The following is a 54,581-nucleotide window of genomic DNA, read 5'->3' as shown; positions in this document are numbered from 1 at the left end:
TGCTGGGCAACAAATCCTATCTGATTCTGGCGGTCCTGGTCATCGCGCTCTCAATCATGTCCCCTCTGTTTTTAACCCCGAGCAATCTTCTCAGCGTGCTTCGCCAGGTGACGGTCTCCGCCATCGTCTGCGCCGGCTTTACGCTGCTTCTGGGCAGCGGCCACATGGATCTTTCCGTTGGCATGATCCTCTGCGCCTGCGGCGTGGTATGCGGCAAGCTGCTCGTTGCCGGGATGCCCATCTGGTTTGCCATCCTCGTTACGGTTGTCGCCGGCGGGCTGATGGGCGCGATCAATGCGGGGCTCATTACTCTGTTTGCCCTGCCCGCCTTTATCGTGACACTGGCAACCTCCTCCGTGTACAAGGGCGTCGCTTTCCTTGTGACGAAGAATGTGCCTGTCTCGGGTCTGCCTGACGCGTTCAACTTCATCGGCAAGGGCTACTGGCTGGGAATTCCCGTACCCATTTACGTCATGGTCCTGGCTCTTCTTGTCATGTGGGTCATACTCAACCGCACAGTATTCGGCCGTCAGGCCATCTCCATGGGCGGCAACGCCGAGGCCACGCGGGTCAGCGGCGTACGCGTCGGAAAGCTTCGCGTGTTCTGTTACATGGCGATGGGCATTTTTACCGGCCTGGCCGCCGTCATTCAGACAGCCCGTTCCGCATCCGCCCAGCTCTCCGCGGGCGCCGATATGACCATGGACGCCATCGCCGCCGTTGTCATCGGCGGCACCAGCATGAAAGGCGGCAACGCCAATATCGTAGGCTCTCTGGTGGGCTGCCTCATTGTCGGCATCGTAAACAACGGCCTGAATCTGATGCATGTGGACGCCAACTGGCAGATTGTGGCCAAGGGGCTGCTGATTCTGATGGCGGTGATTCTGGATTCCATCTCGACAAAGATGTATAAGAAGTCTGCTGCCAAAAAGAGCGCAGCTTAACAAATGGAGGACAACTATGGATATCAAATACACGTTTTTAGGCCACCCTGCGCTGCTCTGCAACGACATCGAGGCCGAAAAGAAATTCTACATCGACGTCATGGGCTTTGAGGAGGCCTTTACCCTCTTCCACGACGACGGAACCCCCTGGCTGACCTATATCGAAATTACGGACAACCAGTTTCTGGAGCTTTTCCACACCAAATACCCCTCTCCCAACAGGACCAGCGAGCGGTCTTTCCACCACTTCTGCCTGGAGGTGGACGACATGGCCGCTACGCTGGAGATGCTCAAGAGCAAAGGCGTCACAGTCTACAGAGGCCCGGTGGACAACGGCAGGGTGATGGATGTGCCCAACCACGACCATCAGCCCGGCATGTGTGGTACGCTCTGCGCCTTTATCCGGGATCCGGAGGGCAATGACATCGAGCTGCAGCAGTATACCCCGTGCAGCATGCAGATCAGAGAGAGCGGGAGGGAAGCGGTATGAGCAAATATTTTAAACGCATCGCGCACGTCAGCTTCAAATGCAATGATTTTGAGAAAATGTGTTCTTTCTATCGGGACACAATGGGCTTTGAGCAGATCTTCACTCTGCCCTACGAAGGGGCCATTCTGGACGCCCACAGACACGAGGGGTTCCGTGAGGGCGACACCTGGATCGCCTATTTCAAGATCAACGACCGCCAGTTTGTCGAGCTCTTCAACACCCCCTATGAAGCCAAATACTCGATCCCGTCCTACAGCTTCATGCACTTTTCCGTTCTGGTGGAGGATATCATCGCGGCGGCCCGGCACTTTGAGAACAAAGGCGTGCAGCTCTGGGCCGGTCCCAAACATGTCAAAAAGCCCTATACCGCCCCCTACCCCGGCGACAGACGGGGCCAGTGCAACTCCTATGCCTTTTACATTCAGGATCCCGAGGGCAACGAGATCGAAGTGATGCAGTTCACGGAAGATTCTCTTCAGCTCAACTGGCGAAAGAATTCGTAACACCGGCCCGTGTGCGTCGTGGGTACGACCCACACGGGCGGACATTTTTCCGGGAAAGGAGTCCTTTTTCATGCAGACAGTGAGAGTGGGACTGCTCGGCGCAGGAATATGCGCTCACCGTTTTCACGCGCCCGCCCTTTTGCAGATGAATGGCAAATTCAAGCCCGTGGCTCTGGCGGGAGGAAACCCGGAGCAAAACCGGGAGTATGCCGCCCTCTATGGAGGAATCGATTTCATCACCGGGGACTATCACGAAGTGATCACCCGGCCGGACGTGGACGCCGTCATCGCGTCCTATCCCTATTTTCTCAACGAGCAGATCGTCGCAACAGCCAGAGAATACCGAAAGCACATTCTGGTGGAAAAACCGCTGGCGCAGAGCATCTGCTCCGCCAGAGCTCTCCGGGATCTGGACGACGGCAGCGTCGTGATGGGCGTCGGTGAAAACTGGCTCTATTTTGATTCCGTAGGCGTGGTCCGTCAGCTTCTCGAAGACGGCGCGATCGGAGAACCCAGAGCCGCGGCCATCTACAGTCTCTATGAAATGCCGGCGGACAGCGAGTATCTGGCGGGAGACGCCTGGCGCAAAAGCGCCCGTGGCGGTATGGTGCTCGACCGTTCGATTCACAGCATCGCCTATTCCCGCGCCGTGCTGGGCAGAGCCGCATCTGTCATGGGAGTAAACGCCTCCGCCCGGGCTGAGCTGGGCAGTCAGGACACCATGTTCGCGCTTGTAAACTATGCCAGCGGCGTTGTGGCCTCCATCAATGTCTGCGCCTCCGCACCCGGTATTCAGTTGCCTTTCTCCTATCTCATCGTCGGCACCGAGGGCACCATTGCCGTGTCGGACTTCATGTCGAGGGTGACGGTCTCCGGCCGAGACAGCCGCGTGATCGTCACCGAAAAAAAGGACGGCGGCTACCTGGCTGAAATGGAGAATTTTTACGACGCCATCGTAAACGGCACACCGTTTCTTGGAAATTTCCGCGACGCTTACAACGATCTGTTCTGCGCAATTTCCGCCCTGGAGGAGCCAAACATCCTCAGGGCGATCGACTGAAGAGCTATGGCCCTGTGCGCCATACTGAGAAGAGAGGTTTTAAAATGGCAAAAGAAAAAGTCGGCGTGATCGGCTGCGGCATGATCAGCGAGATATACATGAAAAACATATCCGAGCGCTTTGCCAATATGGAGCTTGCCGCATGCGCCGATATCGTCCCCGCCGCAGCGAAAAAAAGAGCGGCGCAATTCGGCTGCCGGGCCTGCTCCGTAGAGACGCTGCTGCACGACAGCACCATTGGAACCATTGTAAATTTGACCGTTCCAGCCCAACACGCCGAAGTCAGCAGGCAGGCGCTTCTCGCCGGGAAAAATGTCTACACGGAAAAGCCCCTGTGTGTGGATTACGAGTCCGGCGAGCAGCTTTTGCAGCTGGCGGAGGAAAAGGGACTGCTTTTGGGCACTGCTCCCGACTGTTTTCTCGGTGCGGGGCTGCAGACAGTGCGGCACCTGCTGGACTCGGGAGAACTCGGCCAGGTTCTCTTTTTTGAGGCAAATCTGTACCAGCGGGGCCCCGAGTGGTTTCACTCCAATCCCGCTTTCTTCTATCAGGCGGGCGCCGGCCCCATTCTGGACTGGGGGCCCTATTATGCCGCTGCCGTCATAGCGCTGTTGGGGCCGGTCAGGCGTGTGGGGGCCATCGGCAGAAAGCCGTATGCCAGAAAAACCGTCATGTCCCCTGCCAGCCCCCTTTCGGGCCGGGAGTTCGATGTGGATGTCCCCACTTCCATTGTCTCGGTTCTGGAAAACCGCTCGGGCGTCATCGGCAATTTGAATCTGTCCTTTGACACCGGCTTTCGGTACTGGGAATCCAAAACACCCTTTATGCGCATCTACTGCGAGCGCGCAACGATCGACGTGCCCGATCTCAACAAGTATAGCGGCCCCGTGCTGCTGCGAAAGGGCGAGGCGGAATTTGAGGAGTATCCCCTCGTGTCAGCTCTGACGGAAAACTGCCGGGGGCTCGCTCTGTCGGACATGGTGCACAGCAAAATGACCGGCCGGGGATATCGGGCCGACGGCGCCTTTGGACTGCATGTCTCGGAGATCCTGCTGGCCATGCAGCGCTCCGTCGAGGAGGGCTGTTTCGTGGAGCTCAGGAGCACCTGCCGGCGGCCCGAGCCGCTTGACTCCGAGCTGATCGCGGAGTTGTGTGAGAATGGGGGGACACAGAAATGATTGACCTGAGAGGAAAGCCCTTCTATCTCAGCGACGACGACATCGCCTGGGTGGAGAAGACCCGGGACGGGATGTCATTGAACGAAAAGATCGGGCAGCTCTTCTGTCTGAATCTCAAAGATGGCAAAAGCGAGTTTCTGGATGAGGTGTACGAAGTCATGCAGCCCGGCGGCTGTATGTTCCGAGCGATGCCCCTTGCCGCCGCGGTCCATCTGACCAATGAGCTCAACCGGCGCAGCAAACTTCCCCTGCTGATTTCGGCCAACCTGGAAAAGGGCGGCGCCGGCATCGTCACCGAGGGGACGGTCTACGGCTCCGAGATGGAGGTCGCCGCCACCGACGATGTGGAGTTTGCCCGGCGGCTGGGAGAGGTGTGCGGCGCGGAGGGCGCTGCGGTGGGCGCAAACTGGACGTTCTCCCCGGTCATCGACATCGACGCCAACTTCCGCAATCCCATCACAAATACCAGAACGTTCGGCTCCGACCCTGAGAGAGTCAAGAAGATGAGCGTGGCATACGTCGAGGAGATTCAAAAGCACGGCGTCGCGGCCACCATCAAGCACTTCCCGGGCGACGGGCGGGACGAGCGGGACCAGCATCTGCTCACCAGCGTCAACGACTGCACCTGCGAAGAGTGGGACGCCACATACGGCGCGGTCTATCAGGCCTGTATCGACGCCGGCGCAAAGGCTGTCATGGCCGCGCAGATCATGCTGCCGGCCTACTCAAAGAAGCTGCGCCCCGAGCTTCGCGATGAGGAGATTCTTCCCGGCAGTCTCTCAGAGGAGCTTTTAAACGACTTGCTTCGCAAGAAACTGGGCTTCAACGGCCTGATTGTGACCGACGACTCGGTTATGGTTGGCTTTATGGCGCCCATGCCCCGCAGCACTGCCGTGCCCCTGTCCATTGCAAACGGCGTCGACATGTTCCTGTTTGTCAAAAACCTGAAAGAGGACTACCAGTACATGCTGGACGGCGTAAAAAACGGCATTCTCTGCGTGGAGCGGCTGGACGAGGCTGTGACCAGAATCCTCGCTCTGAAAGCCTCCCAGGGGCTTCACAGGCGCCCCCCGGAGCACCGTGTCAGCCTGGAGGAGGCAGAAAAGACGGTTGGGTGCGAGCGCTTTGTCTCCTGGGCGAGGGAGTGCGCGGACCGGTCCGTCACACTGGTCAAAGAGGAGCCGGGCGTACTGCCCATCTCCCCTGAAAAATACAAACGGGTGCTGTTTTGCAGCCTGGAGGAGACCGGCGGCTCCGGCCTGTACACGGTCAAGTCGGTCTGTGGCGATGTGATAGCCAGACTTGAACACGAGGGCTTTCTGGTGACCCCGTTTACCGAGAAGATCGGCGAGGGCGATCACGCGCCCACCTGCGCCAGTATCACAGAGAACTTTGATCTGATTATCTACTGCGCCAACATTGCCACCAAGAGCAACCAGACCACGGTCCGCATTGAGTGGGCACAGCCCAGGGGAGCCAATTGTCCGCGCTTCATCAGCTCGGTTCCCACCATCTTCATCTCTCTGGAAAACCCCTATCATCTCATCGACGTGCCTCGCGTCAGGACTTTTATCAACACCTACAGTTCAAATCCGTACGCGGTGGACGCCCTGATGGAAAAGCTTCTCGGGCGCTCGCCGTTTCGGGGAATCAGCCCGGTGGACCCTTTCTGCGGAAAGTGGGACACCCGGCTGAGCTGACAGGCGGCATCAGGAGGAGCATACATGGAAATCAAGACCATCTCTCAGCTGGCGTACAAAGTCACAGACATTGAAAAGTCCCTGCAATTCTACACGGAGATTCTGGGCTGTCAACACATGTTTGATTTTTACCGGGACGACGGCACCCCGTGGATGTACTATCTCCGGTTGTGCCCTTATCAGTACATCGAGCTGATCCCCACAGCCGAAGTGGAAAAAACTCCGAAGACCTCCCTGCACCACACGGCTCTCATCGTCGAGGATATCGGCGCCGCGGCGCAGGAGCTGCTCGAAAAGGGCGTACCCATCTACCGGGGGCCGGCAGAACTGGGCAATCGTCTGTACTCCGCCGGGGAGATCCTCCCCGGCGGCTGCAACAGCCCGTCGTTCTACATCGCCGACCCTGACGGCAACGCCATTGAAATCATGCAGTTTGTTCCGCAGAGCAGACAGCTGACATTTGAAAGCGGCGTCTCTGACAAGCAAAGAAGTTAAACGTGGAAAAGTCATTTCAAAGAGGTCGGACGCTAAGCGTCCGGCCTCTCTTATTTATAGAGGGGGTCCCGGCTCCGCCTGAGTGGCGGGGCTTTTTTTGTAACTAAATGTAATAATTTTTCTTATCAATTTATTGATTAGTATTAATTAATACGATAAGATGATGTTGTTAGAATAATTATGATTATTTTTATTCTAATAATATTATTTAGGAGTTGATAAGAAAAATGCCCTATGACGCAGACGAGACCATCGTCTACAACCACGACAGAAAGCGCTGGGAGTTCCTCGGCACCGGCCGGGAAGCAAACGTTCCGGGTTATGTGACCCCACCGCCCGCAAAGGAGGAGAATCACTTCTTCAGCGCCGGAGAAATCACAAAGCGTGCCGCTGACTTTAAGGCCGGAAATGAGTCGGCCCGAAGCGGCGCCGAGACGAACACGCAAACCCGGAACAGCTCGGGGACAGGCAAGACAACCACAAAGAGCGGCGCCGGCAAAACCGTGAATCCCAATGCCTACACGAATTCGGGCAGAGCGCAGATCAAATTTGATCCCGGTTCGGCCGGCCGGGCGGGAAAGACGGCTGCAAAGCAGTTCTCAAGCCTGCCTGTGAATTCCGGAAATCTCACTCACCCGGGCGCTGCGCAGACGCAATTCAGCACCGGCTCTACCGGCCGGACGGTCGAGGCAGTCACGCAGCAGCCGCTCAACCTGCTGACGAATGCTGTCAATCTTGCGGCCGGCAGCGGGCAGGCACAGAAGCCCGACACTGCCCAGTTGTCCGAGACATCCACCCCGGCCGGTACGGCCGGCACAGCCAACCAGAGCAGCACGGCCGGGACTTCCCAATCCAAGTGGCCGCTCTACCAGGGGCGGCCAAACTACGGCGATATGTCGACCGACTATATGGAGACTTACAAGCCCGGAGTCTCATATGGCACCATGTCAACCGACTACGCCGAGACCTACCGCCCGCCCAATACCTACGGCACCATGTCAACTGACTACGCCGAGACGTTCAAAGGCTTCTCAGAGGGCTATACAGGCAGCAGTTCATACAGCGAAACGTTAAAAACTCTTGAGGAGATCAGCCAGTACTATTACGGCCTCTCCTCAGAGGCCGTACACCAGCTCGATGCCGCGCAGGCTCTGTGGGATTCGGGCCAGCTGTCCGACGAGGAGTTGGAAGCGTACCGACAAAAAGCGGACAGCGCCATTGAGCGCGCCGAACACTGGAATTCCGAGTTAAAGAGCTATCGCAAAAATGGTCGCACCAGCTCGCCCGCCACCTATACCCCGGAGCGCACCTATGGCACCATGTCGACCGACTACGCCGAGACGTTCGGCGTGCCGCTCAGCGAGTACCAGAACGGTGTCTCCTCCACCGATACACTGCTTCAGCTGGAGGGGCTCAGTCGGGGTGCCTCGCAAGTCTACGCGGAGCTACTCCATCAACAGGATGCTGTATACCAAGCATATTTGGCCGGTCATATTTCGTTGCAAGAATATAATGAGTTTAACGAGAAGTTGGAAAGAGCCGCGAACGACGATTCTTTATGGAACAATACACTTAAAAGCTACAAACCAGCATTTGAGAGGGAGTACGACGAAGCCTATCGGCTTATCTACGGCGATGTCTCAAAAAACGCCAACGTCATTGATGACTATACCAGACTGATTGATGACAAGGCTTATGACCTCTTCTTTAAGAAGTATGAGTCGACCAATGATGCGGTGGCCGCGATCGAGGCTTTCGTCGACAGCATGCTCCCCTGGCTGCCACGCGGCGAGATACAGAAGCGCCTCAATGAACTGCTCGAGAAAAACCCAGAGGCATTCTCCACGGGTGCTTTTGCCGGAGATGTTGTCTATAACATCCTTGTCAACCGCGGCGTCGGCAAATTGATCAATCTCAGCGGTGCTATGAAAGCCGCCGATAAAATCAAAAACACCTATTGGAGAAACGCTGTGAAAACCGCCCTCAACCTCGGAGGACAGCAGGCGGCCGACGCGGTTATTGACACACCTGTCATTATCATCAATGGAATGGCAGAAGGCAAAACATCGCAGCAGATTATCGCTGAGGTCGGCGAGCAGGCATTTTACTCACTGATCTGGAATCTTACTACCATGGGTGGCGAGGAAGTTCTCAATAACCTTGGGCTTAGAACAGAACTACCGGCGGACTACGACCACACCGACGGAAAGTATTTCGGCAAAGTGAATAATTTGGAACAACTTGAGCTCTCATATCAAGGCACTGTCAAAGAATACGGAACATCTTCACCGGAATTTGATGCTATAACCAAGGAGTATTTAGAGAAAAAAGAATGGTTTAAGCGGCAGGCCGCACGTCAGGCGACAGCCGAGTCGGGAGCTAAAGCGGATTCCAAAAATCCCCAAAATTCGACTGGCAGTAGTGGTAACATTACTATACCAGACACGGCAAGAAATATTACGCAGACTGATCTGTCCAAAAGCACACTTTCTGCTAAGCCCTCCTATTCTCCCAATCCCAAAAAGTGGCTTAACAGCGGTGGAAAAATTCATATAGATGGAGAAACCTGGATTTATACGAATACGGACGGAATTTCTGTGAGCTATGTGAATGGGTATCCAGACTTTAAGAGTGCTGGATTAGTTGTTGATGAATTTCCTGTAGAAGAGTTTAAAGGTTATACTTCCGATCGTAAGAATTTTATCACAGAAAAGGGCGTTTATGATACTTTTAAGTATCGCCTGCATCACGTCGAAGATGGCCATACTCTTCAGCTTATAGAGAGAAAAATTCACGAACAATTTACACATAAGGGCGGAATGTCAATTAAAAAACGTGGAGGTGCAAAATGAAACTGGAAAAAACTTTTGGAAAACTTTCAAGCGCACAGATTTCAGAACTCGAAAACCAATTGAATATCTCTCTTCCTGACGATTATAAGAGCTTCCTCGCGGAGACAAACGGCGGCGGGATAGACTTGGATACAGATTTCCTCATTCATATTGATGATATTAACGAGAGCGCAAGTGTTGATGTTTTTTTTGGGTTTACTCCCCAAACCGACTATACCGATTTGTTGTATTGGAACAAAACGTATGGGGGCGACATGGTAGAGGACAGTATCATCATCGGCTCGAGTCTTGAAAGTGGTTTCATTGTACTCATCTGCAATGAAGAGGACGCCGGAGTATATTATTGGGATCATACCTACCATTTCAAGCAATCAGACGATGAGTACAACACATATTTTATTGCTGACACATTCACGGATTTCGTAAAACAGTGTCCTTGATAAAGAGGCCGCCCTATAAGGGCGGCCTCTTCTTATAAGCCTGCCCTGTTGACTTTAGCCCGATTTGTGCTACACTGATAAAAACCTATCGGTGGTGACTCGTATGAAACTAATGATTAAAAATATCACAGCGCTAATGGAGCAATGTGGTTATATTCCCATTGCCCTGTGTAATGAAACGCGGCTAAATGAGCTTCAATATAAAGAGGCCAACGATCTGTTAAATTGTTTTTGTTTTCTAAATGCACGGGTACAGGACATCTTAAAACTAACAGAGCATTCCATTGATGAAATTCTATATAGCAAATATTACTGGTTTACACAATATAAAGACACTGTTGAAGGCTTTTTAGAGGAAAATCCCGAATTAGAGCAGATTCAATATCAGATATTTCAACAAATTGGTATTGAACTAAAAGGCGATGTAGACTGGCCCCTTATGCAGGCGATCGATGAAAACAAACCTTGGTTGAGTCCTGTTCTGGTAAAGGAACTTCAATCTGACTGATAATCAATACAGGAAGTCGCCCAACAGGGCGGCTTCTTTTATTGTGGTTTCTGCTGTATCATGTTACAATATGAAAAACCAGCAATCGTCGAGGTGCAAAATGAAACTGGAAAAAACTTTTGGAAAACTTTCAAGCGCACAGATTTCAGAACTCGAAAACCAATTGAATATCTCTCTCCCCGACGATTATAAGAATTTTCTCGCGGAGATCAACGGCGGCGTAATAGATTTGAATACGGATTTTCTTATTCATATTGATGATATCAACGAAAGTGCCAGCGTCGACGTTCTTTTTGGGCTTACGCCCCAAGCCAGCCATACCGATTTGTTGTCCTGGAACAAGACATATGGGTATGACATGTTGCCGGACAGCATCATCATTGCACAAGTCTTGAAAGCGGTTTCATCGTACTCATCTGCAATGAAGAGGACGCTGGAGTATATTATTGGGATCATACCTACCATTTCAAGCAATCAGACGATGAGTACAACACATATTTTATTGCTGACACATTCACGGATTTCGTAAAACAGTGTCCTTGATAAAGAGGCCGCCCTTATAGGGCGGCCTCTTCTTATAAGTCCTGTTGACTTTAGCCCGATTTGTGCTACACTGATAAAAACTCACCGGCGGTGATTTTCTTGAAACTTATGATTAAAAATATTAAAACGCTAATGGAGCAATGTGGATATACCCCCATTGATTTGTGTGAAACCTCCGGACTCAATGAGCAGCAGTATAATGAGCTCAACAATCTGCTTAACAATTACTGTTTCCTAAATGCTAGAGTAAAAGATATTCTACATAACACAGACTATTCTTTAGAAGAAATTCTATACAGTAAATATTATTGGTTCACAAAATATAAAGATTTGCTTGAAATATATGTGGGTGAGGATCCTACACTTTTTGACTTTCAAATGCAAATTTTTGATCAAATTATTGGAACTTTAAAAGGTGAAGTAGACTGGCCCCTTATGCAGGCAATCGATGAAAACAAACCATGGCTGAGCCCCACTCTAGTAAAAGAGCTTTGGCTCGTCTGATAATATACCATCTGAAATTATAGAAAGGAGTAAAACAATGAGTAAAGTATTTGAAGATGAATTCGGCGAGTTACAGGTCGATATGGTTTCCATCTGTATGGAAAATGTTGAAGATCGCGCCGACAAAGTATTTGTCTATTGTTCATGTGAGGGTAAAGTCATTTCCTGCAGCTATTTTTACAAAATAAACGGTATTGTTGTTGAAAGGCATAAACTCAACGATGCCATTGGCCCACAGGATTCCCCCTATGATGTTTCTCCGGAAAGGCAGCGGGAGGTTCTGGATATTATCATGGAGGATCTCATGAAGCTGAGAGCTCTCTGCAAGAATTCCGACCGGCCCATGCCCACCGAAATCAAGCTCATTTATGATGTAAAACAAAACCGTTTGAATGCCGACTATCAGTATGAGAATGTGTATTCCTCCAGCACCACAGACACGGCCGACACCGTCGCCGACCGGTGGTTTGAGCAAATGAAGCTGGCAGAAAGAGCGTAGCAGAAAGAGGCCGCCCACGAGCGGCCTCTTTTTATAAGCGCTATTGATTTTGACTCCATTTGTGTTACACTGATATAAACCTATCGGTGGTGACTCATATGAAACTTATGATTAAAAATATTGCAACGCTAATGGAGCAATGTGGGTATCATCCCATTGACCTAGTTGAAACTCCCGGCCTGGACGACAGTGAGCACGATGCCGTAAACGGCCTGCTTAATAAGTACTGTTTTTTAAACGCCCGAGTGTCAGATATTCTGAAAATGACATCACATTCTATGGAAGATATTTTGTATAGCAAATACTATTGGTTTGACCAGTATAAAAAGCTGGCGGAAACATATACCGGTGAGGATCCGGAGTTGGAACACATTCAGTTTCAAATGATGGAGCAGATCATGGAGCTTTCCAAGGGACGCGTCGACTGGGATCTGCTTGAGGCAATCGAGGAAAGTAAGCCGTGGCTAAGCCCTACTCTCGTAGAGGAGCTTCAACCTGAATAACAATCCATACAGGAAGTCGCCCAACAGGGCGGCTTCTTTTATTGACACTGGAGCGATCTCTGTTATACTGAAAGCAGCGATAAAGCTGAGGTGCTACTATGAATAAGGTATTTGAAGATGAATTTATGGATATCCAGTCAGGCATTATTGCCCTTTGTATGGAAGCGTTGGATATTGCCAATCAACATGTGGATAAGGTTTTTGCCTATTGCTGTAACGAAGAGCACTTGAAATCGTTTAATGTTTTTTTCGAGGTGGGCGGTCAAATCGTCCGGGCAGAAAAGGTCATTAAAGACGATCAGTTGGGCATGCAGCTTCTGGAGATGGCAACGAAGGACATTTGCAAGTTTGATGATTTGGGTTCACAATATGATCGCCCTATCCCAAAAGAAATAAAGATGTATTTTGATGCAAATACAGGTCGATTCAATGCGGAATATAAATATGAACAGGTTTGCTTCCCCGAAGAGGGAAGAGATACTGTAGACGTATTTGAAGACTGGATAAAAGAAATGAAAAACAAGACCTGACAATTTGAGAGGCCGCCCACGGGCGGCCTCTTCTTACCCTGTTGACTTTAGCCCCATTTGTGCTACACTGAAAAAAACCGGCTGGGAGGCGACGCCTGTGGAGCTGCTCATTCAGACTGTCAAAGCCTATATGTCTCACTGTAAGTACACGCCGGTCTACCTCTGCCCGGCGGTCCAGTTGAACCGGTACGCCTACCGCGAGGTCAACGACATGCTCAATGCCTGGTCCTTTTTGGACACCTGCGCGCCGGCTATTCTCAAAGAGTCGTCCTTTACGATGCCGGAGCTTCTCTACAGCAAATTCTACTGGTTTACCACCTACAAAGAGACGCTGGAAAAGCACACCGCGCCGAACCGGGCGCTCAGCCACGATCAAAACCGGATCTTTGAGGAGATTTTGGCGTTGGAAAAAGACGCCGTCGATCTGCCGCTGCTGCAGGCCATCGACCAGCACAAGCCCTGGCTGAGCGCTGCGCTGTCGAGGGCTCTCGAGCCGGAGAGCAAAATTTCCCTCATCATCCGCGACATCGACGAGCTGATGGAACAGTGCGGCTATGAGTCTGTCAAGCTGTACGAGACGCAGGGGCGTCTGGGGATGCGTCTATATGCAATGCCCACCGCTTTCTACAACAGATACCGCTTTCTTGACACCTGTGCGGCGGACATCCTGCGCCTGAGCGGCCACACAAGGGCGGACATTCTCTACAGCAAATACTACTGGTGTTTCGGCTATGCCTACAGTGCCGCGGGGCTACAGAACGCCCCCGCCCTGCCGAAAGACACTGCTTCCGCCATCATCGGCGAGCTGACAGATGTCTGCGGCCGCGATGTGGACTGGACTCTTCTTCGGGCCGTGCAGGAGGGCAGGCCGTGGCTGAGCACCACGCTGTCCCGCTCGCTCGACTACGGCGTGCAAGACGGCTGGTACCGTCTGCCCGGGGGCGGCGGCGCCCCGGCCACCGACGGGCAGATCGACGCGCTCGAGCAGCAGATTGGCTTTCCCTTCCCCGAGAGCTACCGGCACTTTCTCAAGGGCACAAACGGCGGCAGCTTTGCGCTCTACGACACCCGGCCCGTGCGCCTCAGAGAGATTGACCGGCTCGTCTCGCCGTCCATGCTTTACGGCGTCGCGCCGGGCAACGGGACGACCGACCTGCTGTACCAGAACAAGATCTGCCTGCGCACGGACTATGTTATCATCGGCCGGTGCTTCGAGGAGGGCTATCTCGCCTTTCGGCGCAGCGAGCCCGACGGCGTCTACTACTGGGACCAGAGCCGCCGTTTTTCGCCGGCGGGCGAGGCCTATCTCATCGCCGGTGACTTTCCCGGCTTTTTTGACTGGCTCTTCTACTGAAGAGACTGCCCTGCGGGCGGTCTCTTTTTTCAATAGCGGTGGACTTTACACCAGCGCTATATTATAATTGTTTTATATGTTGACAACGCTACAGACATAAGACATGAGTTTTCGGAATGATGGAGGAAAAGGCTATGAAAAACCGCGTCACAATCAAGATCATGGACACCTCTTTCTCTCTTCTCACCGAGGAGAGCGAGGAATACGTCGACCGCCTCGCCAAGGCCGTCGACAAGGAGATCCGCCGCACGCTCGAGGGCAATGAGAAGATCTCGGTCAACATGGCCGCCATGCTCAGCGCCCTGAACTTCTGCGACGAGTGCACCAAGGCGACCGACGCGGCGGACAATCTGCGCTCGCAGCTCAAGGTGTACCTCGAGGACATCGCGAAGCTCAAGAGCGCCAACGACGACAGCCGCCGCGAAATCGCCAAGCTCTACAGCGAGATTCAGAGCCTCAAGCTCCAGCTCGCGAGAAACGGCAACGCGTAGTGGAAATTCTCTCCCCCGCGGGCTCGATGCAGGCGCTGCGCGCCGCTGTGCGCGCCGGCGCCGACGCCGTCTACTTCGGCGGCAGTCTCTACAACGCCCGCCAATACGCCAAAAACTTCGGCCCCGACGAGCTGCGCGAGGCGGTGGACTACTGCCACCAAAACGGGGTGCGGGTCAACCTGACCGTCAACACCCTCTACACCGACCGGGAGCTGCCCGGGGTGCTCGACTATGTGCGCTTTCTCTGCGACGCGGGGGTGGACGCTCTCATCGTGCAGGATCTGGGGCTTCTCTCCCTGCTGCGGCGCATGGCGCCCGGTCTGCCGCTGCACGCCTCCACCCAGATGACCATTCACAACCGCGAGGGGGTCGAGACCGCCGCCCGCCTCGGCGCGAGCCGGGTCGTGCTCGCGCGTGAGGTTCCGCTTTGCGACCTTGAGACCATCTGTGCCGACGCGCCCGCCGAGATTGAGCTCTTCGTGCACGGGGCGCTTTGCTACAGCTACTCCGGCGGCTGCTATATGAGCGCCGTCATCGGCCGGCGCAGCGGCAACCGCGGGCGGTGCGCCGGGCCCTGCCGGCTGCCCTGGCGCTTTGCGGGCAGCGCGGGCGAGCTTCTGTCGCTGCGCGATCTGTCTCTGGCGCAGCATCTGCCCGAGCTTGCGCGCCTCGGCGTGACCACTCTCAAAATCGAGGGGCGCATGAAACGCCCCGAATACGTCTCGAGCGTGACCCGCGTCTACCGCGACGCGGTGGCGCAGAACCGCCCGGTCTCGCGCGAGGAGATGAAGCTACTCGCCGACATCTTCAGCCGCAGTGGCTTCACCGACGGCTACTTCACCGGCAGGACCGGCCCCGCCATGCTCGGCATGCGCCGGGAGGACGACGAGGCCCACTACCGGCGGCTGCTCGCCATGGAGCGAAGCCACCCCGGCCGCGGCCGGGCGCGCGCGCCGATTGAAAAGCCGGCGTACACGATGGCGGCCGAGCCGCCCGAGCCGCCGCGCAGCGTCCCCGTTCGGCAGCGCGCGCTCTACGGGCAGTTCCGCTCGGTGCGCCAGCTACCGCAGAATCTGAATCTTCTCGCCCTCGCGGCGCTGCCGCTTGAGGAGTTTGCCGCCCACCCCGACGCCGCCGCGCGCATCGCGCGCGCGGGCTGCATCCCGGCGGTGACTCTGCCGCGCATCTGGTTTGACTCCGAGCGGGCGGCGGTTGTGCGGCTGCTCACGCGGCTTCGCGGGGCGGGCGTGACCCACGCCTTTGTCCACAACCTCGGCCAGATCGAGACGGCGCGCGAGCTCGGCTTTATTCCCATCGGCGACTTTGCGCTCAATCTCTTCAACAGCTCTGCCCTCGAGGCGGCGCACGGGCTCGGCCTCGCCGGGGCCACCGTCTCGGCGGAGCTCTCCCTGCCGCAGATCCGCGATCTGAAAAAGCCGCTGCCCTGCGGGCTGTTCGCCTACGGGCGGCTGCCGCTGATGGTCAGCGAGAACTGCCTCGGGAAAAACGCCGCCCGGTGCGACGGGCGGCGCTGCCGGCTGCCTGACACGCTCACCGACCGGCGGCGCGAGCGCTTCCCGGTGCTGCGCGAGTTCGGCTGCCGGAATCTCATCTGCAACTCCAAGATCCTGTATCTTGCGGACAAGCCCGAGCAGCTCCAAAAGCTCGGCCTTGCCTTTCTGCTTTTGCACTTCACCACCGAGGACGAGGCCCGCTGCCGCGAAGTCCTCGCAAGCTACGCGGACGGCCACCGGCCGCCGCCGGCCGACTTCACGCGCGGGCTCACCCAGAAAGGTGTCGAATAGAGGAGAACGCCATGAAACCACTCACCCTGAAAATCAAAAAGCTCGCCGGTGAAGCCGGCGAGCCTGCGACCCCGTTTTACGCGACCGGCGGCAGCGCGGGGCTCGACCTCTCGGCCGCCCTCGCGGCCCCCGTCACCCTCGCCCCGCTCGGGCGCGCAGTGATCCCGACCGGCATCGCCATCGGCCTGCCCTCGGCGGACTATGTGGGGTTGGTCTACGCGCGCAGCGGCCTTGCAGTCAAGCACGGCGTGACCACCTCGAACGGCGTCGGCGTCATCGACAGCGACTACCGCGGCGAGATCAAAGTCGGGCTTGTCAATCTCTCGGACACGCCCTACACCATTGCCCCGGGCGAGCGCATCGCCCAGCTCGTTGTGGCTCCGGTCGCGCGCTGCGAGCTCGAGGTGGTCGACGATCTCGACGAGACCGCGCGCGGCGCGGGCGGCTTCGGCTCGACCGGCCGCTGAATACCTTAACAGCAAAGGAGTTTGATTCCCATCGCCATCTATCTGGCCTCCCAATCCCCGCGGCGGCGTGAGATTTTAAAGAACGTCGGGCTCGACTTCAAGGCGCTGACAAGCGGCGTGGACGAGAGCTTCGCAGACGGCCTGCCGCTTACAAAGCTCACGACGACCCTGGCGCTCGCCAAGGCCGACGACGTCGCGTCGCGCGTTGCGGCGGACGACATCGTCATCGGGGCCGACACCATCGTCGTGCTCGACGGCAACATCCTCGGCAAGCCCCGCGACGAGTCCGACGCCTTCGCGATGCTGACGCTGCTCTCGGGCAACACCCACGAGGTTCACACGGGCCTCGCGGTGGTGCGCGGTGAGCAGCGCGTGACCCATCTGTCGGTCTCGCGCGTCACGTTCAAAGAGCTCACAAGCGCCCAGATCGAGCGCTACATCGCGACCGACGAGCCCTACGACAAGGCCGGCGGCTACGCCGCGCAGGGCGTCGCATCGCTGTTCATTGAGCGCATCGACGGCGACTTTTTCAGTGTGATGGGTCTGCCGGTGGCGGCGCTCGGCGACATTCTCGCGCGCGACTTCGGCTACCCCGTCCTGTAGCGCACAGTAAGACATTTGAGGAGCAGTCTGTGAAAGATTTTTTTAAAAACCGGTTTTTCGTCGGCTTCTGCGTGGTCATCGCGCTGGTGCTGGTTCTCATGGCGGTCTCGGCCGCCTCGGGCGGGCGCGCCAACTTTCTTGAGGACGCCATCGGCGCGGTCATCACCCCCATTCAGAAGGGGCTCACCGGCATCAACAACTTCATTGCCGACCGGCTCTCGTTCTTCGGCGAGTACAAGACGCTCAAGGCCGAAAACGAGGCGCTCGAGGCGCGCGTGCGCGAGCTTGAGGAGGACACCCGCGAGCTCGCCGCGCTCCAGAGCGAGAACGCCTTTTTAAAGGAGTTTCTCGACCTCAAGGAGCAGCGTCCCGACTTTGAGCTCACGACGGCCCAGGTCATCGCGCGCGACCCGGGCAACTTCTTCTACTCGTTTACCATCGACCGCGGCACGCTCGACGACATCAAGCTCAACGACGCGGTCATCACGTCGGACGGGCTTGTGGGCGTCGTCAGCGAGGTGGGCGCCACCTACGCCAAGGTGACCAGCATCATCGAGCAGAGCACGCCCGTGGGCGCTGTCGTCAGCCGCACGCGTGACGTTGCCATGCTCGAGGGGGACATTTCGCTTCGCGACGAGGGGCTCTGCAAGCTCTCTCTGCTGCCCTCGGCGGGCAGCGCCCAGGCGGGCGACGTGGTCGTCACGTCGGGACTCGGCGGCATCTTCCCCAAGGGCATCGTCATCGGCACGGTGACCGAGGTGCGCCCCGAGGCGAGCGACATCTCCTACTACGCCATCATCGACCCGGCGGTGGACTTTCAGAACATCCGGGACGTGGTCGTCATCCGCTCCTACATCGACGAGGTGTCGTGATGTTTGCGCGCCATCGCTCCACCATCAACAAGGTGTCGGCCTACGGGCTGCTGCTGCTCGCGGTCATGCTGCTGCAGACCACTTTCATGCACCATCTCGCCATACGCGACGTCAAGCCGTCGCTTCTGGTGGTGTCGGTGGTATGCGTGGCTCTCTTTTCCGACTACCGCACCGGCACGGTCTTCGGCGGCATACTGGGGCTGCTGTGCGACGTGAGCTCGGCGGCCGTCTTCGGCTACTACACGCTCATGCTCATGCTCATCGGCTTCTGCGTGGGCGTTCTGTCGGACGCCGCCATCCGCCGCAGCCTGCCGTCGGCGCTGCTGGTGTACTTCTGCGCCTACGCGGCCTATTTTGTCATTTTGATTCTCACAAGCGTCGTCGTTGTGGGCAACTTTTCGGTGCTGCCCTACCGGCTGCGCGTGACGTTTTTTGAGATGCTCTACTCGCTGCTCTTTCTGCCGGTTCTCTACTTTGCGGCCAAAAAGATCAGCGCTCTGCTCGCAAGCCTTGACCGAAGATAGACGGAGACTCGAATGATTTTCAAAGACCAGAACCAGATCAAACGAAATACCGGCCGCTTTGTCGTGCTGATCGCCGTGACGCTGCTGCTCGCGATTCTGTATGTGTTTCGCCTGTCGAATTTACAGATCACAAAGGGCGCCGACTACGCCGAGCAGGCGAATAAGCGCGTCTACCGCACCGTGCCCATCTCGGCGACGCGCGGGGAGATTCTCGACCGCTACGGCCGGCCCTTTGTGACCAACAAGATGGGCTTTTCGGTCATCATCGACCGCGCCCTGCTGCAAAAGGAGACCCAAAACGAGGTCATCCTGCGCCTGCTCGAGGAGGTGCCCGACGAGAACATCGCTTTCACCGACTCGCTGCCGGTGAGCATGCCCCCCTACGAGTACCTTGCGGACGCCGAGGACTCCACCAAGTACCAAAAGCAGCGTGAAAAGCTCACAAAACAGCTCGATCTCGAGGCCGACGCCACGGCGCAGCAGCTCATGGACGCGCTCGTCGAAAAGTACGATCTTGCGGCTTTCACCCGCACCGAACAGCGGCACCTCGCGGGCGTGCGCTACGCTATGGAGCTGTCGAACTTCTCGCTGTCGACCCCGTTCACCTTTGCCACCGACGTGGACCTGACCACTGTCACCGCCATCAAGGAGCGCTACACCGAGTTTCAGGGGGTGGATGTGCTCATCGAGCCGGTGCGTGAGTTCACCGGCACCGTCGCCGCCCAGATTCTCGGCCAGGTCGGCCCCATTTTCAAGGATGAGGCCGAGGACTATCTCGCCGAGGGCTACCAGCTCTCCGACACCGTCGGCAAAGAGGGCATCGAGCGCACCATGGAGCAGTACCTGCGCGGCAAGTCGGGCGTGAAGACCATTGAGCAGAACAAGTACGGCACCGTCACCAATATCACCGTCACCGAAGAGGCGGTGCCCGGCAACAACATCGTGCTCACCCTCGACCGCGATCTGCAGGAGACGGCCGAAAATTCGCTTGAGAAGACCATCCAGAACATCGCCTCGAAGAATGCTGCGAGCAGGAAAGCCGGCTGGGATGCGAATGCCGGCTCGGCTGTGGTGCTCGATGTCAAGACCGGCGAAGTGCTCGCCATGGCAAGCTACCCGAGCTACGACCCGGCGACCTACTACCAGAACTTCACCGAGCTCAGCACAGACCCTGACAAGCCCATGTTCAACCGTGCCATCGGCGGCGCCTACGCGCCGGGCTCGACGTTCAAGATGGCCACAGCCATCGCCGGGCTCGAGAGCGGCACCGTCACCCCGAAAGACACCGTCACCTGCCGGGGCGTCTACACCTACTACTCGCCCTACAACTACCTGTGCTGGCTCTACACCGACACGGGACGCGTACACGGCACGGTGAACGTGGTGGGTGCGCTCAAGGGCTCATGCAACTACTACTTCTACGAGGTGGCCCGGCTCGCGGGCATTGACGTGCTCGTCGAGTGGTGCGAGAAGCTCGGCTTCGGTCAGAAGACCGGCATCGAGCTGCCCGGCGAATCGGCCGGCATTCTCGCAAGCCCCGCCTACCGCGAGAAGCAGGGCCAGCCCTGGTACTCGGGCGACACGCTTCAGGCGGCCATCGGCCAGAGCTACCATCTGATCACCCCTCTGCAGCTGTGCAACTATGTGGCGACCATCGTCAACGGCGGCACTCGCTACCAGCCCCATCTGGTCAAGTCGGTCAAGAGCTACCGCCACGACGAGACCATCCTCGAGGTGGAACCGACCGTCGTCGAGGAGCTGGGTCTCAGCGACAGCACTTGGACCGCGGTCATGGAGGGCATGCGCTCGGTCACCGAGGACGGCACCGCGAGCTCGGTGTTTCGCAACTACCCCATCAAGGTCGGCGGCAAGACCGGTACGGCCTCGGTGTCCAGCGGTTCGGCCACGGGCGTGTTCGTCTGCTTTGCACCCTATGACGACCCCGAGATCGCCATTGCCGTCGTGGTCGAGCACGGCGCGCACGGCAACACCGTCGCCCCGGTTGCGCGCGACATCATGGACGTCTACTTCGCCCAGAAAGAGGCCAACAAAAACGACCTCTCCCCCGAAAATACACTAATCCCCTAATAGACAACAACAGAGGGCCGCGGCTTGAAGCCGCGGCCCTTTTTTCTGCAGTGTGCACGTCCTCGGACAGAGAGCGCTGGGGTCTCCCGCAGGTGTCCGGCCCGCCCCTGCCGCGAAGCGGACAGAGGCGGACTCCCCGGTGAATACAGACCCCGGGAGCCTCGACGCTGCGCGTTGGACAGAGGCGGGCTGAGCCTGTATCGTCACGGTTCTCCCATCTCGGCAAAGGTCGCGGCCAGGCGCGCGACAAAGCGCCACTGGCGCGCCATGTAGCCGTGCAGCTCACGCGTGGCCTCGCGGTAGGCGTCACCCACTCTGTCGGGCCGGTCGAAGTGCCCGTCAATGGCCATGGCAGCGGCCCGGCCGCTCTCAATCGCGGCGGAGATCCCCTCGCCCATGGGGTTGAGAAAGCCCGCCGTCTCCCCCGCGAACAGAATCCGCCCGCCGCCCGTGTCAACCGGGCAGCCGGGGCGCACGCGGGGCATCAACCACTTCTCCCGGCGCAGCTCACGCTCGATGCGCAGACCGTGGGTCTGCGCCATGTAGGCGAGAAAACGCCTGTGGTACTCCGGGAGCCCGCGGGCGCCCGGCGCCGATACCCCGAGCACAAGCTGGCCGTCCTTGACATTGAACCAGGCGTCGTATCCCGACAGCTCGGGCTGGAGATAGGCGTAAAAATAGTGGGGGTCCAGCTCAATGCGCCCCTCGCAGAAGCACTGGACTGTCTGAACGACATCGGGCCGGCCACCGGTGAGCTTGCGCCGCAGCGCGCTGACACCCCCCTCGCAGTTGAGCACATAGCGCGCCCGCTCGGTGACAAGCCCGCCGCCGCGCATAACAACCGACACACTGTCGGGGCCCGTCTCACAGGCCAGCGCCGCCGTGCCGTCGATCAGCCGCGCGCCGCGGGCGGCGGCGCGGCCGGCGAGCCAGTGGTCAAAGCCGCTGCGCCAGATGTTGAGCCCCGGCTGTTCAAAGCGGTACTCGCGCCCCCGGTCATCGGTGAAAACCATGCCCCGGTTCTCGGCCGGCGCACAGGTGACATGGCCGGGAACCGTCTCGCCAAAGCAGCTCTCCACAAGCCCCAGTGTCTTGCGGATGAGAATACCCGAGCAGGACTTGTTGCGCGGCAGGTGAAACTTTTCCACCAGCAGCACCGCGCGCGCCCTCGCGGCGAGCGTTGCCGCCGCCGCGCTCCCCGCCGGGCCCGCGCCGACTACGATGACGTCATACATGGCGTCTCCTCCCCTGTTATGTTCGGCAGATGAAAATCAGAATTATCATATGCTGTCAGCCGGTATCTGTCAAGGCTCATGCGGCACGCTCACTCGTGCGGGGGGCGAAAAAGGTCCGCTTCGGATATGCCGAACTCCGCCGCGAGATAAAAGGCGACGCTCACATCCATCTCATCGGGCAGATCGTCCCGCTCGAGCCGCCTGACCCACTCCGCCGAAACGCGCATGACGTGCGCCATCTGTTCCACGGTGTACCCCCGCTCGAGCCGAAGCCGCCTGACGTTTTCACAGAACACCTGTCGCTCTCTGTTAATATCCATCACGCCACCCCTTTTGTATGATAGCTATACTATACCACATCTGCAATTATATTTTTTTAAAATATACGTCTGGCGTATGAAGATTTTTTCCGGCGGCTCGTGCATTTCATCAGCCGCACGCAAAAAGGGAGAGAGAACAGACTGTTCTCTCTCCCTTTTATCCAGAGACTCCGTCGCCCTTGTGCGTGGTCGGTGTCGGGTCGTCTGAAAAGGCGACTCAGTCTCTGGACAAGCGCACTCAGATGAGCTCAAGAATAGCCATCTCGGCAGCGTCGCCGCGCCGCGGGCCGATCTTGTAGATTCTGGTGTAGCCGCCGTTGCGGTCGGCATACTTCGGGCTGATCTCGTCAAAGAGCTTCTTGACGACATCCTCCTTGGTGATGTAGCTGAGCGCCTGGCGTTTGTTGTGCAGTGTATTCTCCTTGCCGAGGGTGATCATTTTCTCAGCAATCGCGCTGACTTCCTTAGCTCTCGTCACGGTTGTCTCGATCTTGCCGTTCTCGAGAAGGAAGGTGACCATCGCCCTGAGCATAGCTTTTCTGTGATCGGTCGGCCGACCGAGTTTACGGGTTCCGGGCATATGCGATACCTCCTTTGCAAATTACAGGTTAGTCCTCTTCTTTTTTGAGGTACAGTCCGAGGCTCTCGAGCTTCTGAATGACCTCCTCCAGGGACTTGCGGCCGAGATTGCGCACTTTCATCATGTCCTCTTCGGTGCGCTCGATGATGTCTTCGACCGTGTTGATCCCGGCGCGCTTGAGGCAGTTGAACGACCGCACGGACAGGTCGAGCTCCTCAATGGTCATCTCAAGAACCTTTTCTTTTCTCGTCTCCTCTTTCTCGATCATGACCTCGACGTTCTTGGCCTCGTCGGACAGGTCGATGAAGAGATTGAGGTGTTCGCTCATGATCTTCGCCCCGAGGGAGAGGGCCTCTTTCGCCGCAATGGTGCGGTTGGTCCAGACCTCGATGGTGAGTTTGTCATAGTCGGTCACATGGCCGATGCGGGTGTTTTCGACCGTGTAGTTGACTTTGGTCACCGGCGCGTAGATCGAATCGATCGGGATGATGCCGATCACGGGCTGCAAAAGCTGCTTGTTGCGCTCGGACGAGACGTAGCCCCGCCCACGGCCGACGGTGATCTCCATGTAGAGCTTCGCGTCGGCGGACAGGCTCGCAATGTGCAGGTCGGGATTGAGAATCTCGACGTCCGCGTCGGTGATGATGTCGCCTGCGGTCACTTCACACTCGCCCTGGGCGTCAATGTAGATGACCTTCGGGCTGTCCGAGTGGACCTTGCAGATGAGCTCCTTGATGTTTAAGACGAGCTCCGTCACATCCTCCTTGACACCGGGGACGGTGGAGAACTCGTGCTGCACTCCGTCGATCTTGATGGAAGTCGCGGCGTAGCCCGGCAGCGACGACAGAAGAATTCTGCGCAGCGAGTTGCCGAGGGTTGTGCCGTAGCTTCTCTCAAGCGGCTCCACGACAAATTTGCCGTAGGAACCGTCGTCGCTCAGCTCCAAAATTTCAAGTTTGGGCTTTTCGATTTCGATCATTCAAGACCCTCCTTATAAATGGCGGTAGCCGCCGCAAAATGGTGATGGCGTTGAGGGTGGTGAGTATGATTACTTGGAATACAACTCAACGATCAGGTGCTCCGCGACCTCAAAGTCGATATCGCCCCGCTCGGGCAGATTGACGACCTTACCGCTGAAAGAGTCCTTATCCTTGTCAAGCCATTTCGGCGTCACGCGGGTGGCGTTCGCCTCGACGACCTCTTTGAATTTCTCGCTCTGGCGGCTCTTCTCCTTGATCGCGATCACGTCGCCCGCATCCACCAGAAACGAGGGGATGTTGACCTTCTGACCGTTCACGGTGAAGTGGCCGTGGTTGACGAGCTGGCGGGCCTCACGGCGGGTGTTGGCATAGCCGAGACGGAACACCACGTTGTCGAGCCGGCGCTCGAGCAGCTGCAGAAGCACCTCACCGGTGACACCCTGCGACTTGGCGGCTTTTTCATAATATTTATGGAACTGGTTTTCCAGAACACCGTAGATGAATTTGACCTTCTGCTTCTCCTGAAGCTGCAGGCCGTACTCACTCTGTTTTCTTCTCATGTTCTGCTTCTGGTTGCGGTTGGAGCTCTTCGAGATTCCCATCACAGCAGGAGAAATGCCAAGTGTCTTGCATCTCTTGAGAATCGGCTGCGTGTTTTTAGCCATGAAACGTGTCCTCCTTCTCCGTTATACTCTTCTTCTCTTAGGCGGTCTGCATCCGTTGTGGGGGATCGGCGTGACATCTTTGATCATGTTCACTTCGAGACCCGCGGTCTGCAGCGCACGGATGGCAGCCTCACGGCCGGCGCCCGGGCCCTTGACATAGACCTCGACCGACTTGAGACCGTGCTCCATCGCAGCTTTCGCCGCCGTCTCGGCCGCGGTCTGCGCCGCAAACGGCGTGGACTTTCTCGAGCCGCGGAAGCCGAGGCCGCCGGAGCTCGCCCAGGAGAGAGCGTTTCCGTTGACGTCAGTGATCGTGACGATGGTGTTGTTGAATGTGGATGCGATGTGCGCGGCGCCGCGCTCAATGTTCTTTCTCTCGCGGCGGCGGCGGGTCGTGCCCCTCTTCGCTGTTACTTTAGCCATGATTCGCCCTCCTTACTTCTTCTTGTTCGCAATGGTCTTCTTCGGGCCTTTGCGGGTTCTGGCATTTGTCTTGGTTCTCTGGCCGCGCACCGGCAGGCCCTTTCTGTGGCGGATGCCGCGGTAGCAGCCGATCTCGGTCAGACGCTTGATGTCGAGCGCGCGCTCACGGCGCAGGTCGCCCTCGACGGTGTAGTCCTTGTCGATGCAGTCGCGCAGCTTCGCAATATCGTCCTCGCTGAGATCCTTGACGCGGATGTCAGGGTTGACGCCAGTCTTTTCCAAAATCTCGTTTGCACGCTGTCTGCCGATGCCATAGATGTAGCAAAGGCCAATCTCGACTCTCTTCTCGCGGGGAAGGTCGACGCCAGCAATTCTTGCCATTTATACTTGCACCTCCTAGTTGGATGAAAGGGCCGGATTCAGCCCTGTTTCTGTTTGTGTTTGGGATTCTCGCAAATGACCATGACTTTGCCTTTTCTCTTGATGATCTTGCACTTCTCGCAGATCGGTTTGACACTGGGTCTGACTTTCATTTGGGTTCACTCCATTTCTCCGTGTCACTGACGATGAGTGCTCCCCCGCCGTCTGCACGGGTCGGCGCCGGGGGAGCGCGCAGGCCTGCGCGCTCATGGAATCTTTATACGAATATTACCTGGTTTACTTCCCTCTCCAGGTAATTCTCCCCTGAGTGGGATCGTAGGTCGAGATCTCAACGGTCACTTTGTCACCGGGTAGTATTCTTATAAAGTTCATTCTCAGCTTGCCCGAGATGTGGGCAAGAATAATCAGTCCGTTTTCCAGTTTGACCCGGAAGGTCGCGTTGGGCAGCGCCTCTGTGACGATACCCTCCAGCTCGAATACATCATCTTTCGCCAAAGCTATCCCTCCTCGTGTTGGCTGTCGCAGATCTCGGCGAGCGCCCGGCGAATCTCGGGATTCGTCAGCCGTTCGCCCGCGAGGATCTTCTCGCAGATCGGATGGCCCCCCGGGGCGTAGAGAGCGAGGTGGCGGCGGTTTTTGCGCTTGGGCTTTTCATAGCGCCGCACTCTCCCGTCCACGAGATAGACGAAGTTGTCGTCCGTCTCCAGAACGAGGAAGAGGTTCCCCTTGTCTCTGCCCGAGGTCGACATCACGACCGAAGACTTCTTGATTTCCAATCGAACACCCCCAGCCTCAGGCCACGGTGAGCAGAATCGGCTCACCGTCTGTGATGGCAATGGTGTTTTCATAGTGCGCGGAGAGCGCGCCGTCGGCGGTCACGACCGTCCACCCGTCGCGAAGACGGCGGACATTCGGTGTGCCGGCGTTGATCATGGGTTCGACCGCGATGGTCATGTCGCGCTGCAGGCGGATGCCGTGGCCCGGGCGGCCATAGTTCGGCACCTCCGGGTCCTCGTGGAGCGCCTGGCCCACACCGTGGCCGACGTATTCGGTCACGACGCCGTAGCCGAGCGGCTCGACATAGCTCTGCACAGCGTGGCCGATGTCGCCGATGCGCCCGCCCGGGCGCGCGACTTTCATCGCCTCAAAGAAGCTCTGGCGCGTCGCATCGATCAGGCGCTGCGCGTCGTCGCTGATGCGTCCCACCGGGAACGTGTTCGCGCAGTCGCCGTGGTAGCCCCCGATGAGGGCCCCGACGTCCACACTGACAATGCTCCCCTCGGCGAGCACGCGGCTCTTTGACGGAATGCCGTGGATGACTTCGCTGTCGACCGAGATGCAGGCGCTCGCCGGGAAGCCGCCGTAGTGGAGAAAGGACGGCACCGCGCCCGACTTCACAATGAAGTCGTGCACGAGCCGGTCAATCTCCCAGGTGGTCACGCCGGGGGCGATGGCCTCGCCCGCCAGCTTGAGCGCGCCCGCGGCAATGTGCCCTGCGCGCCGCATCGCTTCGATCTCTTCGTTTGACTTTAGCAGTATCATACGTTTTTCAGGCTCTCCAGCACCTTGGACATCTCCGCGGTCGTGTCGGCGACTTCCTCCTGGCCGATCACGATCTTGAGCAGCCCCTTGGAGTGGTAGTACTCCTTGAGCTCCTCGGTCTGGCTGTGGAACACATCAAGGCGCTTCTTGACGGTCTCGGGGTTGTCATCCGCGCGGATGACAAGCTTCCCGCCGCACTTTTCGCACAGCTCGCCCCGCTCGGACGGGTTGTACTTGACGTGGTAGCTCGCGCCGCAGCTCTCGCAGCAGCGCCGCCCGCCCATGCGCTCGATGATGGCCTCATCCGGCACCTCGATGCTCACCACGGCGTCGATCGAGACCCCCATTTTCTCAAGGGTCTCGGCCTGGGCCGGGGTGCGCGGGAATCCGTCGAGAATGAAGCCGTTTGCACAGTCAGACTGAGACAGTCTCTGCTTGATCAGATTTACCACGACCTCGTCCGGCACGAGCGCGCCCTGGTCCATGAACTTCTTGGCCTCAAGGCCCAGCTCGCTGCCCTCGGCAATGGCCGCGCGCAGAATGTTGCCGGTCGAGATGGATGGGATGTGGTAGTTCTCCGAGATGATTTCCGCCTGGGTGCCTTTGCCGGCGCCCGGGGCTCCGAGTAATATCAGTTTCACAGATCGATCCTCCCGATTATTCAAGGAAGCCCTTGTAGTGTCTCATCAGCATCTGGGATTCCATCTGTTTGACGGTTTCCAACGCGACGCCGACCAGAATCAGAACCGACGTGCCGCTGAAGGACAGGTTGATGCTCGTGAAGTTCGTCAGGATGATCGGAATCGCGGCGATGATGGCCAGAAACAGCGCGCCGAACAGCGTGATCTTCGAGGTGACTTTCGCAATGAAGTCGCTCGTGGGCTTGCCGGGACGGATGCCCGGGATGAAGCCGCCGTTCTTCTTGATGTTGTTGGACATCTCGACGGGGTTGAACTGAATCGCCACATAGAAGTAGCTGAACAGGATGATCAGAATGAAGTAGAGCGCTGCGTAGACGGGCGAGCTTGTCGAGAACATGTTCAAAAAGCCTGCCCAGAAGCCGGTGGTCGGCTTGTTCGGCAAAAACGCCACGATGGTCGCCGGCAGAGAAACAATCGCCGAGGCGAAGATGATCGGCAGAACGCCGGTCATGTTGACCTTGATCGGCAGATGTGAGCTCTGGCCGCCGTACATCTTGCGGCCCACGACGCGCTTTGCGTACTGGATCGGGATGCGGCGCTCGGCGTTGGTGATCCACACCACGAACGCGACGATCGCGAGCGCGCCGACGAGCAGCGCAATCACGCCGATGATGTTGAGCGTGCCCACCTGCATATAGGCGATCAGGCTCTGAATCGACGGGATGGCCCGCGCGATGATACCGGCAAACAGGATGATCGAGATGCCGTTGCCGATGCCCTTGTCGTTGACCTGGTCGGCGAGCCACATCAGCAGCGCCGTACCGGCGGTGAAGGTCGCCACGATCACAAGGCCCGGGAAAAAGCCCTTCTCGGACACGGCGCCGTAGCTGTTGAGCACGGCGTAGTAGCCGAAGCCCTGCACCATGCCGAGCGCGATGGTGACGTAGCGGGTGATGCGGGTGAGTTTCTTTCTGCCCTCGTCGCCGTCCTTGGACATGCGCTCAAGAGCGGGAATGGCAACGGTCAGCAGCTGGATGATGATCGACGCGTTGATGTACGGCGTGATGGACATGGCGAACAGGGTCGCCTGGGCAAACGCGCCGCCGGTCAGCATGTCGAAGTAGCCGAAGATCGTGTCGGAGTTGGCCTGCAGAAAGGCCTGAATGGCGGCCGGATTCAAAAACGGCACTGGGATCGCGCAGCCCACTCGAAACACAACAATGATCATCAGCGTGAACAGAATTTTGTTTCTTAACTCTTTGATTTTCCAGGCGTTTCTAATCGTCTCAACCATGTTACAGTACCTCGGTCTTTCCGCCGGCAGCCTCAATCTTCTCTTTGGCAGAGTTCGAGAATTTCGCCGCCTTTACGGTCAGCTTCTTCTGGATGTCGCCGTTTCCGAGGATCTTGACGCCGTCGTAGGCCTTTTTGACCAGACCCTTTGCGCTCAGCTCCTCGAGGGAGACGGTGGCGCCGTCCTCAAAGACATTGAGGTCGCTGACGTTGACGATGGCGTAGCGGGTGGCAAAGATATTGTTGAAGCCTCTCTTCGGCAGACGTCTCTGCAGCGGCATCTGGCCGCCCTCGAAACCGGGGCGAACGCCGCCGCCCGAGCGGGCTTTCTGGCCCTTGTGGCCGCGGCCGCCGGTCTTTCCGTTGCCGGAGCCCGCGCCTCTGCCCTTTCTGTAGGCGTGCTTGACGGAACCTTCAGCAGGAGAAAGTTCGTGCAGTTTCATTCGTTGCACCTCCTTATCAGTGATTAACCTTCTGTGACTTCCACCAGGTAGGAAATCTGGTTGATTTTACCGGTGGTCTGAGCGTTGCTCGGCTGAGAGACGGTGTCGCCGATCTTTCTCAGGCCCAGCGAGTTCGCGGTGGCAATGTGCTTTTTATGCCGGCCGGCGAGAGACTTGACGAGCTTGATCGTGACCATCTTCTCGGTGTCTTTTTTTGCAGCCATGTGTTAAGCCCTCCTTATTCGGATACCGCAGCGGTCTCGGTTTCAGGCGCTGCGGCCTTGGCGGAGGTGATCTCCGACAGGGAAATGCCGCGGATCTTGGCGACCTCGTCTGCGTTTCTCAGAGCCTTGAGGCCCTCGAGCGTGGCGTTGACGACGTTGCGCGGGTTGTTCGAGCGCAGGCACTTGGTACGGATGTCGCGGATGCCGGCCATCTCGATGACGGCGCGGGCAGGGCCGCCGGCGATAACGCCGGTACCGGTAGGAGCCGGTTTCAAAAGCACGCGGCCGGCGCCGAAGCTGCCGATGATCTCGTGGGGGATGGACGTGCCTTTCAAAGCGACTTTTACGATGTTCTTCTTCGCGTCCTCAATGCCCTTGCGGATCGCGTCCGGAACCTCGGAAGCTTTGCCCAGGCCGCAGCCAACATGACCATTGCCGTCGCCGACCACAACCAGGGCGGCAAACTTGAAGATACGGCCGCCTTTGACGGTTTTGGAGACGCGGTTAATCGCAACGACTTTTTCTTTTAAGTCCATTGTTGACGGATCAATTCTTTGCATTCTCATATCCTCCCTTAGAATTTGAGGCCGCCCTCGCGGGCCCCCTCGGCGACTTCTTTGACACGCCCGTGGTAGAGGTAGCCGCCGCGGTCGAACACGACCGATTCGATGCCCTTTTCCTGAGCTGCCTTGGCGATTGCCAGACCGACCTTTTTCGCCGCGTCCTTGTTGCCGCCGTAGCCGTCGATGTCCTTATCTAAAGTGGAGGCAGAAGCCAAAGTCACGCCTTTTGTGTCGTCAATGATCTGAGCGTAGATATTGGAAAGAGAACGGTACACACAGAGTCTCGGAGTCGAGGCGGTGCCGCTGATCTTGTTGCGGACTCTCTTGTGCCGTTTCGCTCTGGCTTTGTTTGAATCGACTTTACTGACCATGAATCTTCTCTCCTTTCTTACTTCTTAGCACCCTTACCTGCCTTGCCTTCCTTGCGGCGGACAACCTCGGTAGCGTACTTGATGCCCTTGCCCTTATAGGGCTCCGGCGGTCTCTTCTCGCGGACTTCCGCGGCAAACTGGCCGACGGCCTGCTTGTCGGGGCCGGAGATGACGATCTTATTCGGATTCGGCACATCGATGGTGATGCCCGGGATCTCCTCCATGACGACCTGGTGCGAATAGCCCAGGTTCATCACGAGCTGTTTGCCCTGCTTCTGCACACGGTAGCCGACGCCGTTGACCTCGAGCTCTTTCGAGAAGCCGTTTGTCACGCCCTCGACCATGTTGGCCAGAAGCGTTCTCGTCAGGCCGTGAAGCGCCTTGTGCTCTTTATCCTCAGAGGGGCGCTCGACGGTGACGACGTTGCCCTCCACTTTCAGCACCATATCGCTGTGCAGGTTCTGTTCGAGCGTACCTTTGGGGCCCTTGACGGTGACGTGGTTGCCGTCGCCGATTTTGACTTCTACGCCTGCGGGTATCTCAATTGGTTTGCGACCGATACGGGACATTGTTTGCACCTCCTATGATTTACCACACAAACGCAAGGACCTCGCCGCCGACGTTGAGCTCGCGAGCTTTCTTGTCAGTCATGACGCCCTTACTTGTGGAGATGATGGCGATACCGAGCCCTCTCATGACGCGCGGCATATCCTCGCAGTTGGAATAGATGCGAAGGCCGGGTTTCGAGACTCGGCGCAGCCCCGTGATGACGGAGGATTTGTTCGGACCGTACTTGAGCGTGATCTTGATCATGCCCTGCTTGTCGTCTTCCATCACCTGGTAGTTTTTGATGTAGCCCTCTGTCTGCAATATCTCTGCAATCGACTTCTTCATGTTGGAAGAAGGGACTTCTACCGTATCATGCTTGGCTGAGTTCGCATTGCGGATGCGGGTCAGCATATCAGCGATCGGATCTGTGATTTGCATTTGCTCTTACCTCCTTTGGGTGTTTATTACCAGCTGGCTTTTTTCACGCCTGGAATCTGGCCTTTGTAGGCGAGCTCCCTAAAGCAGATACGGCAGACGCCGTACTTGCGGAGATAGGCATGGGGCCGGCCGCAGATTTTGCAGCGGTTGTAGTGGCGCGTGGAGAACTTCGGGGTTCTCTGCTGTTTGAGTTTCATCGAAGTCTTTGCCATGTTCTATCCCTCCTTTATGCTTTAGCGAACGGAGCGCCCATCAGGCTGAGCAGCTCGCGCGCTTCCTCATCGGTGTTTGCCGTTGTGACGAAAACGATGTCCATCCCGCGGATCTTGTCGATTTTGTCGTACTCGATCTCGGGGAAAATCAGCTGTTCTCTGATGCCCAGGGCATAGTTGCCGCGGCCGTCAAAGGAGTTGGGGTTGATGCCGCGGAAGTCACGAACGCGCGGCAGCGCAACGTTGAAGAGCCTGTCGAGGAATTCGTACATCTTCTCACTGCGCAGCGTCACCTTGACGCCGATGGGCATGCCCTCGCGCAGCTTGAAGTTCGCCACCGACTTTCTCGCCCGGGTGACGACCGGCTGCTGGCCGGTGATCATGGCGATCTCGGAGACGACCGTGTCAATGACCTTGCCGTTGTCCTTGGCGTCGCCGCAGCCGACGTTGATGATGATCTTGTCGAGCTTCGGGACCTGCATGACAGAGGTGTACTCAAATTTCTTCATCAGGGCCGGGACGACCTCGGCCTTGTACATATCTTTTAAACGAGCCATCTGTTACCCTCCCTTACAGCTCAGCGCCGCAGTGCTTGCACACGCGAACTTTGTTGCCGCCGTCGAGAATCTTCATCGAAATTCTCGTGGGCTTGTTGCACTTCGGGCAGTAGAGCATAACCTTGGAGGCGTACATGGCGCCCTCGGCTTTGATGATGCCGCCGGCCTCGCCCTGACGGCGGGGCTTGACGTGCTTGGTGACAATGTTGATGCCCTCGAGGATGACCTTGCTCTCGCTCGGCGAGACCTCGATGACCTTGCCCTTTTTACCCTTGTCTTTGCCGGAGATCACGTAGGCGGTGTCTCCCTTTTTGACATGTAATTTGTTCATCTTTTACCCCTCCTGTCAAAGGACTTCCGGCGCAAGGGACAGGATCTTCATATAGTCCTTGTCACGCAGCTCTCTTGCGACCGGTCCAAAGATACGGGTACCTCTGGGGTTTTTATCGTCTCTGATGATGACCGCTGCGTTCTCGTCGAAGCGGATGTAGGAGCCGTCCGGGCGGCGCTTGCCCTTGACCGAGCGGACAATGACCGCTTTGACAACCTCACCCTTTTTCGCTGTGCCGCCGGGCGCAGCTTTCTTGACAGAGGCTACAACGACATCACCGATATTCGCATATTTCCTGCCGGTGCCGCCGAGCACGCGAATGCACATGAGCTCTTTCGCGCCCGTGTTGTCGGCAACCTTGAGGAGAGTTTGCATTTGAATCATGGTGGTTCCTCCTTCTCAGGTAAATCGAGGCGAACGCAGCTTATTTCGCCCTCTCGATGATTTTGGTAAGCCGCCATCTCTTGTCCTTGGACAGCGGTCTGGTCTCCATAACGGCAACCCGGTCGCCGACTTTGCACTCGTTGTTCTCGTCGTGCGCTTTCAGCTTGTAGGTTGTCTTGATGATCTTTTTATACAGAGGGTGGGCGACGCGGTCCTCGATGGCGACGACGATGGTCTTGTCCATCTTATCGCTGACGACCTTACCCACTCTGGTCTTGCGAAACGCTCTCTCGCTCATGAATTTTCCTCCTTTTCAATACGCCGTTACTTCGACTCTTTTTCCTTGAGAACTGTCAGTACGCGAGCGATGGATTTTTTGACCTCCACCATTTTCTGAGGGTTCTCAAGCTGGTTGACGGCATGTTGAAATCTCAGGTTCATCAGCTCGCTTTTGAGATCTTTGAGCTTTGCGCTCAGTTCAGCGGGAGAAAGCTCCCTGATTTCTTTCATAGTCATTAGCTCTCACCACCCGTTCCATTCTGCATTTCCCTGGAGATAAACTTGCACTTGCAGGGCAGCTTGTGCGCTGCGAGACGCATGGCCTCGCGGGCGATCTCCTCGGAAACGCCGCCGATTTCAAAGAGGATTCTGCCGGGTTTGACCACGGCGACCCAGTACTCCGGCGAGCCTTTACCGGAACCCATTCGGGTCTCGGCCGGCTTCTCGGTGACCGGTTTGTCGGGGAAAATCTTGATCCAGACCTGGCCGCCTCTCTTGGTGTAACGCGTCAGCGCGACACGGGCCGCCTCAATCTGGTTGCCGGTGATCCAGCAGGGCTCGGTGGCTGCCAGCGCGTAATCGCCGTAGGCGATCTTGGTGCCGCGGGTCGCGACGCCTTTCATTCTGCCGCGCTGGACTCTTCTGTATTTGACTCTCTTCGGAATTAACATTACTTTTTGCCTCCTTCCGAACTCACCTGTCTCTTGACTGCCGGAAGGACTTCGCCTCTGTAGATCCAGACCTTCACGCCGATTCTGCCGTAGGTGGTGTTCGCCTCGGCAAAGCCGTAGTCGATGTCGGCCCGGAGGGTCTGCAGCGGAATGGTGCCCTCGTGGTAGTGCTCGGTGCGGGCGATCTCGGCGCCGCCGAGACGGCCGGAAACTTGAATTTTGATGCCCTTGGCGCCCAGTCTCATGGTGCGGCCGATGGACTGCTTCATCGCGCGGCGGAACGAGATTCTCTTCTCGAGCTGCGCGGCAATGTTCTCGGCGACGAGTGTGGCGTTCAGGTCGGGGACCTTCACCTCAACAATGTTGACGAGAACGGTTTTGCCGATCATCTTCTCAAGGCTCTGGCGGATCTTCTCGATCTCAGCGCCGCCCTTGCCGATGATCAGGCCGGGTTTTGCACAGTGGATGAACACCTTGACCTTGGAATTGTCCCGCTCGATCTCGATGCGGGGAATTCCGGCGTCGTAGTGGTTTTTCTTGAGATATTTTCTGATCTTGGCATCCTCAACCAGCGTGTCGCCGAACACGGCGTCTTTGACAAACCAGCGGGAGTCCCAGTCTTTGATCACACCGACACGCAAGCCGTGCGGATTTACTTTCTGACCCATATGCTACCTCCTTACCCGATTATTCTTTCTCTTTGAGGACAACGGTGATGTGGGAAGTCCTCTTCAAAATGCGGAACGCTCTTCCCTGCGCGCGCGGCATGACTCGTTTCATAACCGGGCCCGGGCAGACAAACGCCTCTGCGACATACAGTTTATCCCTGTCCATATGGTGGTTGTTCTCAGCATTTGCGCAGGCGCTCTTGAGAAGCTTCTCAAGGTATTCGCTGGCTCCCTTCGGTGTGTGCTTGACGGTCGCCATCGCCACATCATAGGGCTTGTTGCGAATCAGGTCCAGAACAACTTTGACCTTGCGCGGCGCGATGCGTGCATGTTTAACAATAGCTCTCGCTTCCATGGTGACATCCTCCTTTCAAGGCTCGAAATTATTTCGCGTTGCTCGTTTTTGAACCGGAGTGCCCGCGGAACAGGCGCGTCGGAGCAAACTCACCGAGCTTGTGGCCGACCATGTCCTCCTGGATGTAGACCGGCACGTGCTTTCTGCCGTCGTGCACGGCGATGGTGTGGCCAACGAAATCCGGGAAGATGGTGGACGCGCGCGACCAGGTCTTCAGCACGCGCTTCTCGCCGGTCTTGTTCAGCTCCTGTACTCTCTTCAACAAAGCGGCCTCTACGTACGGGCCTTTCTTAATGCTTCTGCTCATTTAGTCGGTTCCTCCTTTCAAGTGTGGGTTATTTCCCGTTTCTTCTCTTCACGATGAACTTGTCGGTACGGTTCTTCTTGGAGCGGGTCTTGTAACCAAGAGCCGGCTTGCCCCAAGGAGTCATCGGAGAAGGCTGACCCACAGGAGACTTGCCCTCACCACCGCCGTGCGGATGGTCGCAGGGGTTCATAACGGAACCGCGCACGGTCGGACGCCAGCCCATGTGGCGCTTGCGGCCGGCCTTGCCGATGGAGACGTTCTCGTGGTCGATGTTGCCGACCTGGCCGATGGTGGCCTTGCAGTTCAGGCGGATCAGGCGAACCTCGCCCGACGGCAGACGAACCTGGGCGTAGTCGCCCTCTTTGGCCATGAGCTGAGCGCTGTTGCCGGCCGAGCGCACGAGCTGCGCGCCCTTGCCGGGGTAGAGCTCGATGTTGTGGATGATGGTGCCGACCGGGATGCTGCCGATGGGCAGAGCGTTGCCCGGCTTGATGTCGGCCGCGGCGCTCGAGACGATCTTGTCGCCGACCTTGAGGCCCTGGGGCGCGATGATGTATCTCTTCTCGCCGTCCTCATACTGCACAAGGGCGATGTAGGCCGAGCGGTTCGGATCGTACTCGAGGGTCATGACCGTCGCCGGCATCTCCATCTTGTCGCGCTTGAAGTCGATGATGCGGTATTTTCTGCGGTTGCCGCCGCCCTGGTGGCGCACGGTGATCCTGCCGTAGCTGTTTCTGCCGGCCTTGTTGCTCAGAGGCGCCAGCAGGCTTCTCTCAGGCTTGACTTTGGAGAGCTCCTCGAAAGTCGGCACTGACATAAATCGACGGGCAGGAGTGGTGGGTTTGAATTTTTTGATAGCCATTTTCGTTCCTCCTTTTCGATTACATCATGCCCTCGAAGAACTCGATGGGCTTGGAGTCTGCACTCAGCTTGACGATGGCTTTTTTGTAGCCGGCGCGTCTGCCGAGGTGGACGCCGAGGCGCTTCATCTTGCCCTTCATGGTGATGGTGTTGACAGCGTCAACCTTCACCTTGAAGATCTCTTCGACTGCGGCTTTGATCTCGGTCTTATTGGAATCGGGGTGAACCTTGAATGTGTAGACTTTCTCGGCCACGCCCTGCATGCTCTTCTCGGTGATGACCGGTTTGAGAATGATATCGTAGGCGGTTTTCATTACGCGTACACCTCCTCGATTTTCTGTGCCGCATCCTGCACGACGACGAAGTTATCGTACTTGAGGATGTCGTACACGTTGAGGTTTTCCACAACCGCGGTCTTGACGCCCGGCAGATTTCTCGCCGAGAGCACCAGGTTGCGGTTGACTCCGTTTGTGACGATCAGGGTCTTCTGTCCGCCCAGGCCCAGGCCCTCGAGCAGCGAGACCACCTTTTTGGTCTTGATGGCGTCGAGCTCGGCGCTGTTCAGAACGAACAGGCTGTTGTCGACCACCTTGGAGCTCAGCGCCGACTTCAGAGCCAGGCGCTTGACTTTCTTGTTGAGCACCACGCGGTAGCAGCGGGGCTTCGGGGCAAAGGCGACGCCGCCGTGGGTCCACTGGGGCGCGCGGGTCGAGCCCTGGCGGGCGCGGCCGGTGCCTTTCTGGCGCCAGGGTTTGGCGCCGCCGCCGGAGACCTCGGCGCGGGTCAGCGCGCTCTGGGTGCCCTGTCTCTGGTTCGCGAGATACGCGACGACCGCCTGGTGGAGAACGGTCTTGTTGACTTCTACGCCGAACACGCTGTCGGACAGCTCCATGCTTCCGACTTCCTTGCCGGCCATATCATAAACTTTCACGTTAGCCATTTCATTTCCTCCTTTCCAAAAGCCCTTACGCTTTCACGCTGGTCTTGACCATGATGACGCCGCCCTTGGGGCCCGGGATCGCGCCCTTGACAACCAGCAGGTTGTTCTCGGCGTCAACCTTGACGACATCGAGGTTCTGGATGGTCACCTGCTCGGCGCCCATGTGGCCCGGCAGTTTCTTGCCCGGCATGACGCGCGACGGGTCGGTCGCGGAGCCGTTGGAGCCGGCGTGGCGGTGGACAGGGCCGCCGCCGTGGGACGTCGGGGTTCTGCCGTGGCCGTAGCGCTTGATCGTACCGGCGTAGCCCTTACCTTTGGAAATGCCCGTGACGTCGATGCGGTCGCCCTCGGCGAACTTCTCAACGGTGATCACGTCGCCCACATTGAGTTCCGCGGTGTTGTCGAGCTGGAACTCGCCGAGCACCTTTTTGTAGGGCGCGCCGCCCTTGTCGAAGTGGCCCTTCATGGGCTTGTTGACCTTGCGCTCGGGAATGTCCTCATAGCCGAGCTGAACGGCGTCGTAGCCGTCGGCCTCGACCGTCTTCTTCTGGACGACGACGCAGGGGCCCGCTTCGAGAACCGTGACGGGGATGAGCTTTCTGTCGGCATCAAAGATCTGAGTCATGCCGAGCTTCTTCGCGATAATGCCTTTTTCCATTGTTGTTACCTCCTATGGTTATTGGTTGAGAGCAGCCGCTCCCAACATGACCCGCCCGCGTTTCGCGGGCTGTAAACCGTCTGTGGCGGTGGGTGTGCTTACAGTTTGATCTCGATCTCGACGCCGGCCGGCAGCTCCATGCCCATGAGGGCTTCGACGCACTTCGGCGAGGGCTTGAGAATGTCGATCAGGCGCTTGTGGGTTCTCATCTCGAACTGCTCGCGGGAGTCTTTGTACTTGTGGACCGCGCGCAGGATGGTGACGATCTCTTTCTTGGTGGGCAGCGGGATGGGACCGGACACGGCGGCGCCGTTTCTCTTCGCGGTCTCCACGATCTTCTCGGCCGACTGGTCGATCAGGTTGTGGTCGTAGGATTTGAGCCGGATGCGGATTTTCTCTTTGACAGCCATTTTTTTGCCTCCTAAAATGAATTTGTGGTGATTTTAGATGGCGACTAGCAATTTGTTTACACTGTTCCGTGTGTTTCTTCTCGTGACATAAAAAAACCGAATTAAACTGCGGCAGTTAATTCGGACATACTTATCCCGGTCTCCATGCTCATCGTGTGCCGCAAGCACATTGCCGCCATGGAGCGGTCGCATCACGATTTGGCTTCACGGGGAAGCCTCGAATGCTGCTATGTCGTCGCCCGATTCCCGGACATACTCAGCGGAAAAACCCACTTGCGTGGCAACCTCCCGCGTCATCGCAGACCTAATCATGCTACAATAGAATACAACAAAGTCCGGCCAAATGCAAGGTTTTTTTGCATTTTGGGCCGGACTTTTTTTGGTGGTGAAAAGGGGCTCAACATCTTGTGGTACGGGGCTTTTTTGCCCCCAGAACTAGTCCTCGCGGCGCTTGCCGAAGAGGCCGCCCTCGCGCGGCGGGCGCACGCGCGTCGAGGTCGGAAAGAGCTTGTCAAGCTCAGCCTTGAAATCGGCGTAGTCGCCCCGGCGCAGCAGATAGGGGTAGACGTGGTAGCTCGAGCCGTTGACGCGCAGAATCTCGAGATCCTTGACTTTGCCTTTCTCATCGGTCCACTCGACAATGTTGCGGACATTCTTGTAGGACACACCGAAGCCCTTCATGAAGACACCCTTGGACATCATGATGACCTTGTTGTCAAAGTCGATGGTCGCGTATTTGAAGTAGCGCAGCCCCATCTCGATGGCGAGCATCAGCCCGAACATCAGGTAGAGCACACCGATGAGATCCTTGGTTTGAAGCCACATGTTAAAGCTCAGCGCACACCCGACGAGCGCGAGAAACGCCACGGCGAGCCAACCGATCGAGCCACGGTATTTTTTCATAGTCATCCTCCAAAATCAGGTTTCGCCAAGAAGCTCTGATTTTTAGTACGCCTTGCCCCAGTAGACCATGCTCTTCGCCTTTTTGCCGCAGACGACGCAGGTGTCCGAGAGGTGTTCCTGCTCAAAGGGCATGCAGCGCGAGGTCACGCCGGCCCTGTCCTTGAGAGCGAGCTCGCAGGCCTCGTCGCCGCACCACATGGCCTTGATGTAGCCGCTCTCGCGGTTTGCAATGTCAATGAGCTCGTCGAGGGTGAGAGCGGTGAATGTGCGCCGCTCGCGGTTCTCGAGCGCGCGCTGGAAGAGCCGGTCGTGCACGCCCTGTAAGAGCGCGGGCATGCGCCCGGCGAGCTCGGCGAGCGCCACCACGGTCTTTTCGCGGTTGTCGCGCGCGACCACCACGCAGTTGCCGCTCTCAATGTCGCGCGGGCCGATCTCGATGCGCAGCGGCACGCCTTTCATCTCATATTCGGCGAACTTCCAGCCGGGGCTGTTGTCGCTGTCGTCGACCTTGACGCGCACGCCCGCCGCGGCGAGCTCGTCGCGCAGGCGCGCGGCCACCTCGAGCACGCCGCCCTTGTGGGCCGCGATGGGGATGATGACCGCCTGAATGGGCGCCACGGCGGGCGGCACCACGAGGCCGTTGTCGTCGCCGTGGGTCATGATCATGCCGCCGATGATGCGCGTGGACATGCCCCACGAGGTCTGGTGGGGATACTGGAGCTTGTTTTCGCGGTCGGTGAACTGAATGCCGAACGCGCGCGCAAACCCGTCGCCGAAGTAGTGGGAGGTGCCGCTCTGCAGCGCCTTGCCGTCGTGCATGAGCGCCTCGATGGTGTAGGTCGCCTCGGCGCCGGCGAACTTCTCCTTTTCGGTCTTCTGGCCCTTGACCACCGGCATCGCGAGGCAGTTCTCCACAAAGTCGGCATAGACATTTAACATCTGCTCGGTCTCGGCGATGGCCTCCTCGGCAGTGGCGTGCATGGTGTGGCCCTCCTGCCACCAGAACTCCATCGTGCGCAGAAACGGGCGGGTGGTCTTCTCCCACCGCACGACCGAGCACCACTGGTTGTAGAGCTTGGGCAGGTCGCGGTAGGAGTGGATGATGTTTTTGTAGTGTTCGCAGAAGAGAGTCTCGCTCGTCGGGCGCACACAGAGGCGCTCGGTGAGTTTTTCGCTGCCGCCGTGGGTGACCCAGGCGACCTCGGGCGCAAAGCCCTCGACATGGTCCTTTTCGACCTGGAGCAGACTCTCGGGGATGAACATGGGCATCATGACGTTCTCGTGGCCGAGCGCCTTGAAACGCCGGTCAAGCTCGTCGCGGATGTTCTCCCAGATGGCGCAGCCGTAGGGCTGAACCACCATGCACCCGCGCACCGAAGAGTAGTCGGCGAGCTCCGCTTTGCGCACCACGTCGGTGTACCATTTGGCAAAGTCCACATCCATGGACGTAATTTCCTTGACGAGTTTTTCCTGCTGTTTCATAGCGCTCACTCCGAATAACAGTCGTTTTGTTGTGATTAGACCTATTTATTATATAATATTGTGCACTTTTGTCAATCTTCCCCCCGGGAACTATAGTTCCCGGGGGACCCCGTTTATTTGTATGTGCGGTGGCGCTCCAGTTCGCGTTACACGCTCACTCATGCGAACTACAGTTCCCGTGGGGACCCTGTTGCTGACCTCGCTTGGGATCATTTGTCGCCTTGCTTGGGGCGTTGGAGAGATTTCTGTGAAATGCCTATTGAAAAACCGGTCTGTTTCAGAGATAATATTGAATAGGTATGAAATGAGCAACTATCAGACAAAGGGGGACCGTCTCCCATGGACAATATCTGCTGTGTCATCATGGCCGCGGGCCAGGGGACCCGCATGAAATCCAAACACCCGAAAGTGCTGCTCAAGGTGCTCGGCCGACCCATGTGCGACTGGGTCGTCGGCGCCGCCCGCGAGGCGGGCGCAGGCGAGGTCTGCCTGGTCGTCGGCCACCAGGCGCAGGCCGTGCGCGCCCACTACGAGGGCGCGGGGCTTCACTTTGCCGACCAGCCCGAACAGAGGGGAACCGCCCACGCCATCATGATGGCGCGGGATTTTCTTCGCTCTCACGGCGGCGCCCACACGCTGATTCTCTCGGGCGACTGCCCGCTGCTGACGGCCCGCACGATCTCGGCCGCCCTCGACGGGCATCTGCGCTCGGGCAGCGCCGCCACTCTCTTCACCGCCTGCCTGCCGGACCCGTTCGGCTACGGCCGCATCGTCAAGGGCGCGGACGGGGCGGTGGAGAAGATCGTCGAGCAGCGCGACGCCTCGCCGGAGGAGCTCGCCATCTGCGAGATCAACGCCGGGGCCTACTGGTTTGAGACCGCGGCTCTGCTCGACGTGCTTGATCGCATCGAGCCGAAGAACAGCCAGAACGAATACTATCTCACCGACGCGGTGGGACTTCTGCGCGCCGCGGGGCGGCGGGTGTCGGCCTACACGGTTGAGGACCCCGCCGAGATCATGGGCGCGAACACCCGCGCGCAGCTTCTGGAGCTGACCGGCCTCGCCCGGCGGCGGGTGATCGACCGGCTCATGGCCGAGGGAGTTGAATTTGAGGACATCAGCGGCGTGAGCGTCTCGCCCGACGCGGTCATCGGCCGCGACACCGTTGTCAAAAAGGGCACCGTCATCGAGGGCGCCTGCGTCATCGGGGAGGACTGCGTGCTCGGACCGGACGCCTACATCGTGGATTCGCGCCTCGGCGACGGGGTGCGCGTCAACGCAAGCCACATTTTGCAGAGCAGCGTCGGCAGCGGCACGACCATCGGCCCGTTCTCCCAGCTGCGGCCGAATTCCCACCTCGCACAGAACGTCAAGATCGGCAACTTTGTCGAGATCAAAAATTCCACCGTGGGCGAGCGCACGAGCGTCGCCCATCTGACCTACGTCGGCGACACCGACTGCGGCGGCCATGTCAACTTCGGCTGCGGCACGGTCACGGTCAACTACGACGGCAGCGCCAAGCACCGCACCACCATCGGCGACCATGTGTTCGTCGGCTGCAACACCAATCTCGTCGCCCCGGTCACGGTGGCGGACAACACCTACATCGCCGCCGGCTCGACCATCACCGGCGACGTCCCCGAATATGCGCTCGCCATCGCGCGCGCGCGGCAGATCAACAAAGAAAACTGGGTCAAAAAACAGGAGGAGAAAAACAGATGATCAATCGAGGCAAGGAGATCAAAATCTTCACCGGCAACGCCCATCCCCAGCTTGCAAAACACATTGCCACCGAGCTCGGCATGGACCTCGGCGAGAACGAGGTCGGCATCTTCTCGGACGGCGAGACCAGCGTCTCCATCAAGGAGTCGGTGCGCGGATCGGACGTCTTCGTGGTGCAGTCCACCTGCAAGCCGGTCAACAACAACCTCATGGAGATTCTCATCATGATCGACGCCTGCAAGCGCGCCTCGGCGGGCCGCGTGACGGCGGTCATCCCCTACTTCGGCTACGCGCGCCAGGACCGCAAGGCCAAGGCCCGCGACCCGATCTCCGCAAAGCTGGTGGCGAACATCCTCTCCAAGGCGGGGGCCGACCGGGTTCTCACCATGGACCTGCACGCGCCCCAGATTCAGGGCTTCTTTGACATCCCGGTGGACAATCTGCAGGGCGTGCCGATTCTGATGCCCTACTTCATGAAGAAATTCGGCAAGGACCTGTCGAACATCGTGGTCAGCGCCCCGGATCTCGGCGCCGTCACCCGCTCGCGCAAGTTTGCCGAGAAGATGGATCTGCCCCTCGCCATTGTCGAGAAGCGCCGCCCGAAAGCCAACGTCTCGGAGGTCATGAACATCATCGGCGACGTGCGCGACAAGACCGTCATTCTCGTCGACGACATGGTCGACACCGCCGGCACCCTCACCAACTCCGCCAACGCCCTCGTCGAAAAGGGCGGCGCGAAAGAGGTCTATGCCTGCGCGACCCACGGCGTGCTCTCCGGCCCCGCGATCGAGCGCATCGAGAACAGCGTCATCAAGGAGCTCGTGCTGCTCGACACCATCCCGCTCGGCGAGGAGAAGGCCTGCGACAAGATCACGGTTCTGCCGGTGGCGCCCGTCTTCGCCGAGGCCATCGAGCGCATCTACGAGGAGCTTCCCGTCTCGACCCTGTTTGCATAATCGACCTTATTTGATACCGGATGTGTGCTATGGTCAGAGAGACGCTCTCTGACCATCGTTTTTGGAGGAAGTATGGCTCTGTTTGCCCGAAGAAAAAAGACCTTTTCCGATTCGTCCGCGGTCGAGTGGGTGATCGCCGGGCTCGGCAACCCCGGCCCGAAGTACGAGCGCACCCGCCACAACGCGGGTTTTCTCGCGCTCGACCGTCTCGCGGCGCGCCACCGCATCGACGTGACGCGCCTGAAATTCCGCGGGCTACTCGGCCGCGGCGAGATCGCGGGGCGGCAGGTGCTGCTCGTCAAGCCCCAGACCTTTATGAACAACAGCGGCGAGTGTCTGCGCGAGGTGCTCGACTTCTACAAGGTGCCCCCCGAGCGGCTGATCGTGCTCTTTGACGATATCTCGCTGCCCCCGGGGCGGCTGCGCGTGCGCCTGCGCGGCAGCGACGGCGGCCACAACGGCATCAAGTCCATTCTCTATCACATCAGAAGCGACCAGTTTCCGCGGGTCAAGATCGGCGTGGGCGACCGCCCGCACCCGGAGATGGATCTCGCCGACTGGGTGCTCGGCACGGTGGCGCGCGAGGACTTTCCCCAGTGGGAGGACGCCCTCGAGCGTGCGGGGCGCGCCTGCGAGCTGCTCGTTGAGGGCAGCCCCGCCGAGGCCATGAACCGCTACAACAGCTAAACCGGCGGCGTTTAGCCGCCGCTGAAGCGGCAGCTAAACCTACCTCGCTTCCCATGAGTAAATCCCCGACGTTTCGCCACGATTGAAGCGACGGCAAAGCCATCCCCCTCCATCCCCGGGAGTGAAAGCTCCACGGGGTCCAGGGGTCACTGACCCACTGGCCGTTTGTGTAGGGGGTTCAAAGGGGGGAGGAATCGGAACCTCCCCCCTGCGTTCTTTGGTTACTTTCTCACGCGAGAAAGTAACATCTCCCCGTTAGGCGAACCGAAGACCTCGCCACCACATAGCCGAGGCTTTGCCAACACCAAAGTAACAGCAAAGCTCCACCCGTTTCCCTGGCGTCTGACCGCCGCCAAAGCGACAGCAAAGCCATATCCCGCTCCCCGTAGGCACTCCCCCGGCGTCCAGCCGTCACCGAAGTGACAGCGAGGCCCCCCCTCTCCCCGGGAGCGAAATCCCATCAACCAATCCGCCGATTCAGCGAAGTCGGGTCACGGTTTTACCGGGCCCGGCGCACATACCAACAGGAAAGGAACCCAAAGCGAAGCGAAAACACCGCTTTGGAACACACTATGATTTCTCCCTACAAACCCTATCTCAAAACGCCGCGCGTCGAAGCGATCTGTGACGCGCTCGGCGAGGGGCGCGTGCCCGTCGCCGTGACCGGCATCACCGGGGTACAGAAGCTGTACCTCGGCTTTTCGCTGTCCGTGCGGCTCGGGCGGCCGCTGCTCTACCTCGCCGCCGGCGACAGCGAGGCGGCTCAGGCCGCCGAACAGCTCGCGGCCCTCTTCGGCGAGGGCGTCTGCCAGTTCCCCTACCGCGACTTCAACTTCGCCAGGGTGGACAGCCTCAGCCACGACTGGGGCAACGAGCGCATTGGCGCGCTGTCGGCCATCGCGCAGGGGCAGGTGCGCGCTGTCGTCACGACGCCGGACGCGCTCGGGCAGTTCACTCTCGGGCGGGGGCTGCTCGATGAGCTCGGCTTCACGCTCGGCTACGACACGCCCCACGAGATCGAGGACGTGGTTGAGCGACTGGTCGCGCTCGGTTACCGCCGCGCGGAGCTCATCGAGGGCACGGGCCAGTTCGCCCGGCGCGGCGGCATTCTCGACGTGTTCCCTCCCACCTGCCAGAACCCGGTGCGCATCGAGTTCTTCGGCGACGAGATCGACTCGATGGGCGAGTTTGACCCCGTGACCCAGCGGCGCATCGCGAACCGAAGCGAGCCGCTCGTCATCCCTCCTGCGCGCGAAAATCTGCTCACCGAGCCGCTTCGCGAGCGGCTCATCGAGCGGCTCGGCAAGGTGATCTCCTCGCTGCGCCGCCGGCAGGACGAGGCGTCAAAGACCGCGCTCGAGACCATGCTCGCCGACCGCGAGCAGCTTCAAAACGGCGGGCTTCTCACCTTTCCCGACCGCTACTTTCCGCTCGTGTACGACGAGCCATCGACGCTGCTCGATTACCTCGGGGAGCAGTATCTCGTCGTCGTCAGCGAGGAGCGCGCGGTGCGCGACAAGCTCAAAAATGCCCAGTCGCTGCTACACGAGGATGTGAAAGTCCTGCTCGAGCAGGGCACGCTCACGCGCCACAACACCAAATTCGCCCTCGAGCCCTCTGAGCTCTGGGGCGCTCTCTCCGGGCGGGACATCCTCTATCTCGATGCGCTGCCTCACTCGAATTACACCATTGCGCCGAAGACGCTGCTCGCCCACACCGGCCGCTCAATTCCGCCGGTGGGAACCTCTCTCGAGCTTCTGCTCGGCGAGCTGCGCGAGCGGCTCTCGCAGGGGCAGACGGTGTTTCTGTTCACCCCCGGCGAGCGCCGGGCGGAGAATCTGCTCGAGCTGCTCTCGCGAAACCACGTCTCCTGCTCGACCACGGGGGATGACGATCTGCCGCAGCGCACAGTCCGCATCGTGGTCGGGCGGCTCTTCGAGGGGTGCGAGCTCGCCGAGTGCGGCGCGGTGCTGCTCACCGACGGCGACCGGGCCGCGCCCGTCAAAAAGCGGCGGCAGACCAAGCGCATGGGCGAAAAGATCCGCACCTACGCCGATCTCAAAATCGGCGACTTTGTCGTGCACGTCAGCTACGGCATCGGCCAGTACATGGGCATCAACAAGCTCACCGTCGAGGGCGTGACCAAGGACTACATCAAAATCAAATACGCGGGCGAGGACATTCTCTATGTGCCCGCAAACCAGCTCGATCTGCTGTCGAAGTACGTCTCGGCGGGCGACGGGGCCAGGGTGCGCCTCAACAAGATGGGCGGCGGCGACTGGCAGAAGACCAAGTCCCGCGTGCGCGCGGCGGTCGCCGACATGGCAAAGGAGCTCATCTCGCTCTACAGCATCCGCCGCAGAATCGAGGGCTTCGCCTACTCGCCCGACTCGCCCTGGCAGCGGGAGTTTGAGGACCGCTTCCCCTACGAGGAGACCGAGGATCAGCTTCGCTGTGTGCGCGAGATCAAGGCCGACATGGAGAGCTCCGCGCCGATGGACCGGCTGCTCTGCGGCGACGTGGGCTTCGGCAAGACCGAGGTCGCGCTGCGCGCCGCGTTCAAGGCGGTCAACGACAGCAAGCAGGTGGCGCTTCTCGTGCCGACGACCATTCTCGCCTGGCAGCACTACGAGACCATTTTAAAGCGCTTTGAGGACTATCCCATCCGGGTGGATGTGCTCTGCCGCTTCCGCACGCCGAAGCAGCAGCGCGAGATCATCCGAAAGCTGCAAAACGGCGAGCTTGACATTGTGGTGGGCACCCATCGCCTGATTCAAAAGGACGTGACGTTCCGCGACCTCGGGCTCGTCATCATCGACGAGGAGCAGCGCTTCGGCGTGACCCACAAGGAGCGCCTCAAGGAGCTGACCAAGCGCGTGGACGCGCTCACCCTCACGGCGACCCCCATCCCGCGCACACTCAACATGGCCCTCTCGGGCATCCGCGACATGTCGCTCATCGAGGAGCCGCCCCACGACCGTGTTCCGGTGCAGACCTATGTCATCGAGCACGAGCTCGGCGTCATCGTCGAGGCCATCCGGCGCGAGCTGCGCCGCGGGGGACAGGTCTTCTATCTGCACAACCGCGTCGACTCCATCACGCGCACGGCGGCAAAGCTCCAGGAGCTGCTGCCCGACGCCGCGGTGGCGGTGGCACACGGCAAGATGTCGGAGAGCGAGCTTTCCGACATCTGGCGGGACGTGGTCGCGGGCGAGATCGACGTGCTCGTCTGCACCACCATCATCGAGACCGGCATCGACGTGCCCAACGCCAACACCCTCATCATTGAGGACGCCGACAAGCTCGGCCTTGCGCAGCTCTACCAGATCCGCGGGCGGGTGGGGCGCTCCCACCGGCGGGCGGTGGCCTATCTGACCTACCGCCGCGGCCGCGCCCTCAGCGAGGACGCGACCAAGCGCCTGTCGACCATACGGGAGTTCACGGAGTTCGGCTCGGGCTTCAAGATCGCGCTGCGCGACCTCGAGATCCGCGGGGCAGGCAATGTGCTCGGCGCGCAGCAGCACGGCCACATGGAGTCGGTGGGCTATGACCTCTATGTCAAGCTGCTCGACGAGGCCGTGCGCATGCAGAAGGGGCTTCTCGACGCGCCGGTGGAGGAGTGCGCGGTCGACATCTTCATCGACGCGCACATCCCCGAGGAGTATGTCAGCAGCGGCGAGGTGCGCATCGACATGTACAAGAAGATCGCCGCCATCGAGACCCGGGAGGACTACGACGACCTACTCGACGAGTTCTGCGACCGCTTCGGCGAGATTCCAAAGCCGGTGCTCAACCTCTGCGACATCTCGCTGCTGCGGAATCTCGCGACCAATCTGCGCATTGCGGACATCTCGCAGAAGGGCAGCGTCATCCTTGTGGACGCGACCCACATCCCTCTGCCCGCGGTCGCGGCGCTCGCCGCGCAGTACCGCGGCCGGCTTCTCTACAGCGCGGGCGAAAAGCCCTATCTCTCGCTCAAGGTCGACCCGAAGCAGAGCCCGGTCGAACAGCTGCGCGCTCTTCTGCTCGCCGTCGGCGAGCAGAGGGATGCCGCCCCACAGACAAAATAGAGAGAGCCGCCTCTGGCGGCTCTCTTATTCTTCTGGGTTGCCGCGGGGCAAGCCCGCTTTTCACTTGGGGACTTTCTCCTCCACCAGTTCCAGGGTGACGATCTCGCCGCGCATCAGGTCCTCATAGATGCTCTCGCAGAGAGATTTCTCGAGCGGCTTCCCCGCCGGAAGAGGCCGAACCCGCTCCTGTGTGCGTTCCGGCTGACTCTGCTGCGGGTTTCTGGATACCTTGCCAATGCCCACAGCGAGAAAAGTGGCGCCCGCCACGATGATCACCGCGGCCCCACCCACGGCAGACGGGCTGTCATTGCCGGTTCTCGGCTGAGGCACCGGGTCGGGACGCGGCGGCTGGGAGGGGTCGCGGTAGGGCTGAATGTAGCGCTTTTCCGGCGGGTTCTCGTATTCCACAGCGGCGATGACCGTGTGAAAAAAATCGTCCGCCTGGCCGGCGGGGCCGTCGTAGGTGTAGCCGTAGAGCCAGCCGTTGACAAAGACTAGATAGCTGCGGCGCACCCGGCCATCGTTAGACTGCCAGTCGGCCGCGAAATACTCATAGTCGCCCCAGGCCACGCGGTTGAAAGCGAGAGTCTGCGCCGGCGGGGCAAAGAGCCCGCCGATTTCCTCGGGCTTAAAAAAGTAGTTGCCCATCTGGCTGCGCCAGGCGTCGAAATTCTTCTCTCGCGCGCTTTGATACACGTCGGCGCGGCTGAATGTAAAGGTGATATCGTCCGCGGCAAAGCTCGCCCGCGCAAACGGCACCTGTGTGTCCCGCGGCACCTCGGCAAACTCTGCGGGCAGTGTGATCATAATGCCGGCCGGCGCGTTCTCATAGACGAAGCCGCCCGGCACGGACGGCTGCTCTTCGCCGCCTGCGGCCACCGTGCCGCACAGCGCCAGCAAAAGCAGAAAAACGGCAGCTTTCCTCAATGGACGGATCCCCTTTCCGATCTTTCTGCGGCCACCCGCGCGGCGGGCATGGGTACGGTCTGCGCTCCGCAGAGATGGCGGCTTACATCAATCCAGATAGTCCTCTCTCTTTTTTAGGTAGATGATCGTCGGTATCAGATAGATCATCGGAATCAGAGCTCCGATAAGGCCCTGCCCAAAAAGTCCGAACAGGAATATCAGCGCACTGTAGATGATCAGCGTCTTGATTACAGCCTCCCGATACTTCAAAAGCTGAACGAAGATCGTAATTTGAAAAACCAGATCGACAACAGATAAAAACAGATAATTGTCCGTGCCGGACAAGTACGAATACTGTGAGACCATCATCAGACCTGTCAGGCTTTCTAAAATCCACAGCACCAGAAGAACCTGAAAGACATGATACCAGATGAAACCTGGCGATTTATCCTGCGTTCCCTCCTCAAGGCTCTCCTGCGCGCTCTGGGCGGCGGTCACGTCAAAGCATTCGTTGACAACAATGCCGCCCGACGGCCTTTCGCTCTCGCAGCGCGGCGGCGCGGCAGACTCGCCGGAGGACTCGGGTTCGCTCTCCTGCGGCGGCGCCTCCGCCCCGGCCCACTGCTTCAGACGGGTTTTCAGCTCCCCGGCCTGCTGCCGGGCGATCTCGATGTCCCTCTCCTGCTCCTGCTGCGCCGTCCCGGCGGCGTTCACATCGAAGTTCTGGTTTACGACAATACCCGAACCGGGCTTTTTCGCGGTGTCCCCCTGCGCAGCGGGAACGGGTACGGTCTGCGCTCCGCAGAGATGGCAGAACACAGAGTCCCCGGGCAGCTCGGCTCCGCATTTGCGACAGTACATCATAACCCCCCTCTTCTCTCTGCCGGTGAAATACCGGCGAGCTGCTCCGGCAGGAACACTCTCTCCTGCGTCATCCTGCCCAGCTCATCAATCCAGATAATCCTCGCGATTTTTCAGATAGAAAATCGTCGGAACCATGACGAGCAGCGGGCCCAGCGATGCGAAAAAACGCTCCGCCTGAGCGGCGGCGAAGAAACCAAGCACCGGGGTCACAACGCAGAATACGGTGAGCGTCCTGATTGCGGCGAGCTTGTACTTCAAAAGCTGAACGAAGAGCACGGTCGAGAAAATCGCAATGGCAATCGAGGTGAACGCGTATGCTCCGGCCCCTCTCGCTGAGAGGGCGAGAGCCGTGCCCGTAGCGGTAAAATTGTTGAGCGCCCACAGCGCCAGAAGAACCTGAAAGATACGATACCAGACAAAGCCGAGTTCCGGCTCCTGATCCTGCGCGCTCTCTCCGGGATTATCCTGCGCGCTCTGCGCGGCGTTTCTGTCAAAGTTCTGGTTTATCACAATGCCGCCCGACGGTCTTTCGCTCTCGCGGCGCGGCGGCGCGGCAGACTCGCCGGAGAATTCGGGGCCGCTCTCCTGCGGCGGCACCTCCGCCCCGGCCCACTGCTTCACGCGGGTTTTCAGCTCCCCGGCCTGCTGCCGGGCGATCTCGATGTCCCTCTCCTGCTCGCGCTGCGCCGCCCCGGCGGCGTTCACATCGAAGTTCTGGTTTACGACAATGCCCGACCCGGATTTCGCGGTGTCTCCCTGCGCAGCGGGAACAGGCACGGTCTGCGTTCCGCAGAGGTGGCAGAACGCCGAGCCCTCGGGCAACTCGGCCCCGCATTTGCGGCAGTACATCACAATTCCTCCTCTTGCTCTTCGCGCGCCGCAAAGAAGCCGGCGCGCTTTTTCAGATAGTAGAGCGTGGTCAGTTCAATCAGCAGTGAGATCAGCCACTCGAGCAGTTCCCGGCCCTGAAGCGGCCAGAAGCCGAGCATGGCCCACACCACCGCAGCGTTGAGCAGACTGCCTACCACAGCCACGCCGATCGAACAGATGCAAAACGTCCGCACAACGCCCGGCGCGCGGCGCACCATATTCACCAGCAGCACGGCAAACGCCGCAAACTGCACCGCGTACAGCACCAGATACCACTTCCAGAGCTGCGGCAGCGCAAGGCGGTAGACATTGTACTCATCCAGCAGCGCGATAAGGCCCACCAGGAGGCTGAGCATGCTCAGCGGCAGCCGCACGGCGGTGTAAAACCAGTACCACTTCATGCCGGGCGTCTCCCGCTTCGGCAGCGCCACGCGCAGCGGATTCCACTGCGGGGTGGTCGGCTCCTCCCGCGGGGACTGCTCCCACGCATACGGGACCGGCTCGCTGCTCGAAACCGGCGCGAGCTCTTCGCCGCAGAAGTAGCAGAACTCCGAACCGTCTTCCACCTCGTGGCCACAGAAAGTACAAAACATGAAATCCCCCCTTTTCCTGATCTTACCATTTCTTTTCCGTTTTGAGAAGATGTTATTTTAAATTTATCGACTCAAACATTCATTTTCTTGACGAATAAGAGAAGATGCGGTACACTTTACTATAGCACGTGCTAAAATATGAGAAAGAAGGATACCACGCCATGCAACTTCGGGAAGAACTTTTGCTGCTTCGGGATTTGCTTCAACAGGCTGATAACAAAATCGGCAGTCTTCTGCAGACACTTGAGCGGCCGGACGGTCAGTCCACTGCGGCATCCGCCTATGAGACCATTTACTCGCTGAACACCGCAGAGGAAATCTTCAAGGGAAAGCGTCCCACCGGTGTGATCTTTGAAGATGGAACGCGGGAGGATCTTCCAACGTGGAAAAAGGTGTTTGAAGCAATTCTCAAACACTGCAATCAGAATCCACAGACACACCAGGCTCTGATGGATCTGCGCGGAAAGCTCCTCGGGAGAAACCGCGTTCTGCTGGGCAGCGAAAAGGGCCAGATGCGCAGCCCGATCAAAATCGACCGGGCACTTTATGCTGAGTCACACTATGATACACAGACCTTGCTGAAGATTCTGACCGGGCGCATTCTCACGGCGGCCGGCTATGATTACAGCCGTATCCGCATAGCCGTGCAAAACGGCTGACTGCAGAGTAGGGGACCTGGCTACACCGGTTTGAAAGCCCTGCAGGACAAAAGAGAGGCGGCGCACAGTGTGCGCCGCCTCTTTCTCTCTTTCATAACGCTGCTCTGTCATACCCCGGTGATTCACCCGCCTGGTTCTCGCAGTGTTCCGGCTGATCACTCCTGCAGCAGTCCCATCTGGTCGTGCTGCTGGCGCAGCGCCTTGTCGGCGTCGTTTAAAAAGCTGCCCGCGGCGGGGAGATTCTTCGTGCGGTAGCGGTCCGACTTGACAAAGAGCGCCTCGTCCATCGGCTCGGCGCGGTAGAGCCAGCACTTCTGGCGCAGGGTCATCACCGCGACGCCGATGGTCTCGCGGGTGGTCTTCGGCGCGATGGCGCCGGAGTTCACGATGAGCACCTTGCCGTTTGACGAGGTGAGCACAAACTCGCTCTCGCCGGCGAGCTGAAAGACGGCGGCGAGCTCGCTCTTCGTGGAGTAGGCGCCGGTGAGTTTTTTGCGGTTGGTCTTGGTCTGGTAGCTCGCAAGCTCGATCTTGGCGGCCTTTCCGTTTCGGAAGAAGAAGAGCATGTGGCCGCTGTAGTCGGTGGTGAATGCGGTGAAGACCACGCGCTCGCCCTCGTCCATGGCGAGCTTCGAGGGCAGATAGTCGCCGAGCACGCTCGCCTTGGTGTCCTCAAAGTCGGACAGGCGGGTCTTATAGACCTGGCCGAGGTTTGTAAAGACCAGCATCTCGCAGCGGTTTGTCAGCTCTGCGGTGCGCAGGATGAAGTCGCCCTCCTTGAGCTTGTGCTCGCTGCTCATGCGCAGGCTCGCGGGTGTGATCTTCTTGAAGTAGCCCTCGTTTGTGACAAAGACGCTCACGGGGTAGTCGGCGATCTGCTCCTCCTCCTTGTACTCGACAACTTCGTCGGCGTAGAGGATGTCGCTGCGCCGGGGCGACGCATACTTCTTTTTGATCTCGGTGAGGTCCCTGATGATGATGTTTTTGATGCGCCGGCCGCTCGAGAGGGTCTGCTCGAGATCGTCGATCTCGTCCTCGAGCGACGAGACCTCGGCGATGCGCTTTAAGACATGCTCCTTGTTGAGGTTTCGCAGCTTGATCTCGGCGATGTACTCGCCCTGCACCTCGTCGACGCCGAAGCCGATCATCAGGTTCGGCACGACCTCGGCCTCGTCCTCGGTGTTGCGCACGATGGCGACCGCCTTGTCGATGTCGAGCAGGATTTTCTTCAGGCCGTAGAGCAGGTGGAGCTTCTCCTTTTTGCGGCCGATGTCGTAGGTGAGCTCGCGGCGGATGCACTCGACGCGAAAGGCCGTCCACTCCTCGAGGATCTCGCGCACGCCGAGCACTTTCGGCGTCTGGCCGATGAGCACGTTGAAGTTGCAGCCGAACGAATCCTCGAGCGGGGTCGACTTGTAGAGCTTTGCCATGAGCTTGTCGGGGTCGGTGCCGCGCTTGAGATCGAGCGTCAGCTTCAGCCCCGACAGGTCGGTCTCGTCGCGCAGATCGGAGATCTCGCGCACTCGGCCGGACTTGACAAGCTCCACGATCTTGTCGATGATGGCCTCGACCGTGGTGGTGTAGGGGATCTCGGTGATCTCGATGCAGTTGTTCTTCTTGTCGTAGCCGTACTTCGCGCGGATCTTGAACGACCCGCGGCCGGTCTCGTAGATTTTGCGCATCTCGGCGGCGTTGTAGAGAATGCTGCCGCCGGTGCGGAAGTCCGGCGCCTTGAGGGTGGTCTCGATGGGGTGGTTCTGATCGCGGATGTACTCGATGGCGGTGTCGCAGACCTCGCCGAGGTTGAACGAGCAGATGTTGCTCGCCATGCCGACGGCGATGCCCTGATTGGCCGCGACGAGGATATTCGGGAAAGTCACCGGCAGCAGCGCCGGCTCCTTTTGGGTGTTGTCGTAGTTGTCGAGCATGTCGACGGTGTCCTTGTCGATGCTGCGAAAGAGCTCGGCACAGACCGGCTCGAGCTTGACCTCGGTGTAGCGCGACGCGGCATAGGCCATGTCACGCGAGTAGACCCGCCCGAAGTTGCCCTTTGAGTCGACATAGGGCAGAAGCAGCGCCTCGTAGCCGCGCGTTAAGCGCACCATCGTCTCATAGATGGCGGCGTCGCCGTGGGGGTTTAATTTCATGGTCTGGCCGACGACGTTTGCCGACTTTGTCTTGTTGCCGGTGATGAGCCCCATCTTGTACATGGTGTACAGGAGCTTTCGGTGCGAGGGCTTGAAGCCGTCGATCTCGGGGATGGCGCGCGAGATGATAACGCTCATGGCGTAGGGCATGTAGTTCTCCTCGAGCGTCTTGGTGATGGGCTTTTCGATCAGATTCTGTCTCACGGCGGTTCCCCCTCTCTAGGAAATGTCGGCGAGCTCAATGTACTGAGCGCCGTATTCGGCAATGTAGTCCTTGCGGCCGGCGAGATTGTCCCCGAGCAGCAGCTCAAAGACCTCGGCCGTGCGCAGGGCGTCCTCGGGGGTGACCTTGATGAGCCGGCGGGTCTCGGGGTTCATGGTGGTCTCCCACATCATCTCGGGCTCGTTCTCGCCGAGCCCCTTTGAGCGCGCGATGTGGATTTTCTCCTTCGGGTGGGCGGCGAGAAAGTCGGCCTTTTCGCGCTCGT

Annotated in this window: 70 protein-coding genes (2 of these 70 only partly in view); 28 read left to right on the top strand and 42 right to left on the bottom strand. The window is 58.7% G+C overall.

Annotated elements, in window-relative coordinates:
• From H8695_RS10640 to mrdA, 23 genes are all read left to right on the top strand, one after another.
• Positions 1–944 carry the 3' portion of an ABC transporter permease gene (locus H8695_RS10640; protein WP_249301469.1) on the top strand. It extends 34 nt beyond the left edge of the window, so the window shows 944 of its 978 coding nt (coding positions 35–978); its start codon lies beyond the left edge, outside the window; it ends in the stop codon at positions 942–944.
• Between the two features lie 16 nt (positions 945–960).
• Positions 961–1,434 (top strand): VOC family protein, encoded by a 474-nt coding sequence (locus H8695_RS10635; RefSeq protein WP_249301467.1) that lies wholly within the window; start codon positions 961–963, stop codon positions 1,432–1,434.
• A complete protein-coding gene (locus H8695_RS10630; RefSeq protein ID WP_249301465.1) occupies positions 1,431–1,937 on the top strand; it encodes a VOC family protein in 507 nt (168 codons plus the stop codon). Before H8695_RS10635 ends, H8695_RS10630 begins: the two co-directional genes overlap by 4 nt.
• A 70-nt stretch (positions 1,938–2,007) precedes the next feature.
• Positions 2,008–2,997 (top strand): Gfo/Idh/MocA family protein, encoded by a 990-nt coding sequence (locus H8695_RS10625; RefSeq protein WP_249301463.1) that lies wholly within the window; start codon positions 2,008–2,010, stop codon positions 2,995–2,997.
• A gap of 44 nt (positions 2,998–3,041) precedes the next feature.
• Positions 3,042–4,175, top strand: a complete 1,134-nt coding sequence (locus tag H8695_RS10620) for a Gfo/Idh/MocA family protein (protein WP_249301461.1) — start codon at positions 3,042–3,044, stop codon at positions 4,173–4,175.
• On the top strand, positions 4,172–5,875 hold the full coding sequence (locus H8695_RS10615; protein WP_249301459.1) for a glycoside hydrolase family 3 protein: 1,704 nt from the start codon (positions 4,172–4,174) through the stop codon (positions 5,873–5,875). The genes H8695_RS10620 and H8695_RS10615 overlap by 4 nt, the downstream gene beginning before the upstream one ends.
• A gap of 24 nt (positions 5,876–5,899) precedes the next feature.
• Complete coding sequence (locus tag H8695_RS10610) at positions 5,900–6,370, top strand: VOC family protein (protein ID WP_249301457.1); 471 nt, start codon at positions 5,900–5,902, stop codon at positions 6,368–6,370.
• 227 nt (positions 6,371–6,597) lie between these two features.
• On the top strand, positions 6,598–9,222 hold the full coding sequence (locus H8695_RS10605; protein ID WP_249301455.1) for an HNH endonuclease: 2,625 nt from the start codon (positions 6,598–6,600) through the stop codon (positions 9,220–9,222).
• Positions 9,219–9,662, top strand: coding sequence for an SMI1/KNR4 family protein (locus tag H8695_RS10600; protein WP_249301453.1), 444 nt, complete (start codon positions 9,219–9,221; stop codon positions 9,660–9,662). Before H8695_RS10605 ends, H8695_RS10600 begins: the two co-directional genes overlap by 4 nt.
• A 103-nt stretch (positions 9,663–9,765) precedes the next feature.
• Positions 9,766–10,170 (top strand): hypothetical protein, encoded by a 405-nt coding sequence (locus H8695_RS10595; RefSeq protein ID WP_249301451.1) that lies wholly within the window; start codon positions 9,766–9,768, stop codon positions 10,168–10,170.
• 100 nt (positions 10,171–10,270) lie between these two features.
• Positions 10,271–10,699 (top strand): SMI1/KNR4 family protein, encoded by a 429-nt coding sequence (locus tag H8695_RS10590; RefSeq protein WP_249301450.1) that lies wholly within the window; start codon positions 10,271–10,273, stop codon positions 10,697–10,699.
• Between the two features lie 113 nt (positions 10,700–10,812).
• Positions 10,813–11,217 carry a hypothetical protein gene (locus tag H8695_RS10585; RefSeq protein WP_249301448.1) on the top strand — a complete coding sequence of 135 codons (405 nt, stop codon included), beginning with the start codon at positions 10,813–10,815 and terminating at the stop codon, positions 11,215–11,217.
• Between the two features lie 37 nt (positions 11,218–11,254).
• Positions 11,255–11,716, top strand: a complete 462-nt coding sequence (locus H8695_RS10580; RefSeq protein WP_249301446.1) for a hypothetical protein — start codon at positions 11,255–11,257, stop codon at positions 11,714–11,716.
• 98 nt (positions 11,717–11,814) lie between these two features.
• The gene (locus tag H8695_RS10575; protein WP_249301444.1) at positions 11,815–12,219 is read left to right on the top strand and encodes a hypothetical protein; all 405 of its coding nucleotides are present in this window, start codon (positions 11,815–11,817) and stop codon (positions 12,217–12,219) included.
• Between the two features lie 98 nt (positions 12,220–12,317).
• The gene (locus tag H8695_RS10570) at positions 12,318–12,749 is read left to right on the top strand and encodes a hypothetical protein (protein ID WP_249301442.1); all 432 of its coding nucleotides are present in this window, start codon (positions 12,318–12,320) and stop codon (positions 12,747–12,749) included.
• 97 nt (positions 12,750–12,846) lie between these two features.
• Entirely contained in the window at positions 12,847–14,103 is a 1,257-nt protein-coding gene (locus tag H8695_RS10565; protein ID WP_249301440.1) for an SMI1/KNR4 family protein, read from the top strand.
• A 134-nt stretch (positions 14,104–14,237) separates the two neighbouring features.
• Positions 14,238–14,594: a cell division protein ZapA gene (locus H8695_RS10560; protein WP_249301438.1), complete on the top strand. Its 357-nt coding sequence runs from the start codon at positions 14,238–14,240 to the stop codon at positions 14,592–14,594.
• Positions 14,594–16,399 (top strand): U32 family peptidase, encoded by a 1,806-nt coding sequence (locus H8695_RS10555; RefSeq protein WP_249301436.1) that lies wholly within the window; start codon positions 14,594–14,596, stop codon positions 16,397–16,399. The genes H8695_RS10560 and H8695_RS10555 overlap by 1 nt, the downstream gene beginning before the upstream one ends.
• Before the next feature lie 11 nt (positions 16,400–16,410).
• Positions 16,411–16,866, top strand: a complete 456-nt coding sequence (gene dut, locus H8695_RS10550) for a dUTP diphosphatase (protein ID WP_249301434.1) — start codon at positions 16,411–16,413, stop codon at positions 16,864–16,866.
• Between the two features lie 21 nt (positions 16,867–16,887).
• Entirely contained in the window at positions 16,888–17,469 is a 582-nt protein-coding gene (locus H8695_RS10545; RefSeq protein WP_283243695.1) for a Maf family protein, read from the top strand.
• 29 nt (positions 17,470–17,498) lie between these two features.
• Positions 17,499–18,341, top strand: coding sequence for a rod shape-determining protein MreC (mreC, locus tag H8695_RS10540; RefSeq protein ID WP_249301432.1), 843 nt, complete (start codon positions 17,499–17,501; stop codon positions 18,339–18,341).
• Positions 18,341–18,865, top strand: a complete 525-nt coding sequence (gene mreD, locus H8695_RS10535) for a rod shape-determining protein MreD (protein ID WP_249301430.1) — start codon at positions 18,341–18,343, stop codon at positions 18,863–18,865. The genes mreC and mreD overlap by 1 nt, the downstream gene beginning before the upstream one ends.
• 12 nt (positions 18,866–18,877) lie before the next feature.
• Positions 18,878–20,953: a penicillin-binding protein 2 gene (gene mrdA, locus H8695_RS10530; protein ID WP_249301428.1), complete on the top strand. Its 2,076-nt coding sequence runs from the start codon at positions 18,878–18,880 to the stop codon at positions 20,951–20,953.
• A gap of 203 nt (positions 20,954–21,156) precedes the next feature.
• Here the strand turns inward: mrdA and H8695_RS10525 are convergent, their stop codons facing one another.
• The 36 genes from H8695_RS10525 to proS form a co-directional block, all read right to left on the bottom strand.
• Complete coding sequence (locus H8695_RS10525) at positions 21,157–22,188, bottom strand: NAD(P)/FAD-dependent oxidoreductase (RefSeq protein ID WP_249301426.1); 1,032 nt, start codon at positions 22,186–22,188, stop codon at positions 21,157–21,159.
• Positions 22,189–22,277: 89 nt separating this feature from the next.
• On the bottom strand, positions 22,278–22,508 hold the full coding sequence (locus H8695_RS10520; protein ID WP_249301424.1) for a helix-turn-helix domain-containing protein: 231 nt from the start codon (positions 22,506–22,508) through the stop codon (positions 22,278–22,280).
• A gap of 238 nt (positions 22,509–22,746) precedes the next feature.
• A complete protein-coding gene (gene rplQ, locus H8695_RS10515; RefSeq protein WP_249301422.1) occupies positions 22,747–23,088 on the bottom strand; it encodes a 50S ribosomal protein L17 in 342 nt (113 codons plus the stop codon).
• Between the two features lie 28 nt (positions 23,089–23,116).
• On the bottom strand, positions 23,117–24,067 hold the full coding sequence (locus H8695_RS10510; RefSeq protein WP_249301420.1) for a DNA-directed RNA polymerase subunit alpha: 951 nt from the start codon (positions 24,065–24,067) through the stop codon (positions 23,117–23,119).
• Positions 24,068–24,136: 69 nt separating this feature from the next.
• A complete protein-coding gene (gene rpsD / locus H8695_RS10505; protein WP_249301416.1) occupies positions 24,137–24,733 on the bottom strand; it encodes a 30S ribosomal protein S4 in 597 nt (198 codons plus the stop codon).
• A gap of 21 nt (positions 24,734–24,754) precedes the next feature.
• The gene (gene rpsK, locus H8695_RS10500) at positions 24,755–25,156 is read right to left on the bottom strand and encodes a 30S ribosomal protein S11 (protein WP_249301414.1); all 402 of its coding nucleotides are present in this window, start codon (positions 25,154–25,156) and stop codon (positions 24,755–24,757) included.
• A gap of 12 nt (positions 25,157–25,168) precedes the next feature.
• Positions 25,169–25,537: a 30S ribosomal protein S13 gene (gene rpsM / locus H8695_RS10495; protein WP_249301412.1), complete on the bottom strand. Its 369-nt coding sequence runs from the start codon at positions 25,535–25,537 to the stop codon at positions 25,169–25,171.
• Between the two features lie 38 nt (positions 25,538–25,575).
• On the bottom strand, positions 25,576–25,689 hold the full coding sequence (gene rpmJ / locus H8695_RS10490) for a 50S ribosomal protein L36 (protein WP_008516283.1): 114 nt from the start codon (positions 25,687–25,689) through the stop codon (positions 25,576–25,578).
• Positions 25,690–25,813: 124 nt separating this feature from the next.
• On the bottom strand, positions 25,814–26,032 hold the full coding sequence (gene infA, locus H8695_RS10485; RefSeq protein WP_249301410.1) for a translation initiation factor IF-1: 219 nt from the start codon (positions 26,030–26,032) through the stop codon (positions 25,814–25,816).
• 2 nt (positions 26,033–26,034) lie between these two features.
• Positions 26,035–26,313, bottom strand: a complete 279-nt coding sequence (locus H8695_RS10480) for a KOW domain-containing RNA-binding protein (protein ID WP_249301408.1) — start codon at positions 26,311–26,313, stop codon at positions 26,035–26,037.
• A 16-nt stretch (positions 26,314–26,329) separates the two neighbouring features.
• Entirely contained in the window at positions 26,330–27,079 is a 750-nt protein-coding gene (gene map, locus H8695_RS10475; RefSeq protein ID WP_249301406.1) for a type I methionyl aminopeptidase, read from the bottom strand.
• Positions 27,076–27,720, bottom strand: coding sequence for an adenylate kinase (locus H8695_RS10470; RefSeq protein WP_249301396.1), 645 nt, complete (start codon positions 27,718–27,720; stop codon positions 27,076–27,078). The genes map and H8695_RS10470 overlap by 4 nt, the downstream gene beginning before the upstream one ends.
• A 16-nt stretch (positions 27,721–27,736) precedes the next feature.
• Positions 27,737–29,014, bottom strand: a complete 1,278-nt coding sequence (gene secY, locus H8695_RS10465; RefSeq protein WP_249301394.1) for a preprotein translocase subunit SecY — start codon at positions 29,012–29,014, stop codon at positions 27,737–27,739.
• Between the two features lies 1 nt (position 29,015).
• A complete protein-coding gene (rplO, locus tag H8695_RS10460; protein ID WP_249301392.1) occupies positions 29,016–29,456 on the bottom strand; it encodes a 50S ribosomal protein L15 in 441 nt (146 codons plus the stop codon).
• 23 nt (positions 29,457–29,479) lie between these two features.
• On the bottom strand, positions 29,480–29,680 hold the full coding sequence (gene rpmD, locus H8695_RS10455; RefSeq protein WP_249301390.1) for a 50S ribosomal protein L30: 201 nt from the start codon (positions 29,678–29,680) through the stop codon (positions 29,480–29,482).
• A gap of 14 nt (positions 29,681–29,694) precedes the next feature.
• The gene (gene rpsE, locus H8695_RS10450; RefSeq protein ID WP_249301388.1) at positions 29,695–30,240 is read right to left on the bottom strand and encodes a 30S ribosomal protein S5; all 546 of its coding nucleotides are present in this window, start codon (positions 30,238–30,240) and stop codon (positions 29,695–29,697) included.
• Between the two features lie 14 nt (positions 30,241–30,254).
• Complete coding sequence (gene rplR, locus H8695_RS10445; protein WP_249301386.1) at positions 30,255–30,614, bottom strand: 50S ribosomal protein L18; 360 nt, start codon at positions 30,612–30,614, stop codon at positions 30,255–30,257.
• Positions 30,615–30,631: 17 nt separating this feature from the next.
• Entirely contained in the window at positions 30,632–31,183 is a 552-nt protein-coding gene (gene rplF / locus H8695_RS10440) for a 50S ribosomal protein L6 (RefSeq protein WP_249301384.1), read from the bottom strand.
• Between the two features lie 19 nt (positions 31,184–31,202).
• A complete protein-coding gene (rpsH, locus tag H8695_RS10435) occupies positions 31,203–31,601 on the bottom strand; it encodes a 30S ribosomal protein S8 (protein ID WP_249301382.1) in 399 nt (132 codons plus the stop codon).
• 26 nt (positions 31,602–31,627) lie between these two features.
• Positions 31,628–31,813 carry a type Z 30S ribosomal protein S14 gene (locus tag H8695_RS10430; RefSeq protein ID WP_249301380.1) on the bottom strand — a complete coding sequence of 62 codons (186 nt, stop codon included), beginning with the start codon at positions 31,811–31,813 and terminating at the stop codon, positions 31,628–31,630.
• 14 nt (positions 31,814–31,827) lie between these two features.
• Positions 31,828–32,370: a 50S ribosomal protein L5 gene (rplE, locus tag H8695_RS10425; RefSeq protein WP_249301378.1), complete on the bottom strand. Its 543-nt coding sequence runs from the start codon at positions 32,368–32,370 to the stop codon at positions 31,828–31,830.
• A gap of 13 nt (positions 32,371–32,383) precedes the next feature.
• Positions 32,384–32,701, bottom strand: coding sequence for a 50S ribosomal protein L24 (rplX, locus tag H8695_RS10420; RefSeq protein ID WP_249301376.1), 318 nt, complete (start codon positions 32,699–32,701; stop codon positions 32,384–32,386).
• 15 nt (positions 32,702–32,716) lie between these two features.
• Complete coding sequence (rplN, locus tag H8695_RS10415) at positions 32,717–33,085, bottom strand: 50S ribosomal protein L14 (RefSeq protein WP_249301374.1); 369 nt, start codon at positions 33,083–33,085, stop codon at positions 32,717–32,719.
• Between the two features lie 40 nt (positions 33,086–33,125).
• Positions 33,126–33,383: a 30S ribosomal protein S17 gene (rpsQ, locus tag H8695_RS10410; protein WP_249301372.1), complete on the bottom strand. Its 258-nt coding sequence runs from the start codon at positions 33,381–33,383 to the stop codon at positions 33,126–33,128.
• Positions 33,384–33,409: 26 nt separating this feature from the next.
• Positions 33,410–33,601 carry a 50S ribosomal protein L29 gene (gene rpmC, locus H8695_RS10405; protein ID WP_249301370.1) on the bottom strand — a complete coding sequence of 64 codons (192 nt, stop codon included), beginning with the start codon at positions 33,599–33,601 and terminating at the stop codon, positions 33,410–33,412.
• Positions 33,601–34,035, bottom strand: coding sequence for a 50S ribosomal protein L16 (gene rplP, locus H8695_RS10400; RefSeq protein ID WP_249301368.1), 435 nt, complete (start codon positions 34,033–34,035; stop codon positions 33,601–33,603). Before rplP ends, rpmC begins: the two co-directional genes overlap by 1 nt.
• Positions 34,035–34,703, bottom strand: a complete 669-nt coding sequence (gene rpsC, locus H8695_RS10395) for a 30S ribosomal protein S3 (RefSeq protein WP_249301366.1) — start codon at positions 34,701–34,703, stop codon at positions 34,035–34,037. The genes rplP and rpsC overlap by 1 nt, the downstream gene beginning before the upstream one ends.
• A gap of 19 nt (positions 34,704–34,722) precedes the next feature.
• A complete protein-coding gene (gene rplV / locus H8695_RS10390) occupies positions 34,723–35,058 on the bottom strand; it encodes a 50S ribosomal protein L22 (RefSeq protein ID WP_249301364.1) in 336 nt (111 codons plus the stop codon).
• 28 nt (positions 35,059–35,086) lie between these two features.
• Positions 35,087–35,365, bottom strand: coding sequence for a 30S ribosomal protein S19 (rpsS, locus tag H8695_RS10385; protein ID WP_249301362.1), 279 nt, complete (start codon positions 35,363–35,365; stop codon positions 35,087–35,089).
• Between the two features lie 28 nt (positions 35,366–35,393).
• Positions 35,394–36,227 carry a 50S ribosomal protein L2 gene (rplB, locus tag H8695_RS10380; protein ID WP_249301359.1) on the bottom strand — a complete coding sequence of 278 codons (834 nt, stop codon included), beginning with the start codon at positions 36,225–36,227 and terminating at the stop codon, positions 35,394–35,396.
• A 19-nt stretch (positions 36,228–36,246) separates the two neighbouring features.
• Positions 36,247–36,540, bottom strand: coding sequence for a 50S ribosomal protein L23 (gene rplW, locus H8695_RS10375; protein WP_249301357.1), 294 nt, complete (start codon positions 36,538–36,540; stop codon positions 36,247–36,249).
• Positions 36,540–37,166 (bottom strand): 50S ribosomal protein L4, encoded by a 627-nt coding sequence (gene rplD / locus H8695_RS10370; RefSeq protein ID WP_249301355.1) that lies wholly within the window; start codon positions 37,164–37,166, stop codon positions 36,540–36,542. Before rplD ends, rplW begins: the two co-directional genes overlap by 1 nt.
• Positions 37,167–37,191: 25 nt before the next feature.
• Positions 37,192–37,824 (bottom strand): 50S ribosomal protein L3, encoded by a 633-nt coding sequence (gene rplC, locus H8695_RS10365; protein ID WP_249301353.1) that lies wholly within the window; start codon positions 37,822–37,824, stop codon positions 37,192–37,194.
• 98 nt (positions 37,825–37,922) lie between these two features.
• Entirely contained in the window at positions 37,923–38,234 is a 312-nt protein-coding gene (rpsJ, locus tag H8695_RS10360) for a 30S ribosomal protein S10 (RefSeq protein WP_249301351.1), read from the bottom strand.
• 435 nt (positions 38,235–38,669) lie between these two features.
• Entirely contained in the window at positions 38,670–39,137 is a 468-nt protein-coding gene (locus tag H8695_RS10355; RefSeq protein WP_249301349.1) for a hypothetical protein, read from the bottom strand.
• 42 nt (positions 39,138–39,179) lie between these two features.
• A complete protein-coding gene (gene proS / locus H8695_RS10350) occupies positions 39,180–40,619 on the bottom strand; it encodes a proline--tRNA ligase (protein WP_249301347.1) in 1,440 nt (479 codons plus the stop codon).
• Between the two features lie 339 nt (positions 40,620–40,958).
• On the opposite strand from proS, the gene glmU reads away from it, so the two are divergent.
• From glmU to mfd, 4 genes are all read left to right on the top strand, one after another.
• Positions 40,959–42,341: a bifunctional UDP-N-acetylglucosamine diphosphorylase/glucosamine-1-phosphate N-acetyltransferase GlmU gene (glmU, locus tag H8695_RS10345; protein WP_249301345.1), complete on the top strand. Its 1,383-nt coding sequence runs from the start codon at positions 40,959–40,961 to the stop codon at positions 42,339–42,341.
• Positions 42,338–43,297 (top strand): ribose-phosphate pyrophosphokinase, encoded by a 960-nt coding sequence (locus H8695_RS10340; protein ID WP_249301343.1) that lies wholly within the window; start codon positions 42,338–42,340, stop codon positions 43,295–43,297. The genes glmU and H8695_RS10340 overlap by 4 nt, the downstream gene beginning before the upstream one ends.
• A gap of 72 nt (positions 43,298–43,369) precedes the next feature.
• Positions 43,370–43,984 (top strand): aminoacyl-tRNA hydrolase, encoded by a 615-nt coding sequence (pth, locus tag H8695_RS10335; RefSeq protein ID WP_249301341.1) that lies wholly within the window; start codon positions 43,370–43,372, stop codon positions 43,982–43,984.
• Positions 43,985–44,556: 572 nt separating this feature from the next.
• Positions 44,557–48,054, top strand: a complete 3,498-nt coding sequence (mfd, locus tag H8695_RS10330) for a transcription-repair coupling factor (RefSeq protein WP_249301339.1) — start codon at positions 44,557–44,559, stop codon at positions 48,052–48,054.
• 60 nt (positions 48,055–48,114) lie between these two features.
• Here mfd and H8695_RS10325 read toward each other — a convergent pair whose 3' ends face one another.
• The 4 genes from H8695_RS10325 to H8695_RS10310 form a co-directional block, all read right to left on the bottom strand.
• Positions 48,115–48,981 carry a hypothetical protein gene (locus tag H8695_RS10325; RefSeq protein ID WP_249301336.1) on the bottom strand — a complete coding sequence of 289 codons (867 nt, stop codon included), beginning with the start codon at positions 48,979–48,981 and terminating at the stop codon, positions 48,115–48,117.
• Between the two features lie 87 nt (positions 48,982–49,068).
• A complete protein-coding gene (locus H8695_RS10320; protein WP_249301334.1) occupies positions 49,069–49,821 on the bottom strand; it encodes a zinc ribbon domain-containing protein in 753 nt (250 codons plus the stop codon).
• A gap of 87 nt (positions 49,822–49,908) precedes the next feature.
• Positions 49,909–50,673, bottom strand: coding sequence for a zinc ribbon domain-containing protein (locus H8695_RS10315; protein WP_249301333.1), 765 nt, complete (start codon positions 50,671–50,673; stop codon positions 49,909–49,911).
• Positions 50,673–51,287, bottom strand: a complete 615-nt coding sequence (locus H8695_RS10310; RefSeq protein ID WP_249301331.1) for a zinc ribbon domain-containing protein — start codon at positions 51,285–51,287, stop codon at positions 50,673–50,675. Before H8695_RS10310 ends, H8695_RS10315 begins: the two co-directional genes overlap by 1 nt.
• Positions 51,288–51,448: 161 nt before the next feature.
• Here H8695_RS10310 and H8695_RS10305 point away from each other — a divergent pair, with 161 nt between their 5' ends.
• Positions 51,449–51,946, top strand: coding sequence for a hypothetical protein (locus H8695_RS10305; protein ID WP_249301329.1), 498 nt, complete (start codon positions 51,449–51,451; stop codon positions 51,944–51,946).
• Positions 51,947–52,101: 155 nt separating this feature from the next.
• Here H8695_RS10305 and H8695_RS10300 read toward each other — a convergent pair whose 3' ends face one another.
• Both H8695_RS10300 and H8695_RS10295 read right to left on the bottom strand, forming a co-directional pair.
• Positions 52,102–54,243, bottom strand: a complete 2,142-nt coding sequence (locus tag H8695_RS10300) for a DNA gyrase subunit A (protein ID WP_249301687.1) — start codon at positions 54,241–54,243, stop codon at positions 52,102–52,104.
• 69 nt (positions 54,244–54,312) lie between these two features.
• Positions 54,313–54,581, bottom strand: the 3' end of a protein-coding gene (locus tag H8695_RS10295; RefSeq protein ID WP_249301327.1) for a DNA gyrase/topoisomerase IV subunit B. It continues 1,723 nt past the right edge of the window; 269 of the gene's 1,992 nt are visible here — the last part of the coding sequence; its start codon lies off the right edge, out of view; the stop codon is at positions 54,313–54,315.

It is taken from the genome of Feifania hominis, assembly GCF_014384765.1.
GTDB classification, from domain to species: domain Bacteria; phylum Bacillota; class Clostridia; order Oscillospirales; family Feifaniaceae; genus Feifania; species Feifania hominis.
This window is presented reverse-complemented; position numbering and strand designations above follow the sequence as displayed.

Bases quoted from the DNA above. Each gene is read 5' to 3' on its own strand.
- H8695_RS10355 (WP_249301349.1), bottom strand. From the start codon at position 39,137: ATGAAAAAATACCGTGGCTCGATCGGTTGGCTCGCCGTGGCGTTTCTC.
- H8695_RS10595 (WP_249301451.1), top strand. From the start codon at position 9,766: ATGAAACTAATGATTAAAAATATCACAGCGCTAATGGAGCAATGTGGT.
- rpsE (WP_249301388.1), bottom strand. From the start codon at position 30,240: ATGCAAAGAATTGATCCGTCAACAATGGACTTAAAAGAAAAAGTCGTT.
- rpsD (WP_249301416.1), bottom strand. From the start codon at position 24,733: ATGGCTAAAAACACGCAGCCGATTCTCAAGAGATGCAAGACACTTGGC.
- rpsC (WP_249301366.1), bottom strand. From the start codon at position 34,703: ATGGGTCAGAAAGTAAATCCGCACGGCTTGCGTGTCGGTGTGATCAAA.
- rpmD (WP_249301390.1), bottom strand. From the start codon at position 29,680: ATGGCTGCAAAAAAAGACACCGAGAAGATGGTCACGATCAAGCTCGTC.
- rplC (WP_249301353.1), bottom strand. From the start codon at position 37,824: ATGGAAAAAGGCATTATCGCGAAGAAGCTCGGCATGACTCAGATCTTT.
- H8695_RS10600 (WP_249301453.1), top strand. From the start codon at position 9,219: ATGAAACTGGAAAAAACTTTTGGAAAACTTTCAAGCGCACAGATTTCA.
- rplX (WP_249301376.1), bottom strand. From the start codon at position 32,701: ATGAACAAATTACATGTCAAAAAGGGAGACACCGCCTACGTGATCTCC.
- rplQ (WP_249301422.1), bottom strand. From the start codon at position 23,088: ATGCCCGGAACCCGTAAACTCGGTCGGCCGACCGATCACAGAAAAGCT.
- rpsJ (WP_249301351.1), bottom strand. From the start codon at position 38,234: ATGGCTGTCAAAGAGAAAATCCGCATCCGGCTCAAATCCTACGACCAC.
- H8695_RS10305 (WP_249301329.1), top strand. From the start codon at position 51,449: ATGCAACTTCGGGAAGAACTTTTGCTGCTTCGGGATTTGCTTCAACAG.
- rpsS (WP_249301362.1), bottom strand. From the start codon at position 35,365: ATGAGCAGAAGCATTAAGAAAGGCCCGTACGTAGAGGCCGCTTTGTTG.
- rpsH (WP_249301382.1), bottom strand. From the start codon at position 31,601: ATGCAAATCACAGATCCGATCGCTGATATGCTGACCCGCATCCGCAAT.
- H8695_RS10510 (WP_249301420.1), bottom strand. From the start codon at position 24,067: ATGATCGAAATCGAAAAGCCCAAACTTGAAATTTTGGAGCTGAGCGAC.
- H8695_RS10315 (WP_249301333.1), bottom strand. From the start codon at position 50,673: ATGTACTGCCGCAAATGCGGGGCCGAGTTGCCCGAGGGCTCGGCGTTC.
- H8695_RS10320 (WP_249301334.1), bottom strand. From the start codon at position 49,821: ATGTACTGTCGCAAATGCGGAGCCGAGCTGCCCGGGGACTCTGTGTTC.
- dut (WP_249301434.1), top strand. From the start codon at position 16,411: ATGAAACCACTCACCCTGAAAATCAAAAAGCTCGCCGGTGAAGCCGGC.
- rpmC (WP_249301370.1), bottom strand. From the start codon at position 33,601: ATGACTATGAAAGAAATCAGGGAGCTTTCTCCCGCTGAACTGAGCGCA.
- H8695_RS10570 (WP_249301442.1), top strand. From the start codon at position 12,318: ATGAATAAGGTATTTGAAGATGAATTTATGGATATCCAGTCAGGCATT.
- H8695_RS10625 (WP_249301463.1), top strand. From the start codon at position 2,008: ATGCAGACAGTGAGAGTGGGACTGCTCGGCGCAGGAATATGCGCTCAC.
- rpsQ (WP_249301372.1), bottom strand. From the start codon at position 33,383: ATGAGCGAGAGAGCGTTTCGCAAGACCAGAGTGGGTAAGGTCGTCAGC.
- H8695_RS10590 (WP_249301450.1), top strand. From the start codon at position 10,271: ATGAAACTGGAAAAAACTTTTGGAAAACTTTCAAGCGCACAGATTTCA.
- H8695_RS10605 (WP_249301455.1), top strand. From the start codon at position 6,598: ATGCCCTATGACGCAGACGAGACCATCGTCTACAACCACGACAGAAAG.
- rplN (WP_249301374.1), bottom strand. From the start codon at position 33,085: ATGATTCAAATGCAAACTCTCCTCAAGGTTGCCGACAACACGGGCGCG.
- rplB (WP_249301359.1), bottom strand. From the start codon at position 36,227: ATGGCTATCAAAAAATTCAAACCCACCACTCCTGCCCGTCGATTTATG.
- H8695_RS10630 (WP_249301465.1), top strand. From the start codon at position 1,431: ATGAGCAAATATTTTAAACGCATCGCGCACGTCAGCTTCAAATGCAAT.
- H8695_RS10310 (WP_249301331.1), bottom strand. From the start codon at position 51,287: ATGTTTTGTACTTTCTGTGGCCACGAGGTGGAAGACGGTTCGGAGTTC.
- H8695_RS10525 (WP_249301426.1), bottom strand. From the start codon at position 22,188: ATGTATGACGTCATCGTAGTCGGCGCGGGCCCGGCGGGGAGCGCGGCG.
- H8695_RS10300 (WP_249301687.1), bottom strand. From the start codon at position 54,243: ATGCCCTACGCCATGAGCGTTATCATCTCGCGCGCCATCCCCGAGATC.
- rplF (WP_249301384.1), bottom strand. From the start codon at position 31,183: ATGTCCCGTATCGGTCGCAAACCAATTGAGATACCCGCAGGCGTAGAA.
- H8695_RS10575 (WP_249301444.1), top strand. From the start codon at position 11,815: ATGAAACTTATGATTAAAAATATTGCAACGCTAATGGAGCAATGTGGG.
- H8695_RS10520 (WP_249301424.1), bottom strand. From the start codon at position 22,508: ATGGATATTAACAGAGAGCGACAGGTGTTCTGTGAAAACGTCAGGCGG.
- mfd (WP_249301339.1), top strand. From the start codon at position 44,557: ATGATTTCTCCCTACAAACCCTATCTCAAAACGCCGCGCGTCGAAGCG.
- H8695_RS10580 (WP_249301446.1), top strand. From the start codon at position 11,255: ATGAGTAAAGTATTTGAAGATGAATTCGGCGAGTTACAGGTCGATATG.
- rpmJ (WP_008516283.1), bottom strand. From the start codon at position 25,689: ATGAAAGTCAGACCCAGTGTCAAACCGATCTGCGAGAAGTGCAAGATC.
- H8695_RS10635 (WP_249301467.1), top strand. From the start codon at position 961: ATGGATATCAAATACACGTTTTTAGGCCACCCTGCGCTGCTCTGCAAC.
- H8695_RS10620 (WP_249301461.1), top strand. From the start codon at position 3,042: ATGGCAAAAGAAAAAGTCGGCGTGATCGGCTGCGGCATGATCAGCGAG.
- pth (WP_249301341.1), top strand. From the start codon at position 43,370: ATGGCTCTGTTTGCCCGAAGAAAAAAGACCTTTTCCGATTCGTCCGCG.
- rplO (WP_249301392.1), bottom strand. From the start codon at position 29,456: ATGAAACTGCACGAACTTTCTCCTGCTGAAGGTTCCGTCAAGCACGCC.
- mrdA (WP_249301428.1), top strand. From the start codon at position 18,878: ATGATTTTCAAAGACCAGAACCAGATCAAACGAAATACCGGCCGCTTT.
- rplW (WP_249301357.1), bottom strand. From the start codon at position 36,540: ATGAAAACCGCCTACGATATCATTCTCAAACCGGTCATCACCGAGAAG.
- H8695_RS10615 (WP_249301459.1), top strand. From the start codon at position 4,172: ATGATTGACCTGAGAGGAAAGCCCTTCTATCTCAGCGACGACGACATC.
- mreD (WP_249301430.1), top strand. From the start codon at position 18,341: ATGTTTGCGCGCCATCGCTCCACCATCAACAAGGTGTCGGCCTACGGG.
- H8695_RS10610 (WP_249301457.1), top strand. From the start codon at position 5,900: ATGGAAATCAAGACCATCTCTCAGCTGGCGTACAAAGTCACAGACATT.
- proS (WP_249301347.1), bottom strand. From the start codon at position 40,619: ATGAAACAGCAGGAAAAACTCGTCAAGGAAATTACGTCCATGGATGTG.
- H8695_RS10340 (WP_249301343.1), top strand. From the start codon at position 42,338: ATGATCAATCGAGGCAAGGAGATCAAAATCTTCACCGGCAACGCCCAT.
- H8695_RS10560 (WP_249301438.1), top strand. From the start codon at position 14,238: ATGAAAAACCGCGTCACAATCAAGATCATGGACACCTCTTTCTCTCTT.
- glmU (WP_249301345.1), top strand. From the start codon at position 40,959: ATGGACAATATCTGCTGTGTCATCATGGCCGCGGGCCAGGGGACCCGC.
- rplV (WP_249301364.1), bottom strand. From the start codon at position 35,058: ATGGAAGCGAGAGCTATTGTTAAACATGCACGCATCGCGCCGCGCAAG.
- rplE (WP_249301378.1), bottom strand. From the start codon at position 32,370: ATGGCTCGTTTAAAAGATATGTACAAGGCCGAGGTCGTCCCGGCCCTG.
- rplR (WP_249301386.1), bottom strand. From the start codon at position 30,614: ATGGTCAGTAAAGTCGATTCAAACAAAGCCAGAGCGAAACGGCACAAG.
- rpsM (WP_249301412.1), bottom strand. From the start codon at position 25,537: ATGGCAAGAATTGCTGGCGTCGACCTTCCCCGCGAGAAGAGAGTCGAG.
- rplP (WP_249301368.1), bottom strand. From the start codon at position 34,035: ATGTTAATTCCGAAGAGAGTCAAATACAGAAGAGTCCAGCGCGGCAGA.
- map (WP_249301406.1), bottom strand. From the start codon at position 27,079: ATGATACTGCTAAAGTCAAACGAAGAGATCGAAGCGATGCGGCGCGCA.
- secY (WP_249301394.1), bottom strand. From the start codon at position 29,014: ATGGTTGAGACGATTAGAAACGCCTGGAAAATCAAAGAGTTAAGAAAC.
- rpsK (WP_249301414.1), bottom strand. From the start codon at position 25,156: ATGGCTAAAGTAACAGCGAAGAGGGGCACGACCCGCCGCCGCCGCGAG.
- rplD (WP_249301355.1), bottom strand. From the start codon at position 37,166: ATGGCTAACGTGAAAGTTTATGATATGGCCGGCAAGGAAGTCGGAAGC.
- H8695_RS10430 (WP_249301380.1), bottom strand. From the start codon at position 31,813: ATGGCAAAGACTTCGATGAAACTCAAACAGCAGAGAACCCCGAAGTTC.